Here is a 55,347-nt window from a genome sequence, read left to right as displayed (position 1 = left end):
CGAGGTGCTCGATGCGATGCCCGTGCAACTGCTGGCGCGCGTGGGTGGGCAGTGGTTCGAGCGCGGCGTGGTGCGCAACGCGAAGAACGACGGCTGGACCTGGGCCGACCGCGCCACCGAACTGCGCCCGCCCGTCGACGTGCCGGGCGCGCACGACTACCTCACCGAAATCCATCCGCAGGCCCAGGCCTTCATCGCGACCCTGGCGGACCGCCTGAAACAGGGCGCCGCCTTCCTCATCGACTACGGTTTTCCCGAAGCCGAGTACTACCATCCGCAACGCCACATGGGCACGGTGATGTGCCACCGCGCGCACCAGGCCGATGGCGATCCGCTGGCCGACGTGGGCTACAAGGACATCACCGCCCACGTCGATTTCACCGGCATCGCGCTCGCGGGCCAGAACGCGGGGTTCGAGGTGCTGGGCTACACCAGCCAGGCGCGCTTTCTGCTGAACTGCGGGTTGCTGTCGAGGATGGAGCAAGGCACGACCGCAGAGCGGGCGATGGCGGCGCGCCTGATCCACGAGCATGAGATGGGCGAGCTGTTCAAGGTGGTCGGCTTCGCGGTCGGCGAGCCGTGGAATGCGATGGGCTTTGCCGAGGGCGACCGCAGCCACACGYTGTGATGCCGGCCTCGGCAGGGTCATAAGCTAGCAACGAAGAGTTCGTTGGAGAACGGCGCACCGGCCCCTACATTCGCGGCATGACTGCCGTTCTCTCCCCCGAGGCCCCCGCACAGGACTTCGACGTGCGCCCCTTCGACGCCCCGGTCGGCGCCGAAATCGTCGGTCTCGATATCTCGAAGCCGATCAACGGCGCCGACCTCGCCCGCATCCACCGCGCGCACCTCGACCACCACGTGCTGGTGTTCCGCGACCAGCAGATCACCCCCGCCGAGCACATCGAATTCAGCCGCCGTTTCGGCCCGCTCGAAATCCATGTGCTGCACCAGTTCCAGCTCAAGAACCACCCGGAAATCCTGATCGTCTCCAACATCAAGGAGAACGGCGAACCCATCGGCCTCGGCGATGCGGGTGTCTACTGGCATTCGGACATCTCTTACAAGCCCAAGCCCAGTCTTGGCTCCTTGCTGCATGCGCAGGAGCTGCCGAGCGAAGGCGGCGATACCCTGTTCGCCGACCAGCACCTCGCCTGGGAGTCGCTGGGCCCCGAGCTGCAGCAGCGCATCCTGCCGCTCAAGGCCGAGCACAGCTACCTCGCCAAGTACGAAGAGCTGCGCGCCAAGAATCCGTGGCGGCCCAAGCTCTCGCAAGCGCAGATCGACCAGGTCGCGCCCGCCGTGCAACCCGTGGTGCGCACGCACCCCGAGACGGGCCGCAAGGCGCTGTTCGTCAGCGAGCATTTCACGACGCGCATCGTCGGCCTGCCGCAGGAAGAAAGCGATGCGCTGCTGGCCGAGCTGTTCGCGCACAGCGTGAAGCCCGAGTTCGTGTACCGCCACCAGTGGGCGCCGCATGACCTGGTGTTCTGGGACAACCGTTCGCTGATGCACCTGGCAGCCGGCACGCCCGATCACCTGCGCCGCCGCTTGAACCGCACCACCATCGTTGGCGACACGCCTTTCTGATTTTTTTCTTCCCGGACCGCTTCCCATGAACCGCTTCACACGCAAAGCCGCTGCATTCGTCACCGGCCTCGGCCTTCTCGCCGGCAGCCTTGCTGCGCACGCCGAAGGCCAGATCCGCATCGCCGAGCAGTTCGGCATCGTGTACCTGCTGCTCAACGTCGCGCAGGAACAGAAGCTGATCGAGAAGCACGCGAAGGCCGCGGGCGTCGATGCGAAAGTCGAGTGGATCAAGCTCTCGGGCGGCTCGGCGGTGAACGACGCGCTGCTCTCCGGCAACATCGAGATCGCCGGCGCCGGCGTCGGCCCGCTGCTCACGCTGTGGGACCGCACCAAGGGCAAGCAGAACGTGAAGGGCGTGGCCTCGCTCGGCAACTTCCCGTACTACCTGGTGAGCAACAACCCGAACGTGAAGACGATTGCCGACTTCACCGACAAGGACCGCATCGCGCTGCCCGCCGTCGGCGTTTCGGTGCAGTCGCGCGTGCTGCAGTTCGCCTCGGCCAAGCTCTGGGGCGACAAGGAATTCAACCGGCTCGACAAGATCAGCGTGGCGGTGCCGCACCCCGATGCGGCCGCGGCCATCATCAAGGGCGGCACCGAGATCACGGGCCACTTCGGCAACCCGCCGTTCCAGGAGCAGGAGCTGGCCGGCAATCCGAATGCGCACATCGTGCTCAACTCGTACCAGGTGCTCGGCGGACCGGCCTCGGCCACGGTGCTCTATGCCACCGAGAAATTCCGCAACGAGAACCCGAAGACCTACAAGGCGTTCGTCGATGCGCTCGACGAGGCGGCGAAGTTCGTCACGGCCAATCCGGAGAAGGCGGCGGACATCTACCTGAAGGTGAGCAACGCGAAGCTCGACCGCGAGCTGCTGCTGAAGATCATCAAGAACCCCGAAGTGCAGTTCAAGACCACGCCGCAGAACACCTATGGGCTGGCGGAGTTCATGCATCGTGTAGGGGCGATCAGGAACAAGCCGGCGTCGGTGAAGGATTATTTCTTCGACGATGCGCAGAACGCTTCGGGGAACTGAGTGAACACCGCGACCGTCTTGCCTTCCGGGCTTGACTCCCTCTCCCATCGGGAGAGGGCGGGGGTGAGGGGGGAGCCTTTGGCATCGCCAACAGCCCTCACCCCGACCCTCTCCCGCGAGCGGGAGAGGGGGCAGGAGGCCGCGCCGCTGCTGCAGGTCGACAGCGTCAGCCTCGAATACCGCACCCCCGAGCGCGTCGTCCGTGCCACCCACCGCGTGAGCTTCGATGTCCACGCCGCCGACCGCTTCGTGCTGCTCGGCCCCTCGGGCTGCGGCAAGTCCACGCTGCTGAAGGCCGTGGGCGGTTTCATCCCGCCGGTCGAAGGCGAGATCCGCCTCGACGGCCGGCGCGTGACCCACCCCGGCCCCGACCGCATCGTCGTGTTCCAGGAGTTCGACCAGCTGCCGCCCTGGAAGACCGTGAAGCAGAACGTCATGTTCCCGTTGCTCGCTTCGCGCACGCTCGGCAAGAAGGAAGCGGCCGAGCGCGCGCTGCACTACCTTGACAAGGTCGGCCTTGCCAGGTTCGCCGACGTGCACCCGCATCAGCTCTCGGGCGGCATGAAGCAGCGCGTGGCCATTGCACGCGCGCTCGCGATGCAGCCGCGCGTGCTGCTGATGGACGAGCCCTTCGCCGCACTCGATGCGCTCACGCGCCGCAAGATGCAGCAGGAACTGCTCGCGCTGTGGGACGAGGTGCGCTTCACGCTGCTCTTCGTCACGCACTCCATCGAGGAAGCGCTGGTGGTGGGCAACCGTGTCGCGTTGCTGTCGCCGCATCCGGGGCGCATGCGCGCCGAGGTCAACAGCCACGGCTTCTCGCTGGCCAGCCTGGGCGGTGCCGAGTTCCAGAGCACTGCGCAACGCATCCACGACATGCTGTTCGAAGAAGAACCGGAAGAGGTCGCGGCATGAGCGCCGCGCCGGGCCGCCCCAAGCAAGCTCGCTCCCGCTTGGCGGGAAGGCGCGCAGCGCCAAGGGTGCACCAATGAGCGCCGTCGTTCCTCCCATCCGCCCCGAATACGAGCGCACGCTCGAGCCCTTCACCGAGGTGCCGCTCGAACGAACGCTGCCCTTGCCGGCCCGCATCTGGGCGCAGGCCGGCGTTCGCAAGGGCCTGATCCTGATCGTCATCGCCGTGCTCTGGGAGCTCGCCGCCCGCTGGCAGGACAACGACCTGCTGCTGCCCACCTTCACCGCCACGGCCCGCGCCCTGTTCGAGGGGCTGGCCAGCGGCGAGTTGATCGAGAAGGTGCGCATCTCGCTGGCCGTGCTGCTGCAGGGCTACCTGGCCGGCGTGCTGCTGGCCTTCGCGCTCACCACGCTCGCGGTGTCCACGCAGATCGGCCGCGACCTGCTGGACACGCTGACCTCGATGTTCAATCCGCTGCCCGCCATCGCGCTGCTGCCGCTCGCCTTGCTGTGGTTCGGCCTGGGCCGCGGCAGCCTGGTGTTCGTGCTGATCCATTCGGTGCTGTGGCCGCTGGCGCTCAACACCTATGCGGGTTTCCAGGGCGTGCCCGAAACCTTGCGGATGGCGGGGCGCAACTACGGGCTCAAGGGCCTGCGCTACGTGCTGCAGATCCTGGTGCCGGCCGCGCTGCCGTCGATCCTGTCGGGGCTCAAGATCGGCTGGGCCTTCGCCTGGCGCACGCTGATTGCGGCCGAGCTGGTGTTCGGCGCCTCGTCGGGCAAGGGCGGCCTGGGCTGGTACATCTTCCAGAACCGCAACGAGCTCTACACCGACCGCGTGTTCGCCGGCCTCGCGATGGTGGTGCTGATCGGCCTGCTGGTGGAGAGCCTGGGCTTCAAGACGCTGGAGCGGCTGACGGTGCGGCGCTGGGGCCAGCAGCGCTGAAGCGGCAGCGGCTCAGCCGCTTGCCTTCTTCGCCTTTTGCCGCAGTGCGCGCAGTTCGCTGTTCAGGAACTCGTTCGCATCCCTCACCGCACCATCGGTGAGCTTCACCTTGTAGGGCTGTCCGGTCACCTCGGAGCGCGAGGCGCAGCGGTCGATGAAGTCCTCGGCCGTGACGAGGTCCTTTTTGAAGTAGTCGTACTTGGCCTGCATGTGCTTGGCGGCATCGGCGGCGGTGTATTCGTTGCCGTTGCGCAGGAAGACCATCGCGTTCATCTTCGACACGCGCTGGATCAGCGTGTCGATCATCTGTTCCTCGACAGCGGAGGGGGTCGCCTGGGCCAGGAGGGCCGAAGCGCCGAGCAACAGGGTGAGCAGCGCTGCGCGCAAGAATTTGAAAGAGGCCATTTGGTTCTGTCCCTGGCAATTTTCGGGCCATGCTAGGGCGACAGCCCTTGCCGTGTCAAACCGGTGCCGGCTCGGGTCTAATCGCAGTTTTGGCACGCGTTCACCCTCCCATGAGCTCTCCCATCACCGATCTTTCGCCGATTGCCGAGGCGCTGGCCGATGCAGCCGCCGCCAAGTCGATGCACTATTTCCGTACGCCGCTCGACATCATCACCAAGGCCGACGAAAGCCCCGTCACGCTGGCCGACCGCGCGGCCGAGACGGCAATGCGCGAGATTCTCGGCGCCCGCATGCCGGCGGATGGCATCTATGGCGAGGAGCACGGCCCCGAGCGGCTCGACGCGGCGCGCATCTGGGTGCTCGACCCGATCGACGGCACCCGCAGCTTCATCACCGGCTCGCCGCTCTGGGGCACGCTGATCGGGGTACTGCAGGGCGAGCGCGTGGTGCTCGGCGTGATCGACATGCCGGTGCTGAAAGAGCGCTGGATCGGCCAGGCCGGCAAAGGCGCAACGCGCGACGGCCAGCCGGTGCGCGTGAGCAACTGCACCGACGTGGCCAAGGCGCGCATCGTCACCACTTCGCCCGACATCTTCGCGCCGGCCGACTGGCAGGCCTTCGACAGGCTCAGCCGCCAGTGCGCGATGCGCCGCTTCGGCGGCGACTGCTACGGCTACGCCCAACTGGCCGGCGGCACCATCGACCTCGTGGTCGAGACCGGCCTGCAGCCCTACGACTACCTCGGCCCGGCGGGCCTGATCGAGGCTGCGGGCGGGGTCATCACCGACTGGCAGGGCCAGCCGCTGGGGCTCGGGTCCGACGGCCGGGTGATTGCCGCGGCAACGCCCGAACTCCATCGGCAAGCGATGGCGATCCTTGCGGCCTAGACTGTCGCCATGTTCCGCTGGCTGATCGTCGTCGTCCTTGCACTGGTGCTCATGAGCGGCCTGACCGCCTGGCTGCGCCGCTTCGGCTTCGGACGGTTGCCCGGCGATTTCGAGTTTCGCGCCTTCGGCCGCGAGTGGCAGCTGCCGATCGCGAGCACCGTGGTGCTCAGCATGATCGCGGCGCTGGTCGCGCGCCTGCTGTAGCGCCAGAGCCTTTGACCTGAGAGAAGAACCCCCGCAATGAGAGCCTGCGTTGACATCGGCGGCACCAAGGTGGCCGTGAGCCTTTCCGCTTCGAGCGATGCGCCGTTGATCGGCCGCCGCAGCGAGCCGACCGCCAAGACCGGCGACAACGACGCCGTGGCGGTCCAGATCATGCGGATGATCGACGAKGTCTGCGCGGAACAAGGCATCGCTCCCGACAGCATCGACCGCGTGGGCGTGTCGTCGGCCGGGCCTTTCGAGCTGCACGACGGCATGGTCGAACTGGCCACGCCCAACATCTGCGGCGGCATCGCCGGTCCGGCGCGCGGCCTGCCCAACAATTGGATGACGGCCGTGGTCGAGGCGCCGCTGGCGAAGCGTTTCGGCAGCGTGCGCGTCGAGAACGACGCGGTCGCCGCGCTCGAGGCCGAGCGCCACTGGGGCGCGTTGAAGGGGCTGGACCATTGCGCCTACGTCACCTGGAGCACCGGCGTCGGCGTGGGCCTGTGCGTCGACGGCCATGCGCTGCGCGGCAAGAACGGCAATGCCGGCCATGCGGGCCACAGCTTCGTGGTCGACGACGCCAGCGGCGCGCTTTGCGGCTGCGGCAATGTCGGCGACGTGGAGGGCCTGATCGCCGGCAACTCGATCGCGCGGCGCTTCGGCCAGCCCGCGGCCGATCTGTTCTCGTCGGCGGCCGCCGGCGAGCCGCATTCGCTCGAAGTCGTCGATGCGCTGTGCCGCGTGATGGGCCGCATGCTCTACAACCTGGTTGCCACGCTCGACCTGGAGCGCATCAGCCTGGGCGGCAGCGTGTTCTGGCATCACCGCGAATTCCTGCTGCCGCGGCTGCAGGCGCATGTGGACGGCAAGCTGCCGCCGCTCACGCGCGGCGTGCTGCTGGTGCCCGCGGGGCTCGGCGACAAGGTCGGCGACTACGCGGCCCTGGCCTTGCTGGACTGAACGGCCTCGCAAAAAAACGATTCCCGGCGAACCATGCGCATGCCGTCTCCCCGCCGCAAGTCCGTTGCCTACCTGCTGTTGCTGGTGGGCGGCTTCCTGGGGGCGCACCGCTTCTACCTCGGGCACTACCTGAGCGGCGCAGCGCAATTGCTGCTGTCGCTCGCCGGAACGAGCTCCCTGCCCGGGGCGCGGATCTGCCTGGGCCTTCTCCTGCTCTGGATGCTGGCGGACATCTATTGGATTCATGTGCGGATGCAGCGCCAGGACCGGCCGCGCCGCAAAGCCGCACGCCCCGCGATGACGAAGGACTACGACCTGGCCGCGCTCGACGAGGCCGGCAAGCTGCGCGAGCGCTTCGAGGCAGCCGCCGATGCCGAGGAGTGGGCGAGGGCGGTGGCCCTGGGCGCGCAGATCGTGGCCAGCGCGCGCCGGGTCTTCAAGGGCCCGCACGAGAACCTCGCGATGTCGCTGTGCCTGTACGGGCAGGCCTGCTACCGGCTCAAGGCCTTCGACAAGGCCAAGGCGAGCCTCGAAGAGAGCCTGGCCATTGCCCGGCAGATTTCCCTGCCCGCGGAAGACCTGCAAACCATCCGCAAGGCGCTCTCCATGGTGTATGCCGAAATGGGCGAATACCGCGCGGCGCGAGCCATCCAGGACGCCCTGCCGGCCGGCGCCGTCCGCCCGGAAGACGACCCCGAGCTGCAGGCCCTGCTGGAACGGCAGGAGACGCAGTACATGGAGGCCTTCGAGCAGGGCGACCTGGAGCGCGCCGAGCCGCTGTGCGCCGAAGCCGTCGAAACCAGCCGCCGGTTGTTCGCCGGGCCGGGGCAGGCGGTGGTTTTTCACCTCGTGAACCTGGCCGAAATCCGCCGCCAGATGAAATGGCACGACAAGGCCATCGCCACGCTGAACGAATGCCTGGCCATGATCGAGGCGCTGGACCTCGACGACGACTGGCGGCGCGGGCCGACCAACACCCTGGCCCTCGTGCATGCCGCGACCGGCCGGCACGGCGAGGCCGAAGCGCTCTACAAGCAGACCATCGCGATGGCGATCGCCGCGAGCAAGGGCGCCTCGACCAATGCCGTGGTGCGCGCCTTCAACAACCTTGCCTTCCTCTATGCGGACACCGGGCAGGCGCAGAAGGCCGAGCTCTGCTACGCGCGGGCGGTGGTTCACCTCGACAAGCTGGAGGCCGAAGGCGCCGATGCCGATCTCCACGCCAACATGCTGAACAACTATGCAGACCTGTTCATGGCACGTCGCAACTTTGCCAGGGCCAAGCCCTTGTACGAACGCTCGCTGGCCATCCAGGAGCGCAGTTGCAGGGGCATCTCCTCCATTGCCGCCAGCGCGCACAACGACCTCGGACTGATCGCGCAGGAAGAGGGCGACCTCCGCCAGGCGCTGGTGCACTTCAAGCGCACGCTGCTGCTCAACCAGATCTGCGCGCCCGACCATCTCGGCAACATCGCCAATGCGCAGCGCAACGTCGACGGCGCGAGCGGAACGCTGGCCGCGGTGGCGCGCGCCGCACGCGTGGAGCGGAGCCCGTCGTGAGCGTGGGCGGCGCTTTCTATGCGATCGACCGCTACCGGCTGCGCGGGCTGGTCATCGATCCCGCCACCGTGTCGGGCCTGATCCACAAGCCCGCCGGCCAGGGCGGCCCGAACGACAGCCAGACCGTGGAGCAGGCCTGGGACGTGGTGCAGACCCTGTTGCCGGAAGCGGTGGACGGCGAGCCGCTCGACGGTACCGACGGGCTGGGCTGCATCTACCTGACGGCCAGCCATGTCGAGCGGAGCGCCGCGCGCCTGGCGCAGCGGAGCGTGCCGAAGCTGGTGCGTCTTTTCGCGGAAGAACCGGCCCCGTACGCCGAGCTGTACTGGGCCAAAGTCTGGCTGGAAGACATCGATGCCCTTCAGGCGTTCATGGAAGGCGTCCAGCGTTTCTTTGCCGAGGCGGCCGCGCGACGCGACGCCATCGTCTTCTACATGGCTTGAGCGATCCGGCCGGGCCTCAGCGGTCCGGCAGCGGCTTCCCGCGGGTGTCCGAGACGATCTCGCCCAGCCGCCGCAGCCCCGCATCCACGGCCTTCGAATACGGCCAGCCGCAATTGATGCGCAGGTAGTTGTCGAAGCGCCCCGAGTTCGAGAACTGCGCGCCCGGCGCCACCAGCATCTGCTCGCGCAGGGCAGCCTCGAACACCGTGACCGACGACAGCCGCTCGGGCAGCTCGACCCACAGCTGCAGGCCGCCCCGCGGCAGGTTCAGCCGCGTGCCCGTCGGAAAGTATTTCGCGATGGCGTCCGCCGTCTGGTCGCGCTGGACGTGCAGGTGCTCGCGCAGGCGCCGCAGGTGGCGGTCGTAGCGCCCGCCCGCGATGAACTCACCCGCGGCAATCTGCGCCAGCGCCTCGTTGTTGCGCGTCTGCGCGTACTTGAGCATTTCCACCTGCGCATGCCAGCGCCCCGCGGTGATCCAGCCCAGCCGCAAGCCCGGTGCGAGCACCTTGTGCAGCGAGGCGCAATAGATCACGTTGCCTGTGCGGTCCCAGGACTTCACGGCGCGCAGCGGCACGTCCGTTTCCACCAGGTCGCTGTAGGTGTCGTCCTCGACCAGCGCGATGCCGTGGCGCTCGCACATCTGAACCAGCCGCTGCTTGTGGGCATCGGGCATCACGCTGCCGATCGGGTTCTGCAGGTGCGGCACCACCACCACGGCCTTGATGTCGTCGTAGGTGTGGATGGCAAGGTCGAGCGCTTCGAGCGAGATGCCGGTCTGCGGGCTGGTCGGAATCTCGAGCGCCCGCATCCCCAGGCTTTCGAGCACCTGCAGCAGGCCGTAGAAGGTGGGCGACTCCACGGCCACCGTGTCGCCCGGCTTCCCGATCGCGCGCAGCGCGAGGTTCAGCGCCTCGATGCAGCCGTTGGTGACGAGCACCTCGTCGGGCGAGACCGTCATGCCGATGCGCAGGCTGCGTTGGGCCAAAGCCTCGCGGAACTGCTCGTGGCCCTTTTGGGACGAGGCGGTGGTCAACAGCTCGGGCCGCTGGCGCAGCGCGCGCGTCATGGCGTTGCGCAAGGCCTCGGCCGGGTAGAGCTCGGGGGCCGCGCGCGCGATCGCGAAATTGAGCTTCACGCCGGTGTGCCGCCCGCGCGCCATGAAGTTGGCCATGCGCGTGCGCATGCTCACGAACTGCGCCGGGTCGGGTGGTACGTCGGCCACCGGCTCCGTCATCGGCGCGATGGCTAGGCGCTGCGGCCGGCGCACGAAGTAGCCCGAGCGGTCGCGCGCCTCGACCCAGCCGTCGCTCTCCATCGCGCGGCACACCTGCAGCGCGGTCGAAAGGCTGATCTCGTGCAGGCGCATCAGGCTGCGCAGCGAGGGCAGCTTGTCGCCCTGCTTGAGCGAACCGGTGTGGATCGCATCCACATAGTGCGCTGCGAGTTGCCGGTAGAGCGGTAGCGAGTCCATGGCGTCGATGTTCCCTCGATCGCGCATCCGAAAACAGATGCAGTTGCTCGGGAAAACGACCATAACAGATGCTGGAGGCCGCTGACTGTTCCGGTGCGAATAGCCGGTGTGTGTGCCTGTTTTTCGAGCGGCCGAATTTCTACGATCTGGACTCGCCGAACCGCTTTTCACTCACTCTCGAGGCCCGCCATGATCACCACCCTGTCCCAAGCGCCCGACTCCATCGTCCTGGAGCCCGGGCAGTCCCTGCGCACCGCCGTCGATGCCGGCGCCTGGCTGCAGGTCGCGGAGGGCCGGGTGCGCGTGGTGTCGCCGCCCGGCTGGTTGGGCGACACGGTGTTCATGGCGGAAACGATGCTGGACGAAGGCGATGTGCACCGCCTGGAGCATGGGGGCTGGATCGAGGTGTCGGCGCTGACGCCGGTGCACCTGCGGATTCATGCGCCGATGGCGTCACCGGCGCCAGCCCCGGCGTATGCCGAGGCCCGGCCGGTGATGCGCTTCGTGCGGCTGCTGACCGGTTGGTAGGGGCTCCGGGGTGCGTGCACAGGACACGCTGTGGGTTTGCGGCCGATCAACCAGTGCTCTGAGCGATCACGCCGACGGCGTGATCGCGCCCTGAACAGCATCGAAGCCGGCAAACGAAGATCAGCGCTCGCTCGCCGCTTCGCGCAGCGCATCCAGGAAGCTGCGCCGCCACCAGTGGATGTCCTGCTCGCGGATGCGCGCCAGCAGCTTCTGATGCCGCTCGCGCCGCTCTTCCAGCGGCATCTGCAGCGCCTGCTGCACCGTCTCTGCCGTGCCGTGCGTGTCGTAGGGGTTCACCAGCAGCGCCTCCTTGAGCTGCTCGGCCGCGCCGGCAAAGCGCGAGAGCACCAGCACGCCGGGGTCGGCCGGGTCCTGCGCCGCGATGTACTCCTTGGCGACCAGGTTCATGCCGTCGCGCAGTGGCGTCACCAGCCCCACGGCTGCCGCGCGGCACAGGCCCGGCACCCGCTTGCGCGCCACCACGCGGTGGATGTAGCGCACCGGCATCCAGTCGAGTTCGCCGTAGTCGCCGTTGATGGCGCCGCACAGCGACTCGAGCTCGCGCCGGATGTCGCCATAGGCGTCGACCGTCTCGCGCGTGGGCGAGGCGATCTGGATCAGCGTGGCGCTGCGCCGGTTCTCCGGGTAGTTGGCGAGCAGTTCGCGGAAGGCGCGCACCCGCTGCGGAATGCCCTTGGAGTAGTCGAGCCGGTCGATGCCCAGCAGCAGCCGGCGGCTCGAATATTCGCGCTTCATGGTCTCGTACATGTCGCGCGATTCCTTCGCGTGCGTGAGCGCCGCGAATTCGTCCACATCGATGCCGATCGGAAAGGCACCGGCGCGCACCGTCTGCCCGTAGGCGCGGTACATCTCGCCGCCCAGGTATTCGCCGTGGGCTTCGTTGCGCACGTAGTGCTCGAAGTGCTGCACGTCCTGCTGGGCCTGGAAGCCGATCAGGTCGTAGGCGAACAGCGAGCGCATCAGCCATTCGTGCTGCGGAATGGCCGCGATGATGATCTGCGGCGGCAGCGGAATGTGCAGGAAGAAGCCGATGCGCTGCTTGCAGCCCATGGCACGCAGCTCGGCCGCGAGCGGCATCAGGTGGTAGTCGTGGATCCAGATGATGTCGTCGTCTTTCAACAGCGGCATCAGCTTGCGCGCGAACAGCTGGTTCACGCGCCGGTAGCCGCCGATGAAGCCGGCGTCGAAGTGTGCGAGGTCGAGGCGGTTGTGGAACACCGGCCAGAGCACGTCGTTGCTGTAGCCCAGGTAGTAGCTGTCGTGGTCATCGCGGCTCAGGTCGATGGTGGCGAGCGTGACCTTGCCGGCCTGCTGCCTGTGCAACTCGCCTTCGCCCGTGGGGCCGTTTTCGACGATCTGGCCGCTCCAGCCGAACCACAGGCCGCCGCTTTGCTGGAGGCTTTCGCCCAGCGCCACGGCGAGGCCTCCGGCCGCAGGCTTGCGTGGGTCGGCCACGCGGTTGGAAACGACGACGAGACGACTCATATGCAGGAATCCCAGGGCGCGGACAGGCGCACGGCCGCATTGATGATGCCGACCATCGAATAGGTCTGCGGAAAGTTGCCCCACATCTCGCCCGTCACCGGGTGCGTGTCTTCCGACAGCAGGCCGAGCGGGTTGCGTGCCGCCAGCATGGTCTCGAAGATCTGCCGCGCCTCGGCCTTGCGGCCGATCTTGGCGAGCGCGTCGATGCGCCAGAAGGTGCAGATGTTGAAGGCGGTCTCGGGCTTGCCGAAGTCGTCGGCCGCTTCGTAGCGGCGCATGTAGGGGCCGTCGCAGAGCGACTTTTCCATCGCGTCGACGGTGGAGATGAAGCGCGGGTCGCGCGCGTCGATCAGGCCGACCTCGGCCATCAGCAGGATGCTCGCGTCGAGCTCGTGCCCGCCGAAGCTTTCGGCAAAGGCCTGCCGCTCCTCGCACCACGACTTGGCAAGGATCTCTTCCTTCATGCGGGCGGCATGGCCGTGCCAGTAGGCGGCGCGCTCGGGCAACTGCAGCGCGCGGGCGATCTTGGCAAGCCGGTCGCAGGCGGCCCAGCTCATGAGCGCCGAGCTGGTGTGCACGCGGGCGCGGGTGCGCAGTTCCCACATGCCGGCGTCGGGCGTGCCGTAGACGCGCACCGCCTTCTCGCCGACGGCTTCGAGGTGCGGAAACTCCGCCGCGCCGGCACGGCTCAGCAGCCGGTGGTCGTGAAAGGCCTGCGCCGCGCCGAGCACGATGTTGCCGTACACGTCGTGCTGGAAATGCTCCTGCGCCTGGTTGCCCACGCGCACCGGGCCCATGCCGCGGTAGCCCGGAAGGCCTTCGACGAAGGACTCGGGCAACTCGCGCTCCAGCCCGATGCCGTAGAGCGGCTGGATGTGCTCGCCGTGCGAGCCGATCACCACGTTGCCGAGCCAGCGCAGGTAGTCCTCCATGGTGCCGACCTCGCTCAGCGAATTGAGCGCGCGCACCACGAAGAAGGCGTCGCGCAGCCAGCAGTAGCGGTAGTCCCAGTTGCGCTGGCTGCCCGGCGCCTCGGGGATGCTGGTGGTCATGGCGGCGACGATGGCGCCGGTGTCTTCGTAGAGCGAGAGCTTGAGCGTGATGGCGGCGCGGATCACCGCCTCCTGGTACTCGAACGGAATCGCGAGCCGCTTGCTCCAGGTGCGCCAGTAGGCGATGGTCTCCTGCTCGAACTTGCGCGCCGTGTCGGCGATGCCGTCGAGCAGCGTCTCGTCCACGCCGAATATGAAGTTGTATTCGCGCGAGAGCACGAAGGGCTGGCGCGACAGGATGTGGGAGATCGAGGCGTCGGTATTGAGCCTGAGCGTCACGTCGGGCCCGACATAGCGGATGTGGTTGCTGCCGCGCGTCACTTCCACCGGCGCCGAGGCGCCCCAGTGGAAGCGCGGGTCGAGCGACACGCGGATGCGCGGCGCGCCGGCAATCGGGCGCACGCGGCGCACCAGCATCAGCGGGCGAAAGTAGCGCGAGCGACTGTAGAAGCGCGGCGCGAAGTCGGTGATCTCGATGCCCTGGCCGGCGCTGTCGAAGAGCTGCGTGCGCAGTACCGCGGTATTGGGCTCGTACCACTGCCTGGCTTCCGCGAAGTCCTCGATCTCGATGCTCCATGCCCCGGCATCCTCACCGGGATGCAGCAGGGCGTTGAACACCGGGTCGCCGTCGAAGCGCGGCAGGCAGCACCAGACTGCGCGGCCCCGCGCATCGATGAGTGCGCTGTAGGCGCAGTTGCCGACCACGCCGACATTGAGCGAAGGCTCGGCCGGCGGTGCGAATCCGCGCGGACCCGGTGCGGCGGCCGCCTGCACGTCGACCGGCGCGCGGTCGTCGGGGCCCGCGGCGCCGGCCAGGGCCTGGCCGGCGCGGTCTTCGGGCGCCACCGGCAGTTGTCGTTCGCTCATCCAGGGCTCCTCGGTGATTCTTCGGTTTTCGGTGGATGCGGTGCCGCCAGCATGTTGCGCGCCTGCACCAGCCACTCGTAGACGGCGAGCGGCGATTCGAGGCGGTGCAGCGCCAGGCTCGGACCCGAGCCGACCTTGATGGCGATGCCGCCGCGCGGCTGCACGATCGCAAAGCCGCTCTCGTCGGTGGTGTCGTCGCCCGCGAAGACCGGCGTGCGGCCCGCGAAGGGCGCCTCGCGCATGAAGGCATCGATGGCAAGGCCCTTGTTGACGCCCGCGGGCTTGACCTCGAAAACGAACTTGCCGTGCATCAGCTCGAGCTGCGGATGGCCTGTGATGGCGCGCGACATCGCATCGCGGCACACGGCTTCCAGCTGCGGCGCAAGCCGGTAGTGCAGGGCGATGGCGGCGTGCTTGCGTTCCACCAGCAGGCCTTCGTGCACGCGCGCGAGTTCGTTGGCAATGTCGAGGATGGGCGTGAGATCGGGTGCGCGCTGCTCCTGCATGCCGCCTTTTGCGTCGCGGCGCTGCACGCCGTGCTCGCCGGCCGCGGGCAGCCGCAGCGGCGCAAGGAAGCGGTCGATCGAATCGATCTGGCGGCCCGACACCACGGCGAGCGCGCCGCCGAGCTGGTCGCGAAGGTCACTCAGCAAGGGGACGAGCGCAGGCGGGATCTCGATGGCTTCGGGGGTGGGCGCGAGCCCGACCAGCGTGCCGTCGAAGTCGAGAAAAAGGGCGGCGTCCCGGCCCAGCGGAGGAGGCAACTGCGCGTTGCTGGCGGAGGACTTTGGCATTGGTAAAAACCATAACACGGGCTGTGACGTCCGCGTGTCGGCGGAAACCGTCTCTCCCCAGGCCTCGCGCACTTCGTGTCGCTGCCCGGCACCGCTGGGGCAGGGCCGTGCCTTCAGGCCAGCGACGCCGCGACGGCCTCGATCCGTGCGCGATGGATCGCCTCGCCGATCTGCGGCCCGGCGGCGCCGGCCTGCTGGGCTTGGCGCGCGACGGCATCGGTGGCGACGGCCGCGGCCGTGGCAAGCACCTCGAGCAGCCGCGCACGCTGTGGATAGGGCTTGTCCTCGAAGCCGAGCCGGCCGCGCGCATCGCACTCGCAGGCCAGCAGCACGTCGGCAAAACGCGCGGGCTTGCGAAAGGCGTCGCAGCGCTCCAGCAGGCGCACCAGCGGCGCCGCGTCGAGCTCGCCGCTGCGGTGGATGTTGCCGTGCTCGCGCGCCACCACCTCGGCCAGCTCGCGGATCTCGACCGGCACGCGCCAGCGGTCGCACACCGCGTGCAGCAGGTCGACGCTGCGCTTCTCGTGGCCGACATGGCGCGGCAACGCGTCGGCGGGCGTGGTGCCTTTGCCGAGGTCGTGCATCAGGCAGGCGAAGCGCACCGGCAGCGAGGCCGAAAGCCGCGCGCTGGTGTCGACGACCATCATCAGGTGCACGCCGGTGTCGACCTCGGGATGGTGGAGTTCGGGCTGGGGCACGCCCCAGAGCCGGTCGACTTCGGGCAGCAGCACGGCGAGGGCGCCGCATTCGCGCAGCACCCCGAACATGCGCGAGGGGCGCGTTTCCATCAGGCCGCGCGACAGCTCCTGCCAGACGCGCTCGGGCACGAGTGCATCGGTTTCGCCGGCCTGGACCATCTCGCGCATCAGCGCCATGGTTTCGGGGGCGACCGAGAAATCGTCGAAGCGCGCAGCAAAGCGGGCGACGCGCAGGATGCGCACCGGGTCTTCGCGGAAGGCGTCGGTCACATGGCGCAGCAGCTTGTCGTGCAGGTCGCGCTGGCCGTGGAAGGGGTCGGCCAGCTTTTCGGGGTCAGGTTCGAATTCGCCGTCGGCACCTACGAATTCCGCCGGCAGCGCGATGGCATTGACGGTCAGGTCGCGCCGCGCCAGATCCTGTTCGAGCGTGACGTCGGGGGCGGTGTGGATGGTGAAGCCGCGGTAGCCGGGCGCGCTCTTGCGCTCGGTGCGGGCCAGCGCGTATTCCTCGCGCGTGCGTGGGTGCAGGAACACCGGAAAGTCGCGGCCCACGGGCAGGTAGCCCCGGGCCACCATCTCTTCGGGCGTGGCGCCGACGACCAGCCAGTCGTGGTCGGACACCGGCCGCCCGAGCAGCCGGTCGCGCAGTGCACCGCCGACAAGAAAGATCTTCATGAACGCAGTGTAGGGATACTCCCCACCACAAGAATAGAACGGTCGTTCGATAATTTGGAAGGAAAACGAACGAACGTTCGTTTATTCGCTCGAACGCAGCGCCAGTCACTGGCTGGTACCGCGTTTGCGGGATTTTTCAACCAAAGGAGCATTCACACCATGAAGAAAACAATGTTTGCGCTGGCGGCTCTGGGTGCCTTGGCTTCTGGCAGTGCGTTCGCGCAAAACGCCGGCGACTGGGTCGCCGGTGCGGGCTGGTTCCATCTGTCGCCGCAGGATTCGAGCAAGCCGCTCACGGTGACGGCGCCGGTCCGCAGCGTGTTGCCCGGCTCGGGTGCCAGCGTCACGGATTCGGACACGCTGGGCCTCAGCCTTGCCTATTTCATCGACAGCCACTGGGCCGTGGAGGGCGTGCTGGGCATTCCCCCGAAATTCAAGCTGAACGGCACTGGCACGCTGGCCCGCGTGGGCGAACTCGGCGAGGCCCGCCAATGGAGCCCGACGGTTCTTGCCAAGTACTACTTCAACGAAGGCAATGACGCCTTCCGTCCGTTCGTGGGCCTGGGCGCCACCTACGTCTGGTACAGCGACGTGAAGCTGACCTCGAACCTGCAAGGCGCGCTCGCGAGCCAGTTCCACCAGTCGCCGTACGCGGTCAACACCACCGCCAAGCTCGACAGCTCGTTCGCGCCGGTGCTCAATGCCGGTATCGCCTACCAGCTCGACAAGCACTGGGGCATCTCGTTCTCGGTGTCGTACATCCCGCTGAAGACCAAGGCGAAGCTGACCACGACCTCGGTCACCGGCCTGCCCGTTGCCCGCAGCGAAGCGAGCCTCAAGCTGAACCCGATCGTCACCTACGTCTCGGCCACTTACCGGTTCTGACCCCAGCCTGCCGGGAAAGCCTTAACGCCCCTTGCGGTAGGGCTCTTCGAATTGCAGGAAATCCTTCTCTGCCAGCGCCTCGTCGATCCAGGCCTTGACGCCCGGCAGTGCCTGCACCCGCTCGATGTAGGCCGTGATGGCCGGCGGCACAGGCAATCCGTAGGTCTTGATGCGCGTGCCGATGGGCGCGAAGTAAGCGTCGGCGATGCTGAAATCGCCGAACAGCAGCGGGCCGCCATGGGTCTCGAGCAGGCCGGTCCACATCTGCACGATGCGCTCCAGGTCGCTGCGCACGGCGGGCTGTTCCTTGAGCAACTGCGCGCCGACTTCGGGCAGCGAGGCCTCGATGTTCATGTCGCAATGGCCGCGCAGGCCGCCGAAGCCCGAATGCATCTCGGCGCAGATGCTGCGCGCGCGTGCCCGGTCGGCTGCGGCCTTGGGCCACAGCTGCTTTTCGGGAAAGGTCTCGGCCAGGTATTCGGCAATGGCCAGCGTGTCCCAGACCACCAGATCGCCGTCCACCAGCACAGGCACCTTGGCCACCGGGTTGAGCGCGCCGATGGTGCCCTTGAACTTCGATTCCGCCTCGAAGGAGTCGAAGCGCACCATCACTTCCTCGAAGTCGATGCCGGCCTGCTTCATGAGCACCCATGGGCGCATGGACCACGACGAGTAGTTCTTGTTGCCGATATAGAGCTTGCGCATCAGGGGCCTCCGGTTCGTTGCGACTCAAAGCCTTCGATGCTAGCCCGGCCGCGCGCCGGCATTGATGCTGAAGGGGGTGTGGATTGATGCGCGTGGGAATCGAAAGGCAAGGTTCCTCCTAGGGGAGGTCCTTGTTGGGCTCGGGCTCGGCCGCGTCGCGCGGACCCACGCGGCCGAGGCGCTCCTTCAGCGACTGCGGCTTGCCGCTGATGATCGCGGCGTAGTTGGTGGTGTTGGCCAGCACCTTCTTCACGTAATCGCGGGTTTCGGTGAAGGGCACGTTCTCGGCCCAGATGGCGGCGTCGATCACCGGGCCGTTGCGCCAGTTGCGCGGGCGGCCGGGCCCGGCGTTGTAGGCGGCGGCGGCGAGTGCCATGGAACCGTCGAAGTCGTCGAGCGCGAGCTTCAGGTAGTTGGTGCCGATGGTGATGTTGGTTTCGCGGTCGTTGATCTGGCCCGGCGTGAAGTCGGTCATGCCGATCTTGCGGGCCGTCCAGCGCGCGGTGGCCGGCATCACCTGCATCAGGCCCGAGGCACCGACGCCCGAGCGCGCGTCCATGATGAAGCGGCTTTCCTGGCGGATCAGGCCGTAGACATACGCCGGGTCGAGGCCGATGTCCTGGCTCTTGCGCAGCACGGTGTCGTGGAAGGGCATGGGGAAGCGCTGTTCGACATCGACCGCGCCCTTGGTGCGCTCGCTGGTGTTGATGCAGCGGTCCCACACCTCGCGCTGGCAGGCGAAGTCGGCCGCGGCCAGCAGCGCGCGGTCGTCCATGCCGCCCTTGTCGTGCAGGTTGGTGGCGTAGTTCCACTCGCGCGTGCCCTCGGGGCGCAGGCCGATGGCGATGGCGTAGAGGCCGCGGTTGAGCCCGATGTTGCTGCGCGCGGCGGCTTTTTCCTCGGGGGTGAGCGGTGCGGGCCGAGTGGCAGCGACCGTGCGCTGGCCGAGTTCTTCGAGCGCCAGCATTTCATAGAAGCCGCGCGTGCCGGAGATGCTCGTGTACAGCTCCTGGGCCTGGGCTCGGCGGTCGTCGCCGCCGGCGGCGCTGAGTGCGCGGGCCTTCCAGTAGACCCAGGTCGGGTCGAGCTGGGCGGTCTCGCTCATGGCATTGATCGCGGGCACCACCTCTTTCCACTGGCCGGCGCGCAGCGCGGCGCGCACGCGCCAGCCGAGCATGTCGTCCGACAGGTCGCTGTTCTTCGTGACGTTGGCGAAATAGGTGCCGGCCTGCGGCGAGAGCTTGTTGGCGGCCTGGCGGCCGATGGTGCCCCAGAGCCAGTTGCGCTCCTCGGCGGAGAGCATCGGCCCCCACTTGTTGTCGAGCTGCGAGGCGGCCATGTCCGGATCGGCGATGGCGACCTTGATGAGCGCGAGCACCACCAGTTCCTTGCGCGACTTGGCGGCCACGAAGGCGCGGCCGGTCAGGAACTTGGCCGAGCTGGCATTGAGTTCCTCGAACAGCGGCAGCGCGTCGGGCGCGGCGATGGTGACGGCGCCGCGTGCAGCCTGCGGGCGGTTGGATTCGATGGCCAGGCGCGCCTTTTTCCAGACGTCGTTGGGCGACATCAGGCGGGACGCGACCATGCGGTCGGCGGCAGTGAGGCAGCCGTCGTCGGCTTCCTTCTGGCTGAACCAGTTGCGGCGCACGTCGTCGGCCTGGGCCTGGGTGGCAGTGCCGGAGCGCAGCGTGTCGGCCAGGATCGCGTAGCAGCGCACCTGGGCGTCGTCGCCCATGCGGAAGCCGGCGATGGCGGCGGAGAAACCGTCCCAGTCGCGGCGCTGGCCGAGCAACAGCAGCCAGTCGTTGCGCAGGCGGTCTTCCTGGTAAGTGCCGGGGTAGCGCGCGAAGAAGTCCTGCACCTCGTTCGGCGCGGCTTCCTGCAGCCGGGCCTTGAGCTCCCAGTAGGCGGCCCAGGGTTCGAGCGCATGGCCGCGGGCTTGCGGCAGCAGGGCGGTGAGGCGCGCCTTGTCGCCGCGCTGGAAGGCCTGCTTCATCTGGATCAACACGTCGTCGTTGGTGTTGGTTTGCGCGTTGGCGGGCTGCTGGAAAAGCAGCGCGGCGGCAGCCAAAACGACGGAAAAAGCCAGTGCGGGCGCTGCGCTGCGCGGGCGACGGCGCGTGGATGCCAAAATGCTTGGAAACTGCATCGGGGGATTATGGACAAGTCAAAGGGTGCCGACACTTCGGCAACGGCGAGTTTTCTGAAGGGACAGTTGAGAAAGGCACTGATCGAGCAGCGCCTTTCCATGCCGGACCGCCTGGCGCGGGCCGACCTCCTGCAACGGGTGATGCGGATCTGGCTGGTCGGCCGGCCCGACACCGTGATCGGCGCCTACTGGCCGATCAAGGGCGAATTCGATCCGCTGCCTGCCCTGCACCGCTGGAAGGAAGACGGCGAGCTGATGGAAGAGACGCAGCGCCGCCGCATCGGATTGCCGGTGATCGACAAGGTGCACAAGACGCTGACCTTCCATGCCTGGTATCCGGGCTGCCAGATGGAAGAAGACGCCTACGGCATTCCCAAGCCCAAGGACACCGAACTGATCGTGCCGACCCTGCTGTTCGTGCCTTGTGTGGGCTACAGCGCGGGCGGCTACCGGCTGGGCTACGGCGGTGGCTTCTACGACCGCACGCTGGCGGCGCTGGAGCCGCGGCCGTTCACGGTGGGGCTGGGCTTCACCAACGGGTTTCTCGACGATTTCGAGCCCGAGGCGCACGACCTGCCCTTGGACGCCATCCTCAACGACAACGGCGTCGTCTGGCCAACCAGCTGATCTGATCGTTCAGTCGATGTTGTCGACCGTGTCCGGGTCGGGCACCTCGCCGATGGTCTCGCGCGTGGTGACGGCCTGGACCTGCAGCCAGTCCCAGAAGGCCTTGATCTCGGGCCGCAGCGCGTTGCGCGGCCCCGCGATGAGCCAGTAGCCCATCGGCGAGTCCATGCGGTGCTGCGGCAGCACCTCGACCAGATCGCCGTTGGCCAGGCTTTCGGCGATCAGCGAGCTGCGCGCCAGCGTCACGCCCTGGCCGGTGAGCGCGGCCTGCACCATCTGGTAGGCGTAGTTGAAATAGAGCCAGCGCTTGGGCTGGGCGCGTTCCAGGCCGTTGACCTCGAACCAGCGCCGCCAAGTCAGCCATTCGAGGTGCGTGCGGTGCGCATCGCCGGCTTCGATCAGGGTGAAGCGGGTGATGTCCGCCGGTGTCTTGATCGGCGGGCTGCTCTTGATCAGCCAGGGGCTCGCCACCGGCGTGAGGGTCTCGCCGAACAGGCGCACGGCGGTGGACGGCATGGCTTCGCGCGGGCCGTAGCGCAGGGCGATGTCCACATCGGCGACTTCGAGGTCGACCGCCACGTCGCTGGCGTCGATGCGGATGTCGATCTCGGGGTTGTCGCGCTGGAAGGCTTCCAGCCGCGGAATCAGCCACATCGAGGCGAACGACGCAAAGGTGGTGAGCGACACGCTCTTGCGCCCCGCGCTCTGGCGGATCTGGCGCACCGCCGTGTCGATGCGCGGCAGCGACTGCTGCACCGCGAGCAGCAACTGCGCGCCCGCGCTGGTCAGCTCCACCGCCCGGGTATGGCGCAGGAACAGCGCCACGCCCACTTCTTCTTCGAGCGACTGGATCTGGCGGCTGACCGCCGACTGGGTCAGTGCCATCTCTTCCGCCGCGGCGCGAAAGTTCAGGTGCCGGGCCACGGCCTCAAAGGCGCGCAAGTGTCCGGCCGAGATCGGGCGGGAGCGCAGATGGGTTTGCGAATGTTGCATGGGTGTGACTTCGGGGAGCGGGCTGGCGTTCGGGTCGATTGATGCGAAACGAGCATCAGTAGGCTACCTCGTTTTCATTGGACCGCCAACGGGGGTAGAGAGATCATTCATTCCCGAACTGCGCCATTGCCTCCGTCTGTCATCGCACTTCGGCAAAGCCAAGGAGTTTCCATCATGTCTACCGCCGTCTGCACCACCGAATCGCTCGCATCCCTGTCGATCCCTGCCCGTACCACTGTCGCCATTCCGCCGGCCGTGCGCCGCGGTGCCTGGCAGATTGCGCCCGGCGAGGCGATGAGCCTGAAGGCGCGGTCGGCCAGCGTACTGCGGGTCAAGCAAGGCCGGGTCTGGGTCACGCCGGATGCCACGCTGGCCAACCCCAGCGAAGACCTGGTGCTCGCACCGGGCGAATCCATGATGGTGGCCGCCGGCCAGCGTATCGTCATGGAAGCGTGGGATGGCTACGGTGCCACCTACTCGTGGGATCAAGTCTGATCGGTCATCTTCCCACGGACGGAAAGGCGGCTTCGGCCGCCTTTTTCTTTTTTCAGCCGTCGATGCCGAAGCCGGCCGATCCGAAGCGCCGCCTCAGCGCGTGGCCACCAGCTGGCGCAGATCGTCCTGGTAGGCCTGCAGCCGGCGCACCGCCCGCTCGCGCTGGTTGGCACTGGTGACGTTGTGCAGGGCGGCGAGGTTGCGGCAGCCTTCCTGCCGCAGGGCCTGCTGCTGGTCGCGCCAGGGGCCGGGCGGCGCCTCGGCGATGTGCAGCACGTAGGCATGGAGCGCCGCGCGCGCCTCGGCCGGCGATGGTTTCGCGGTGCCGAAGCTGCGCAACATCACCAGCGCTTCCTGCTGGCGCCCGCGGCGCTCGACRTCCGCGAGTTGCGGGTTGAACACCGATTCGGCGACCTGCTGTTTCAGCAGATCGCGCTGCTCTGTCGTGAGCCGGCCATAGAAGTCCTCGGCGCGGTCCAGGAACCGGTCGTAGCGCTTTTCGTTCACTTGTGCGCGCGTGCGGTCGAGCCAGCTCTTGCGGTACGCGGCATCGTTTTTGGCGTACTTGCGCTCGAGCTGCTGCAGTTGTGCCTCGCTCAGGCTCAGCGCGAGTTCGGTGCCGGCCGGCTCGGCGCGCTCGGTCACGGCCAGCAGGCGCTCGCGGATCCGGTCGGCGAGGTTGCAGGCCTGCGCCGGCGTCACCTCGCCCGGCGCCAGGTCCTGGGCTTCCTGCAGCAGGGTGACGACCTTGGGCAGTTCGTTCTGGCGGTGCCAGGCCAGCAACTGGGCGAGTTCGTCGCGCACCTTGGGTGTCTGCGCGCCGTCGAAGTCGAAGTAGGCATCGAGCCACCAGTAGCTCACCCCAGGCAGGTTCTCGTAGGCCAGCCGGATGGTGCTGCAGGCGCCCAGCGCGGCGGCCAACAGCAGCACGCCGATAATTCGCGCCAGTTCCGCGCAACGAATCCGGGAAGAAAAAAGCATGAATCAGACTCCGCAGCAAGGCATTCAGGGGCCGATCGACATCGTGATCATGGCGGCCGGCAAGGGCACGCGCATGAAAAGCAAACTGCCCAAAGTGTTGCATCGATTGAGCGGCCGCGCGTTGATCGCGCATGTGGCGGACACCGCCGCACGGATCGGCGCGCGCCACGTGGTGGTGGTCACCGGTCACGGCGCGGCCGAGGTCGAAGCTGCCATGGCTGGCGCCGTGGGCGGTGCCACGCCGCGCTTTGTGCGCCAGGAGCCGCAGCTCGGCACCGGGCACGCGGTGCAGCAGGCGGCACCGCTGCTGCCGGACGACGGCACGGTGATCGTGCTCTCGGGCGACGTGCCGCTGATCGGTGAAGAGACATTGCGGGCGCTGGTGGCCGCCAGCGCGGGCCAGCGGCTCGCGCTGCTGACCATCGAATTCGACGACCCGGCCGGCTATGGCCGCGTCATCCGCGCGCCGGGCGAGGGCGCGGTGACCGCCATCGTCGAGCACAAGGACGCGACCGAGGCGCAGCGCGCCGTGCGGGAGATCTACAGCGGCGTGATGGCTGTGCCGGCGCGCCTGCTCAAGGGCTGGCTCGCGCGGCTCGACAACCGCAATGCGCAGAACGAGTACTACCTGACCGATGTGGTCAAGCTCGCCGCGGCCGACGGGGTGCCCGTGGTGGCGCACATCACGACCGATGCGCTGCAGGTGGCCGGCATCAACAGCCCGGCCCAGCTCGCGGCGCTCGAGCGCGCCTGGCAGCTGCGCCAGGCCAACGCGCTGATGGAGCAGGGCGTGCGCCTGGCCGATCCGGCGCGCTTCGACCTGCGCGGCACGCTGGACTGCGGGGCCGACGTCGAGATCGACGTCAACTGCGTGTTCGAAGGCAAGGTGTCGCTGGGCGAGGGCGTGCGCATCGGCGCCAACTGCGTGATTGCCAATGCGCGCATCGAAGCCGGCGCGGTGATTCATCCGTTCACCCACATCGATGGCGAGAAGGCCGGCGTGACGGTGGGCGAGCGGGCCCTGATCGGCCCCTTCGCGCGGCTGCGGCCCGGTGCGCAGCTGGGCCCCGAGGTGCACATCGGCAACTTCGTCGAGGTCAAGAATTCGACGCTTGCGGCCGGCGCCAAGGCCAACCACCTGGCCTACCTGGGCGACGCCACGGTAGGCGAGCGCGTCAACTACGGCGCGGGCAGCATCACGGCCAACTACGACGGCGCCAACAAGCACCGCACCGTGATCGAAGCCGACGTGCATGTGGGCAGCAATTGCGTGCTGGTGGCGCCGATCACCATCGGCGCGGGCGGCACCATCGGCGGCGGGTCGACCGTGAACAAGTCGACCGAGCCCGGTGCGCTGACCGTGGCGCGCAGCAAGCCGGTGAGCTTTCCCAATTGGAAGCGCCCGCAGAAAAAACCCAAGGCCTGAAAGGGCGTCGCCTCCGGAACGGGGGCGGGAATTCGGGGCGCGTGCACAGGCCACCGGGTACTCCCCTCCGCGAATGTCCCCCGCTTCGCTCCTCCTTTATTTCGCTGCGGGGAGCACCCGGTGCCCTGTGCACGAGGGCGCGCTGCTGGTTCGCGGCCGATCAACCAGTGCTCTGAACGAGCACACCATCGGCGTGATTGCCGCCCCGAACAACGCACCTCCAACGTTTCATCCCAGTGGCACTCTGGGCTCGAACTTGGCGCGCTTGAGGCTGAAGAACGCCTTGACGTTGCGCACGTTGGCGTCGGCCGTGAACAGCCGCTGCGTGAGCGCGGCGTAGTCCGGCATGTCGCGCGCTGCCACCACCAGCACGAAGTCCGGGCCGGGCGAGACACGCCAGCACTGCTGCACCGCGTCGTCCGCGATCACGCGGGCCTCGAAGGCGTCGAGCGCGGCGGCGTCCTGCCGGTCCAGCGAGATTTCGACCACCGCCTGCAATCCGTGGCCCAGCACCGTGGCAAGCCGGTCGGGCGAGAGCAAGGCGACCTGGCGCTCGATGAGTCCGTCCTGCCGCAGGCGCTGCACGCGGCGCAGGCAGGTGGGCGGCGAGATGCCCACATCGGCGGCCAGCCGCTGATTGGTCTGCGAGGCGTCGCGCTGGAGCGCATCGAGCAATCGGAGGTCTATTGCATCGAGGGAGATTGATTCCATATACGAGTAAATTATGGAATAAAAATGCAGGTTGATGGGGTTGTGAAATAAAAGTCCAAAATCAATGGAATTTCGACGGCATATTTTCCTGCCACCTCCCTACCATCAGGCCTCCTCTTCATCCAAAGGCAGCTCACCATGTGCGGCATCGTCGGGGCAGCGTCCCATCGCAACATCGTTCCGGTCCTGGTCCAGGGCCTTCAGCGGCTCGAGTACCGCGGCTATGACTCGTGCGGCGTGGCGGTGCATGCCGGCGGCCTGACGCGGGCGCGCACCACCTCCCGCGTGGCGGACCTCGTCACGCAGGTGCGCGACGACCATGTCGCAGGGCTGACCGGCATCGCCCACACGCGCTGGGCCACGCACGGCGCGCCGGCGGTGCACAACGCCCATCCGCACTTCAGCCATGGCCCCGGCACCGATGCACAGGGCACGCGCCCCGGCCGCATCGCGCTCGTGCACAACGGCATCATCGAAAACCACGAGGCGCTGCGCGCCGCGCTCGAGGCCAAGGGCTACGTGTTCGAGAGCCAGACCGACACCGAGGTCATCGCGCACCTGGTCGACAGCCTCTACGACGGCGACCTGTTCGAGGCCGTGAAGGCCGCGGTGCTGCAACTGCATGGGGCCTACGCCATTGCAGTGATCTGCCGCGACGAGCCGCAGCGCGTGATCGGCGCACGCGCGGGCTCGCCGCTGATCCTCGGCGCGGGCAAGGAAAGCGGCGAGAACTTCCTCGCAAGCGATGCCATGGCGCTCGCCGGCGTGACCGACCAGATCGTCTACCTCGAAGAGGGCGACGTGGTCGACCTGCAGCCCGGCAAGTACTGGATCGTCGACCGCAACCACAAGCCCGTGACGCGCCAGGTGCGCACCGTGCAGGCCCACAGCGGCGCGGCCGAACTCGGCCCCTACCGCCACTACATGCAGAAGGAAATCTTCGAGCAGCCGCGCGCCATCGGCGACACGCTCGAAGGCGTGGCGGGCATCGTGCCCGAGCTGTTCGACGGCATCGGGCAGGACGGCGCCACCGGAGCGAGCGCCCACCGCGTGTTCAAGGACATCGACAAGATCCTCATCCTGGCCTGCGGCACCAGCTACTACAGCGGCTGCACCGCCAAGTACTGGCTCGAAGGCATCGCGAAGATTTCGACGCAGGTCGAGATCGCGAGCGAGTACCGCTACCGCGAATCGGTGCCCGACCCGAAGACGCTGGTGGTCACCATCAGCCAGTCGGGCGAAACGGCCGACACGCTGGCCGCTCTCAAGCACGCGCGCTCGCTCGGCATGGAACAGACGCTGACCATCTGCAACGTGGCCACCAGCGCGATGGTGCGCGAGTGCAAGCTGGCCTACATCACGCGCGCCGGCGTCGAGATTGGCGTGGCATCGACCAAGGCCTTCACCACGCAGCTCGCCGGCCTGTTCCTTCTCACGCTGGCCATTGCGCAGACCAAGGGCCGCCTGAGCGAGGCCGACGAGGCGCGCTACCTGAAGGCCATGCGCCACCTGCCGGTCGCGCTGCAGTCGGTGCTCGCGCTCGAGCCGCAGATCATCGGCTGGGCCGAAGACTTCGCGCGCAAGGACAACGCGCTGTTCCTCGGCCGCGGGCTGCACTATCCGATCGCCCTCGAAGGCGCGCTCAAGCTCAAGGAGGTGACCTACATCCATGCCGAGGCCTACGCGGCGGGTGAGCTCAAGCACGGCCCGCTGGCGCTCGTGACCAGCGAGATGCCCGTCGTGGCGGTGGCGCCGAACGACGCCCTGCTCGAAAAGCTCAAGAGCAACCTGCAGGAAGTGCGCGCGCGCGGCGGCGTGCTTTATGTGCTGGCCGATGGCGACACGAAGATCAAGAGCGGCGAAGGGCTGCACGTGATCCGCATGCCCGAGCACTACGGTGCGCTGTCGCCGATCCTGCACGTGGTGCCGCTGCAGCTGCTGGCGTATCACACGGCGTGCGCACGGGGGACGGACGTGGACAAGCCGCGCAACCTGGCGAAGAGCGTGACGGTGGAGTGAGCGGCGCCGGCTGGCGGGGCTGAATTCAGGAGGCGAGCTGGTCGTCGCCTGGAATCAGCAACTTCGTTGCGATGCCGTAGAGCGCAAGCATGCCCAGCACGTGCCCGATGGCGACGCCTGGTTCACCTGATTCAATGCGAGCGATCGTCTGGACATGCACACCGAGCCGGGCGGCAGCTGCGGCCTGGCCTTCACCGGCGTTGGTACGTGCCAGCTTGGCCTCTGTACCCATGCGCTTGATCGCCTGAAGGGCGCCGCTGTCAATGTCCGCCGAGATGCGTTTTCCTTGGGCCATCCGAATATTGTCGCTGCACAATCTACGCCGTGCCTCGAACCTTGCCTGACCCTGAACCCACGCCTTACTGGCTTTACCTCCTGGAATGCGAAGGCGGCGTGTACTACACGGGGATCGCGCTCGATGTGGAGCAGCGCTTCTTTCAGCATGTCTTCGGACTGGGCGCCAAATTCACACGCGCGCGTCCTCCGTTGCGTGTGCTTGCAGCCCGCGCATACCCTGACAAGGGTGCTGCATTGCGGGCGGAAATCAGGGTCAAGGCGCTGCCTCGCGCTCGGAAACTTGCCTTCTTCGAGGACATGGCGTAGTTCGCGACCTGGCTCGCGGCATGCGCTCAGCGCCCCTCGTCCTCCCAGTCCACCCAATCCACCGGATGGGTCTCGAGATATCCGCTGACGGTGGCACCGATGGTCGGAAAGAACGCCGCTTCCCCAAGCCGCGCGAAAAGCCCGAACCGCTTCAGCTTGTCCTTGACGGGGTCCTTCATCTCGGCAAAGCGCAACTGAATGCCAGCCGCGTGCAAGGTTTCGATCAACTCGGCCAGCATGTCGGCGGAGGTCACGTCCACGCTGGTGACCGGTTCCGCCGCAACGACCAGCCAGCGCACCGGCGTGGGCGACGAAGCCACAGCGTCGAGCCCCCGGTCGTGGAACAACTCGGCGTTGGCGAAGAACAGCGGCGCATCCCAGCGGAACAGGACCAGGCCGGGGATGAGACGCGCATCCGGATAGCGCGTGATGTCGTGGTAGCCCTTGACGCCGTCGACGCGTCCCAGAACCGCGGAATAGGGGCGCCAGGCATCCCACAGGAATTCGATGACCGCAATCACGATGGCCAGGCCGATGCCCTCGATCGCGCCCAGCACGGCCACGCCGACGGTGCAGGCGATCGATAGCCAGAACTCCCACCGTTGGATGCGATAGATTCGTCGCAGGTCGGTGACCTCGATCAGGCCGATGGCCGATGCGATCACGACCGCGGCCAGTGCGCTGGTGGGCAAGTTTTTCAGCAGGTCCGGCGCCACCACCAGCAGCAGGGCAACACCAAGCGCGCCGACGACGCCGGTCAGCTGGGTTTTGGCGCCTGCGGTCTCGGCCACGGGGGTGCGTGACGAACTGCTGCTGACGGGAAAACCCTGAAAAAATCCGGCCACCAGGTTGGCGGCGCCGAGCGCCACCATCTCCTGGTTCGGGTCGACATAGGTGCGGGTCCGCGCCGCATAGACACGAGAGAGCACGCTGGTGTCGGCGAACGAGACGAGGGCGACGGCGCAACCGCCGATCAGGACGGGGGCAATGTCGGCGGCAGTGATCCAAGGGATGGTGAACGCGGGCAAGCCTTGTGGGAGGGCGCCGAGGACCGACACCCCGGCGCGTGTCGCAAGGCCCAGCACGCCAACGACGACGGTCGCTCCCGCCACGGCGATCAGGATGCCCGGCAAGCGCTTGCTGCCCTTGAGCAGCAGGATGACCGCCAGGGTGCCTGCGCCGACCATGAACGTGGTCCAGTTGGTCTTTCCATCCATCGCCGCTGCAGCGATAGCCCTCAGGTTTCCCAACGGTCCGTCGCCCTCGATCGAAAAGCCGAAAAGCTTGGGCAGTTGGCTGATCAATACCGTCAGCGCGATGCCGTTCATGTAGCCGTAGCGAATCGGCTTGGAGAGAAGCTCGGTGACGAAGCCCAGGCGCGCGACTCCGGCGAGGATGCACACCGTCCCCGACACGATCGCCATCATGCCCGCCAGGGCGACCGCGCGATGCGGGTCGCCGCCAGACAGTGGAAGGACGACGGCGAGCATGACGGCAGCCAACGAGGAATCCGGGCCCAGCACCAGAATCCGGCTGGGTCCGAACACGGCGTACGCGAGCAACGCAACGATGGTCGCGTAGAGGCCATAGATGCCGGGTACGCCCGATGCCTCCGCGTAGGCGATGCCGACGGGCACCAGCATCGTGGTCAGCACCAGTCCGGCAACGATGTCGCGCCGCAACCAGGCCATTGGGTACCCGCGCAGCGTGCGGAGTCCCGGCAGCCAGCGGCGCCACCCGGTCTGATCGGCGGACTTCGTCCGCCGCGCAATGCGGCCGGGTTCCGGGAGGGGAGACGAAGGATCCAAATTGCTCATGAGCCGCTGGCCATTGGGTGGACAGTGCGGATGCGCGTGAGGAAAGGCAAGGGGGAAGATACGGGTGGGTAGACAATGCTTCGATGGTGCAGAAACGACCTCCCGCTTTCCAGCCATTGACCGGCATCTATGAGCCGTCGGCGATCCAGCAGTTGCCTGACGGGCGCTTTCTTGTGGTCGAGGACGAAAAGCGCCATCCCTTCAGTTTGGTCGTGATCGGCGCCGACGGAAGTGTCGACAGTACCGAACTCACTGCTGGACTGTTTCAGATCTTCAGCGACTTCTGGGAACTGGATGATCTCGAAGGACTTGCCTTGGACCGGGCAGGCTTCGTCTACGCCATCACATCGCATTCTCGAGACGACGAAGGCGACGAAAAGAAGTCCCGTGAACGACTGGTTCGGTTCCGGATCGAGGGGAATCGGGTGGCGGACCCCAAAGTCGTCGACGGATTGAAGCGCGCCCTGACGGCGAAGCATCCTGAACTCGCCTCGGCAGCCAGGATCCGGGATGTCAAAACCGGCGGCGGGCTCAATATCGAAGCGTTGGAGATCAGTCCGGACCAGCAACGACTGCTGATCGGCTTTCGCAGCCCGTTGCGCGACGGCCGCGCGATCATCGCCAGCGTCGAGAATCCGCGTGGCCTCTTCGAGGCGGATGAGGCCCCCCGGCTGGCGGCTGATCTCGATGAGCTGGATCTGGGCGGCCACGGAATTCGTGGGTTGTCTTACGTCCCCTCCATCGGCGAGTACCTGGTCATCAGCGGGCCGGTTTCGCGCGAGCCAGGTCAGTTCGCCCTCTGGCTCTGGAATGGTCGGCAAGGTGGCGCAGCGCACCGTGTCACGGTTCCAGGTCTTGAGGGCCTGGGGCGCGCAGAAGGGGTGAGCCCCGCCGTCATCGACGGGGTCGTCCGAATCATCGTCGTCAGCGACGATGGGAACCGGAAGGCAGGACGATCGGCGAGTTATCTTCTGCTGGACCTCGATCAACTGCAAACTGCGCATTGAATCGGGCCGCCCCGGGACACTGAAGTCACATGCGCGTCAGAGTGCAATGCGAGGATATGCAGTGACGGTCGTGGGACGCTGGTAGGGAATGCAATTTGCGCCTCGAATCCTGAGGCTCCCGATGTCCGCGGCCGTCTCTATAACAAGCCTCCGTCCTGGCCCGCGCGCGCCAGGCGTGTTGCCCGGTCGGAAAACAGAGGCGCATCGGAATAGCGCAGGGTCCCGCGTACGCGGGACTCGTCAAGCGCCAGTCGGTGCACCGCGTCACGAAGCTGAAGTACATCGGCATCGTGCTCCCCGTACAGGGCCTGCATTCGCACGAGGAGGTGCTGCAGGCGAGCTTGATCCTTGCTCATCGCATCGTCCTTCCTTATAAAGATGGGGAAGCCGCCGGCGGGATGGAACTGCCACCCCTGCGTCAGGCTCAACTCTATATGTCAACAGTGGGCAAGGTCCGGGTCATTTTTGTTTCGAAGCGCAACTCACTTCGAAGCGTTCTTGCACATGCATGTCTCGAACATGTCGGCGGTGACCGTTATGCGGCCCTGTCGTGCGGCTCTCCAAAGTACCTTGCCAGCGAAATTCATCCCGCTGCGCTCGGTGCGCTCGCGAGTGCCCGGATGCGACCGCCTCTCGGAATTCCGACGAGTTGGGAGAAGTTGAAGGAACAGGGTGCCGCAAGAGCCGCGTTCATCATCACGCTGGACGATGAGACCATGGGGGAACAGCCGGCGTGGCCGGGGCAACCGGATACCGCGCTGTGGTCGATGCCGGACGTTGCCGCATTGGAGGATCCGGAGAAGACGGCCTACGGCGCGATCCAGGCCCTCTACGCTCTGCGTCGCAGACTCGAGTTGTTCGTCAACCTGCCGCTGGCCAAAGGTGACCGGGCGTCTCTCCGGGCTGATGTCCGGGATCTGGGAACCATGAGATAGCACGGCCGCGGCAGCCCRCCTGCTCTCCAGAGAAATACGCGATTGACCGACTGCGCCGGAGCCTGAAATTCGTTAGGCTTTGCTGGCGAGCGATCCCATCGAGCGCGGAGACAACGCGATGAGCCAGGGCGCATCCCTTCGTCTGCATGTGCCGGAGCCCACCGGGCGGCCGGGGCACGAGACCGATTTTTCCTATCTCCATCTGTCGCGTGCCGGCGAGGTGCGAAAACCGCCGATCGATGCATCGCCGGCCGACACCAGCGACCTAGCCTACACGCTGGTGCGCGTGCTCGACGACGAAGGCCGCGCCGTTGGCCCGTGGGACCCGGAGGCCGACCCCGAACTGCTGCGCCGGGGCTTGCGCGCGATGATGAAGACGCGCGCCTTCGACGCCCGCATGCTGATCGCGCAGCGGCAGAAGAAGATCTCGTTCTACATCCAGTGCCTCGGCGAGGAGGCCATCGCCACCGGCCATGCGATGGCGCTGCAGCAGGGCGACATGTGCTTTCCCACCTACCGCCAGCAGGGCCTGCTGCTGGCGCGCGACGATGTGACGCTGCTGGAATTGACCTGCGAGCTGATGTCCAACGAGCGCGACCCGCTCAAGGGGCGGCAACTGCCGGTGTGCTACTCGATGAAGCGGGCCGGCTTCTTCTCGGTCTCGGGCAACCTGGCCACGCAGTTCATCCAGGCGGTGGGCTGGGGCATGGCCTCCGCGATCAAGGGCGACACGCGCATCGCCTCGGGCTGGATCGGCGACGGCGCCACTGCCGAGTCCGACTTCCACACCGCGTTGACCTTCGCGCATGTCTACCGCGCGCCGGTGATCCTCAACGTGGTCAACAACCAGTGGGCGATTTCCACCTTCCAGGCCATCGCCGGCGGAGAGGCCACCACCTTCGCGGCGCGCGGCGTCGGCTGCGGCATCGCCTCGCTGCGCGTCGACGGCAACGATTTCCTCGCGGTGCTTGCGGCCTCGCGCTGGGCGGCCCAGCGCGCCCGCGGCAACCTCGGGCCGACGCTGATCGAGTGGGTCACCTACCGCGGCGGCGCGCATTCGACCTCGGACGATCCATCGAGGTACCGTCCGGCCGACGACTGGGCGCATTTCCCGCTGGGCGATCCGATCCCGCGCCTGGCGCAGCACCTGACGGCGATCGGCGCCTGGTCGCAGCAGGAGCACGACCAGACGCAGGCAGACATGGAGGCGCAGGTGAACACCGCGCTGAAGGAGGCCGAGCGCTTCGGCTCCATGGCCGACGGCCATGTCGCCGGCGCTGCGACCATGTTCGAGGACGTCTACAAGGACATGCCCGAACACCTGAAGCGACAGCGCGAGCAGCTGTCGTCGGAGGGATGACGCGCATGGCTTCGATGACCATGATCCAGGCCCTGCGTTCCGCCATGGACGTGATGCTCGAGCGCGACGACAACGTGATCATCTACGGCCAGGACGTGGGCTACTTCGGCGGCGTGTTCCGCTGCACCGAAGGCCTGCAGGCCAAGTACGGCCGCTCGCGCGTGTTCGACGCGCCGATCAACGAGGGCGGCATCGTCGGCTCGGCCGTCGGCATGGGCGCCTACGGGCTGCGCCCCGTGGTGGAAGTGCAATTCGCCGACTACGTCTACCCGGCCTACGACCAGATCGTGTCCGAGGCGGCACGTCTGCGCTACCGCTCGGCGGGCGATTTCACCGCGCCGATCACCATCCGCATGCCGTGTGGCGGCGGCATCTACGGCGGCCAGACGCACAGCCAGAGCCCGGAGGTGCTGTTCACGCACGTCTGCGGGCTGCGCACGGTGATGCCCTCCAATCCGCGCGATGCCAAGGGCCTGCTGATCGCCTCGATCGAGAACGACGATCCTGTCATCTTTCTCGAGCCCAAGCGGCTGTACAACGGCCCCTTCGACGGCCACCACGACCGGCCGCTGGTGTCCTGGTCGGCCCATCCGCTGGGCGAGGTGCCCGAGGGCTACTACACGGTGCCGCTGGAGTCGGCCACCGTGTTCCGCCCCGGCGCCGACCTGACGGTGATCACCTACGGCACCATGGTCTTCGTCTCGGAAGCAGCCGCGCAAGAGACCGGCATCGATGCCGAGATCATCGACCTGCGCAGCCTGTGGCCGCTGGACCTGGAGACGCTCGTCGCTTCGGTGAAGAAGACCGGCCGCTGCGTGATCGTGCACGAGGCCACGCGAACCAGCGGCTTCGGCGCCGAGCTGACGGCGCTGGTGCAGGAGCATTGCTTCCACCACCTGGAGGCGCCGATCCAGCGCGTGGCCGGCTGGGACACGCCCTATCCGCATGCGCAGGAGTGGGCCTACTTCCCGGGCCCGGCGCGCGTCGGTGCGGCTTTCCGGCGCGCCATGGAGGACTGAATGAGCACGCATGCGATCAAGGTGCCGGACCTCGGCGAAGGCATCGCCGAGGTGGAGCTGGTGGCGTGGCGGGTCCAGCCCGGCGACACGGTGGCCGAAGACCAGGTGCTGGCCGACGTGATGACCGACAAGGCCACCGTCGAGATTCCCTCGCCGGTCGCAGGCAAGGTGCTCGCGCTCGGCGGCGAAGTGGGGCAGCAGATCGCGGTGGGCGCGGAGCTGATCCGGATCGACGTGGAGGCGGGCGGCGAGGCGGAGGTGGTGTCGGCCGCGCCGGTGCTGGCGCCTGCCGCGGCACCGGCACCGGCACCGGCACCGGCACCGGCACCGGCACCGGCACCGGCCGAGCGCGCGCGCCCATCGGGTGGCAAGCCGCTCGCCTCGCCTGCGGTGCGCCATCGGGCCGCGGTCCTCGGCATCGATCTTCAGCAGGTGCCGGGCAGCGGCGCGGACGGCCGCATCCTGCATGAGGACCTCGACGCCTGGCTGGTCCGGAGGCCCGGTCCGCAGGCACCGAGTGCGGCGCGCTACGCAGAGCGCAACGACGAGGAGGCCGTGCCCGTGACCGGCGTGCGCCGCCGCATCGCACAGCGCATGCAGGATGCGATGCGCCGCATCCCGCACTTCACCTACGTCGAGGAGGTCGACGTGACCGAGCTGGAGTTGCTGCGCGCGCGGATCAACGAACGCTGGGGCGGCGAGCGGGCGCACCTGACGCTGCTTCCGCTGCTGGTGCGTGCGGTCGTGCTGGCGGCGCCGCGCTTCCCGCAGATCAATGCCCGCTTCGACGACGAGGCGGGCGTGCTCACGCGTCACGGCGCGGTGCACGTCGGCATCGCGACCCAGACCGCGGCCGGCCTCATGGTGCCGGTGCTGCGCCACGCGGAAGCACGCGACCTCTGGTCCAGCGCGACCGAGATCGCACGCTTGGCCGATGCCGCGCGCGCGGGCCGGGCCACGCGCGACGAACTGAGCGGCTCGACCCTCACCGTCACCAGCCTCGGCGCGCTGGGCGGCATCGCCTCCACGCCGATCATCAACGCGCCCGAGGTAGCGATCGTCGGCGTCAACCGCATCGTGCAGCGCCCCGTGATGGTGGGTGGTGCGGTGGTCGCGCGCCGCATGATGAACCTGTCCTCCTCCTTCGATCACCGTGTGGTCGACGGCCAGCTTGCGGCCGAATTCGTGCAGGCCGTGCGGGCTTCGCTCGAATGCCCGGCCCTGCTTTTTGTCGAGTAGCCGGTACCCGGGTCGTCGTTCCGCCAGCAATTGCGAAGGCCGGGGCGCCTCCGCAGAAGTCCTCATACGTGAGGTCCGGATCGTGATTCACACTTGCCGGATGTCTTCCCGTCGGAATTCGGGAAACGCCGAGGTCAGGCGGCGCACAGGTTCGGCTTACATACTGCGCATGCAGCGTCCACAGACCTGCATATCTTCCTCTTAGTCTTAGGCTATCCTCTCGCACCCGACACGCGTAGCGATTTTTTACACATCAACAGGCTACATGCGTGCTTGCGCGAAAGGGAGAGACAAATGCGCTTGATCCTCGTCGAACTTTTACTGGCCTTGGTGCTGCTGCCACTGAGTGGCTTGTTCTGGTGGTGGGCTTTCGGCTTGGGCGGCTGGGCTCTGGCCGGTTTTCTGCTGTTCGTCGGTGGCGCCTTGTATCTTGTGCTGCGGGGCGTCCGCGCCACCAAGGACCAACTCGGCCATCCCGGCGATACCGAAGAGCAGTAGACCTGTTCCTGCGCAAGGTCCGCGCCCACTTCCCTGCACACGCCACGGGTGCAGGATGCTGATTTCCTCGGGACCCTGACCCGGCGTTCCCATCGGATATTCCCCACCCTCTTTGCGAGCCTGCAGGCTCGCGGTGCGGACAAGTCGTTCCCGATCTTCTCCCTCCGGTGGAGCCGGCTGCGCGCAGCTGTGCCTGAACCGGGAACTGCCCGGGAGCCTTCCCCTGGCCCCGCGCATTCAAACGCCGATCAATCGGTATATCGAATCTGAATTCTTTTTTCTGATTCATTTCTGCGCGCCCCAAGTTGAGGCTGAATTTCCATGACCGGCATGTGACGCATCATGCGTCGCCTGAATGGCACGTATATAAAACAATACAAAAGTGTCGGCCAGATATTCGCAGCACCTATTGCCGCGGCAACAAAAGGCTATCGCCAATCAATAAATCGACAATTAACCTGAAATCATTCGTCGATTTCATGGCAGCCGTTGCACGGTATTGGTGCTTTCGACCGAGGCGAGGGCCGGAAAATTCAGGCAGCGCGAAAAACCTACCATTAATTCAAAAGCATGCGACAACCGCAAGGTCAACGGTTTTGTGGTTGCATCCCGTGCCATTTCAGGCGCGTCGTAGGTCGTTTTCATTCGATGAGGCCTGGCATCTACTCAACGACACAATCGTTTACAAAAGGCTACGCAATATCAGAAACCCTAAAAGAATGGGTTTCGTTGCTTAAAAACGACGATATCCCCATTTGAAGAGGTAATTAATAAGTCGCAATTCCGACCGTCGATGACGCTCGTGCCCGGTGGGTTTCCAAGGCCGCTTTTCCCAATGAAAAGAAGGGTCTGGCGTGCTTGATAAAAGATAACCATACGGCTGGTATGGTTGCGGCACGAATGGAAACGTCTTTTGCGTCTTTTGCACGAAAAAGGGATGCTTCGTGCGCAGCGACAATTCAGTTTTTCGGCCACCAGTCGATAAAGCGCAGGCTTGCTTGAGCGAGCGCCGCGACAAAGGTCCTGCTCCGATTCAAGCAGGCTCGGCCTTTGCATATGAATCGCAGTCGTTGAAAAAACCAGTTTTGCAATGGAGATCAATTTGACACGCTACGTGTACCTGATGGGGTGGAGCGCTGCCCTGGCCGGCGCGTTGTTGCTCCAGGGCTGCGCACCGGGCTTCGGCTCGATGGCGGTCTACGAGCCCGACCAGAGTCCGCCGCCGGCCATGACGGCCGACGGCGCGCCGGAAGGCGCGATCACACCCATCTCGCCGGGCCTCATCCGCACCATGGCCGAGTCGCAGCCGACCGCGATTCCACCCGACGTGAAGGCCCTGTTCGGCGAAGCCCCCGTCTACACCATCGGCCCGAGCGACGTCGTGGGCGTCATCGTCTACGACCATCCGGAGCTGCTGCCCAACGCCGGTGCCGTGATCACCCAGCAGGTGGACCCCACGGGCATCAGCGTGGCGCCGGGCTTCATCGTCGACGCCACCGGTCAGATCAGCTTCCCGTACATCGGCCGTGTCCGGTTGCAGGGGCTGACCGAAATCGAGGCCTCCGACCTCATCGCCAAGCGCATTGCCCGCTACATCAAGGATCCGCAGGTGACGGTTCGCATCCAGTCCTTCCGAAGCCGTCGTGCCTTCGTGGAAGGCGAAGTGCGCACGCCGGGACTGCAGCTGTTCACCGACGTTCCGATGACGCTGGCCGAAGCGCTCAACCGCGYCGGCGGCATCACGCCCAACGGCGATCGTTCGTTCGTCACGCTGACGCGGGGCGACAGGACCACGCTCATCGACCTGACACGTCTCCAGGACCTGGGCGGCGGCGCCGGCAGCATCCCGCTGCAGAACGGCGACGTGGTCCAGGTGCGCAACCGCGAGGAGAGCAAGGTGGTCGTGATGGGCGAAGTCCTGCGTCCCTCGGCGCTGCTCATGCACAACGGCAGGCTCAGCCTCAACGAGGCGCTGGGCGAGGCCGGCAGTGCCAGCCTGGGCACCGCCAACACAGGCCAGATCTACGTCGTTCGCAACAACGCGAAGGGCACGCCGGCCGTCTTTCACCTGAACGCCAAGAACCCCGCCGCATTGGCATTGGCCGACCGCTTTCCCCTGCAACCGCGAGACGTCGTCTACATCGACTCCGTGCCGCTCGTCAGCTGGAACCGCGTGGCCAGCCTGATCCTGCCGGCCGCCCAGGTGCTCGATATCGGCGACCGCGTCTACATGAATCACCGATGAAATCCGTGCTGACAGTCTGCATCGGCAACATCTGCCGAAGCCCGATGGCGGAAGGCCTGCTGGCAGCAGGTTTGCCGCACCTTCGCGTGGTCTCCGCGGGCACCGGCGCGCTCGTCGGCCAGCCGGCCGACGCCACGGCCCAGAAGCTCATGCGAAAGCGCGGCATCGACATCTCGGGCCACGTCGCACAACAGGTGAGCCAGCTGCTGTGCCGGCAGGCCGACCTGATCCTGGTGATGGACCTGGCGCAGCGCCGCCACCTCGAGTCGACCTACCCCTTCGTGCGCGGCAAAGTCTTTCGCATTGCCGATACCGCCGCGCAGGACGTGCCCGACCCCTACAGAAAAGACGAAGCGGACTTCGAGCATGCCCTGGCCCTGATCGATGCCGGCGCCCGGGCGTGGATCGACCGCATCCTGAAGATCACAAAACCTGAACCGCAACCGACATGAATGCATCCCAGCAAGCCGCCCCTCCGATGCAAGCGCTGGAAGACGAGGGCGACGGCATCAATCTGACCGAGTACTGGGACATCCTGGTCGACAACCGCTGGCTCGTCGCGGCCGTCGTTGCCATTGCCCTGTTCCTGGGGGCGGCCTATGCCCTCCTTGGCAAGCCTGTCTACGAAACCAATGTGGCCGTGCAGGTGGAGGATTCCGGCAACTCTGCGGGGAGTTTCCTGGGCGATGCCGCCTCCTCGCTGCTGAGCGTGAAAACGCCGGCGGCCGGTGAGATCGAAATCCTTCGCTCCCGCGCCATCCTCGGCAAGGCCGTGGAGAACACCAAGCTCTATATCAGCGCGCGGCCCCGGTATGCCCCCCTCGTGGGCAGCTGGCTTTCCCGCCGTGCCACCGAGCTGTCGGATCCCGGTTTCATGGGACTTTCCGGCTACGTGACCGGCACCGAGAAGATCATGGTCCCCCAGTTCGACGTTCCCGCGGACTTCGAGGAAAAGCCATTCACGCTGACCCTTGGCGCCGATGGCCAATATGAACTGAGCCACCCCGACATCGAGACGCCGATGAAAGGCGCCATCGGGACCTTGCTGACCGCAAACATTCCCAATATTCCCAATGGAAACCTGAGGCTGCTGGTCAGTTCCATCAGCGCCAAGCCGGGCGCGCAGTTTCAGCTCGTCCGGTCTTCGACCCAGCAGACGCTCCTGACGCTGCAGGACAACCTGAAGGTCGTGGAAAAGGGCAAGCAGTCGGGCGTGCTCGACGTCAGCTGGAAAGGTCCGGATGCGGAAAAGCTGACGCAGCTGCTGAACGAAATCGGGCGCCTCTATGTCCGTCAGAACATGGAGCGCAAGGCTGCCGAGGCCGAAAAAACACTGGGCTTCCTCGACACCACGTTGCCGGAGTTCAAGAAGCAGTTGGAGCAATCCGAAGATATCTACAACCGCTACAGAAACCAGAACGGCACCGTCAGTCTCGACGACGAGGCGAAGAATGCCCTGACACAGACCGTCGACCTGCAATCCAAGCTGCTGGAAGCGGAACAGAAGCGGCGCGAACTCGCCGCCCGTTTCACGGACGAGCATCCGGGCCTCCAGACCTTGGACACCCAGGTGGCGGCATGGAAGGGCGCGATCGCAACCATCGATGCGCGCATTCGAAAGATGCCGGAGCTGCAGCAGAACACCGTGCGCATGCAGCGCGACATCAAGGTGAACACGGACCTTTATGTATCGCTTCTCAACAGCTCACTGCAGATGCGGTTGGCCAAGGAGGGCAAGGTCGGAAACGTGCGCCTGCTGGACGAAGCCATCGTTCCGGAAGAGCCGGTCTGGCCCAAGCGGCCGCTGGTCATCGTCCTCGCGGCGATCCTGGGGCTGGCCGCCGGCATCGCGGCCGCGGTTGCCAGAAGCTCATTCTTCGGCGGCATTCGCAATCCGGGCGAAATCGAAACCCATACCGGGCTCAACGTCTACAGCAGCATTCCCCTGAGTGCAGTTCAGCGCACGCTCGACAGGAACATCGAGAACAAGGCCGCCGGCCTGCACGTCCTGGCGCACCTGCACTCCGAGGATCCGGCGGTGGAAAGCCTGCGCAGCCTGCGGACCGCGCTGCAGTTCGCCATGCTGGAAGCGACCAACAACCGTCTTCTTATTTCCGGTGCGACCCCGGGCGTGGGCAAGACGTTCATTTCGGTCAACTTCGCTGCCATTACCGCCGCAACCGGAAAACGGGTGCTCCTGATCGATGCGGACTTGCGAAAAGGCCGTGTCAATCAATTCTTTTCAATACCGCGATCCTCTGGGTTGTCCGAATTGATCGCCGGCACGCTCAGTTTTGAACAGGCTATTCGCCCGTCGGTCCTGCCGCATCTGGATGTAATAACTACGGGTGTACTTCCACCCAATCCGGCAGAACTGCTCACGAGTGAATCTTTCGTTCATGTACTGGAAAAGTTATCTCCGAAATACGACCTCGTTATCGTCGATACGGCGCCTGTTCTCGTGGCAGCGGACACCGCTTCCGTTGCTCCGCTGGCAAGCACTTTGCTTCTGGTTGCACGCGCGGAAAAGACCCAGCTCGGTGAATTGAATGAAAGCGTCAGAAGACTTGCGCATGCAGGGCGCTCGGTAAATGGCGTAATTCTGAATGCTATAGACCTCACGCGACGCCATGCTGGAAGCGGAGGCTATAAATATGGTGCTTACCGCCACTTACAATATACATACAAAACCAACAGGGATTCCACTTAGCCTGTGAAAAATGGAGTTAAATTCCATTCTGTGCGTTCGACATTTTATTCGCGCATCGAATTAATACTCAAATTGTATTTAGAGTAACAACGTATTACGAATGAAGATTGGTTCATTTGTACTACGTCAACAGAGAGTCATTTGGCCGCGCAATAGTTTCTGCATCGCAGATCCTACGAGGCATTTGTGCGGGTCGTGTCGGCCAAAAAATCAAGGCCATAACCAAAGAGGTGCAAGCTCTTGCTTGCATGAGGAAAGGTGCGCCAGCAATGAAAGTCCTTCGGAGAGAAATTTTGTCTCGCTTCAGATATGGATGGAGAAAACCATGAGAAACCTCCGCCCCGAAGAATCGCTGGTCCCGCAAGGCTGGGACAGCTCGGAACTCAACGGCGAAATGCCCCGCGACAATGCGCAGAACCATGTTCACCATCCGACCGTGCTTCGAGTCGGAAAAAGATCGGTGGATATTGCCGTTGCGCTGTTCTTTTTCATTGCCTTCGGCTGGCTCTTCGTTCTGATCGGGATCTGCGTCCTGATCGGTTCCGGCGCGCCTGTCCTGTACTCCCAGCCACGCTACGGAAAGGGAGGACGGGTATTCCGGTTCTATAAATTCCGCTCGATGATGCCGAATTCCGCGCAGATCCTCGAGGAGCATCTCAAGAACAATCCCGTGGCACGCCAGCAATGGGATGAATACCAAAAACTCGAAGACGATCCGCGAATCACCCGCTTCGGTAAATTCATTCGAAAGACGAGTCTCGACGAATTGCCGCAGTTCTGGAACGTGCTGACCGGCGATATGAGCCTGATCGGCCCCCGGCCCTGCATGCTCGAGCAAAAAAATCTCTATGGTCAGGATTGGTCCCACTATTGCGCCGTGCGGCCGGGGATCACGGGTTTGTGGCAAGTCAGCGGCCGCAATCAGTTGAGCTACAACGCGCGCGTCGCGTTGGACGTGAGGTATGTCGAGACTCTTTCCGTTGGGAAGGACGTCGACATCTTCTTCAAGACCATCTGGGTGGTTGCCATTGGTCACGGGTCGCGATGAATTTCGCCGTTCCCGCGGTGTTCGGCGTCAGCCGAACCGGCCGATGACAAGGAATAAATAGAACATCAGCGCTAGAAAGCGGCCGGCGTTTGCATCCCACACGATTTCGGTGGTGGGCAGGACGAATTTTGCTTTCGAAATGTTCGAATTGGAACCCCCATGCTGATGAATCCAGCCATCCCGGGACGAGCGCCGAGAAGAAACGCGCGGCGCTTCAATCAGTACTCGATCGCCGGAATCGTGATCGTGTTCATCTACGCGATCATCTATATCTACTTCAGGGACGCACTGCCCGAGAAGTGGAGTGTCGACTCGGCAAAGATCATCGAAATCCTCAATTACGGCGGGGCCGGTGGTGATCTGGACAACTCGTTCGCGGTCACCGCTGCCTTGTTCGGCCTCATCGGCGTGGACAACCTGGACGTCTTCACCTGCAGCGTGAGCGCAATCTTTCTGATGTTCGCAACCCACGGAATTCGGCGGGCAGGCGATTTCTTCTCGAGATTGCTGTTGATAGCGCCCTGCATCATGTTGAACATGTTTGCGCCCTCCAAGGAAACGGTCGTGCTCATCATGACGATGCTCATCACCGTTTCGGCAATTTATTTCCAAACCTCGAAGACGCTCACTTTCTGGGCCTTCCTTTTGCTCTATGCGATTTACGGGGTATTTGTCCGGCAATATTATCTGCTGATCGTCGGGGTGTTTTTCATCGTCTATTTTCTTTGGCGCCGGCCGCTCAAATACCACATTCTGGCTGCGATCGTGGTGGTCGGGGCGGTCCTGGCTGCACCGTCGAGCATCCTGCAAACGCTTCAGTCGCCACGAGACACTTCGAATGCGTATGCCGAACAGATCGGCAGCGACAACAGAACTGCGTTTACCAACATCGCGTCCCCCAGCAGCGGCGCTGGATTCCTGGTCAATTACGGCTATGCCGCCACGGTATTGATCACACCGGTTCTTTATTTCCAGACGGCGAGCGACGTGTTCATGCAATTGATGATCGCGACCATGCTGTTCATCCTGTACAAGGCACGGCAAAGATCGCGGCGTCGAGGGGAGGACCGGTTCGAACTGAGGTTTTTCGCCAGCCTGTTTGTCGCGCACATTCTCGTGCAATTGATATTCGAGCCGGATCTCGGGAGTTTTACCAGGCATTTGACCTCGGTCATTCTCTACATCGTTGCCATCAGAGTTTCCGAGAACAAACCAATCTCAAGATGAAAAAAATCCTGATTTGCGCAGTGCCGTTCAGCGATAACCTGGGGGACGGGGTCATTGCGGCGTCGCTGGCTCACATTGCCGGCCTGAAGTATCCGGGCGCCAGGGTGGAGTTTCTCGATATCGCCGGGCGTCTCACCTTCGACGAGGTCAACCTGCGGGGCGGGGGGGCATTCGGCCTCTTCCAGAAGCTGCCGACGCTGCTGCGCTCGGCGATCGTTTTTGCGTATTGCCTGAAAAATTACTTCCTGAGCTGGCGCAAAAACTGGCAAGCCGCAATCAGCGATGCGGACCTGGTCATCATCGGCGGAGGACAATTGTTTTGCGACGTGGCCTTGAATTTTCCCGCCAAGCTGTTTCTTCTGAGCCGGCTGCTTCGCGGGAAGAGGGTGGCCGTGGTGTCGGTCGGTGTCACGGCCAAATGGTCTTTCTGGGGAAAGCTTCTCGTCAAGAAATTCCTGAAAAACACCGCTCCCGTGTTCTATGCCACACGCGACTCGGAATCGGCGAGCAATCTGCATTCTTTCTTCAGAATCCCGCGCTCCAGCATCCAGGTTGTTCCCGATCCCGCGTTGATTTGTGCGAGCGCGTTTTCGGAAGAGATTGCACCCGAAAAAAAATGGGACGTCGGAATCTGCGTCAGCAGTCTCGATGCCCTGGTCATGAATTCCGAATACGGAAGCACGAGCTCCGGCAGTTCCGCCGATTTTTTCTCGGAGCTGGCCGATGCCTTGCGGGCGGAGGGAGCGCGGGTTCTGTATTTCACGAATGGTGCTTCGGAAGACAACAGGGTTCTGGCCGAAATTTCGTCGCGGTCAGCCGCTCCGGGTTCTTCGTTTCTCGTTCCGAAGCGTCCGGACGATCTTGTTGCGTTGATCAGTGCCTGCTCCTGCATCGCGGCACACAGGTTGCACGCAAATATCGTTGCGTACAGTTTGAACATTCCGTCCATCGGGATGAACTGGGACAAGAAGGTCGAGTCCTTTTTCGAATTGACAGGCCGGACACAGTATTTGTTCGGCTTGTCCCCTCGCCTGGAGGAATTGAAGACCTCCGTGCTGATTCTGCTCAACGAGAAAAACACAGATCGAAAGAGGCTGGAGGAGCTGAAAAGCGAAGTCATCGCCGGAACCCACGCATTGATTTGATTGGTGAACATCGATGAAAGTACTGCACGTTGCCGAAACGCTCAAAGGGGGGCTGGAAACCTACCTTCGCATTGTTTCGAATTTCCAGAAGAATTCTCCGGAACTCAGCCAGGTGAAATTCATCCTGCCCGGCAGGGTCGACTGGCTGAATCCCGAGAACATCCACGTCGTGCCGACGGCCCGCAGCCCTTTGTCCCTGCTGAGCTACGCCGCCCGGGTCAAGAGGATCATCGCGCTGGAGCGTCCGGCGGTCCTTCATCTGCACAGCTCGATTGCCGGAGGGATCGTTCGCTCCATGGCGCTGCTCGGCCAGATACCCGGCGAGGTCAAAATCGTCTATTGCTCTCACGGCTGGGCATTCGATCAGGCCGCGTCTCAACACAAGAAATTGATCTACCGCTGGATCGAGAGACTGCTTTCGTGGCGGAGCGACGCAATCATTTGCATCAGCCACCATGAGACCCGGATCGCGGAGAAATTCGGCATCAAGCGATGCAGATGCATTCCCAACGGAATTGATTCGATCGATTCCGGGCAGGGCCAGTCGCTTGTTCAGGAGTCAAGAAACAAGTCGCGGGAAATCCTGTTCGTCGGCCGATTGGATCGGCAAAAGGGAATCGATGCCTTGCTCGACTCCTACAGCAGGGTCCAGCCGAACTTCAGGTTGATCGTTGTCGGCGAGGCCGTCCGAAACGATCTTCATCTTGCCCAGTCCGAACAGGTCGAATTCAGGGGCTGGCTGGAAAAAGAAGAGCTGGACGCCGTCTACAAATCCTGCGACGCCATCATCGTTCCGTCGAGATGGGAAGGTTTCGGATTGGTGGCGGTCGAGGCCATGGCGAGGAGCAAGGCCGTCTTTGCATCCGCTGTCGGTGGCCTCATCGACATCGTCAAGAACGAAGAGAGCGGGCGTCTCTTTTCGCTGGACGAGATGGATCAGATGCTTCGGGAAATCGACAGCATTCCCGGTGAAGCCCTGCAGAAGATGGGGCGGACAGGGCGGAAGATTTTCGAAGAAAACTTCACCTCGCAGCGCATGAACACCGCCATCGTCAATTTGTACAAGGAAGCGGTTCTGCCATGAAGATTCCTGCCACTCTCCGCGTCTTTGGACGCTTCTCCCAGGTCTTCAGGCTGCTGTGTGCCCTCATGGCGATGGCGGCATTCGTCTGTCCGGCCGTTGCCAGAGGCGTCGGCGGACTGACCACCGAATACCCGGTCGCCCTGAGCGTGCAGATCGATCCCGCGTCGATCACCGACGAAGACCTGAACGAAATACGGGCGGCCGGTTTCGAGTTCGTGCGATTCGGCGTGCGGCCCCCGTTGAAAAGCGTCAATCCCGGCCTCATCGACTATGCGCGCCTGATCAAGCGCGTGAGAAACGCCAGGCTCGAAGCGATCGTGACCTTGTTCGGAGGCCAGGAGATCTGGGGGCACAACCCCGAAGACCTGGCCCCCGGAAAGCGCAGGGAGAGCCTGTTCTCGGAGTTTGCGACCGATTTCGTCAAGGCGCACACGGCCGACGTTGCCGTCTGGGAGATATGGAACGAGCCTGACAACAAGACATTCCTGAAGCCCGGTCTTCTTCCGAATTTCGAAACCGCGTCCTCGGAACTGTGCAGCAGCCTGGCGCGGCTGCCGGTTCAACCCAACATCGTTGTCGGGTTCGGCTTCGCGAAGTTGCCATTCGCAGGCGGAAAGGTGCCTCCGCAGCTTGAAAACGCATTCGTCTCGGCGGCCAAGACCGACTGTCTGACGGATATCTCGATCCACCCGTACCGCTCCGTTCCCGAGACGGCGCTGGCCGACTACGAGAAGCTGCGCGCGCAACTGGACCAGTTCCAGCTGAAGAAAACAGGCATCGTGGTTTCGGAATGGGGCTACGCGTCGTACCTGCCGGTTCGCAACCAGGGCATGCAGGCTTCATTGATCTTCAGGGAGTACCTGATCAATGCGGCTGCCGGCATCAAGCTCCTGAACCTTTACTCCTGGCGCGACAGGGGCCAGTCTTCATTTTCGAAGGAAGACAACTTCGGACTCAAGTCGAACGCCGGAGAGAAAAAAGAAGCCTATTCCGCGCTGACCGAATTCCTCAAGATTGCCAGGCATTCCAAAAAGGTTTCATACCAGGATGGCGCGGGCGTGAGCAAGCTCGTGCTGAGCCGCGGCGACGCCCTGCTGCATGTGGTCTGGACGCAGAATTCGGAAAAAGCCGTCTCGATCCCTGCAGCCAAGGGAAAGAAATGCACGCTGGTTGAGTTCTTCCCGCAGATGCGCCGGGGAAGCTGTGGAAATTGGAGCGACGGAGGATTTTCTGCCAAGGCAACCGTCTATCCCGTCTTGCTCTCGATCTCAGACTAGATGGAATGAAGTACCTGTCCGGGATCAAAAGACGACTTGGCGGTCCGATATATGCCGTTGCAGATCAATGCATCTACAGTGCAAGTCAGCTGTTATTGAGTTTCGCGCTGGCCCGCGTGCTCTCGCCGGCAGATTTTGGCATTGCCTCTGCATTCCTGGCCGTCGTCAGTTTTCAATACATCCTGCACACGGCCATGGTGCATGAACCGCTGCTCATCAAGCGGCACTATGCGAGCCGCTCCGCGGCGTGGCTGGCCTGGGCCTGCGTCGTTCTCTTTTCATTGCTTGGTTTCCTGATCTGGCAGTTGGCGGCATTTCCTGGCCGGGTGGCCTGGGTGGGTGTCGCCTTGATCGCTGGCTACGAGATATTCTGGATTTCCCGCAGCCTCCTGTTGACGGGGCGGCGCTACGCGACGCTCTGCATATCCGGTGCGCTGATCGGGGCGGGATATGTTGCTGTCCTGGCTGCCAGAAAGCCTGCAGCATGGACGGAAGCCTTGCTGCTGATTTCCATCATTCAAATCCCGTTCTTTTTTCTGGTCATCAAGAACATCGGCAATGTGGTTCTTCCGCTCCCGGCGGCAAAAAGCACGCAGGGATTGACGGTCAAGGAGTCCATGGCTTATGGCTGGAAGGCGAGTCTCTCCCAGTTCATGAGCTGGATCATGACGGGCGGCGCCATATTGCTGCTGGGGTCTTCGGCGGACGCAGAACAGGGCGGACTGCTCAAGATCTACATCACGTTCCTGTTGCCGATGCAGTATGTGCTGGCGGCGCTTGGCTACTACCTGCTGCCGCAATTGGCTGCGAACTGGCATTCCGCAGACAGAAAAATCGCCTTTCGGCTGTTCATCAAATTCGTCCTGCTCGGATTCCTGGTTGCCGAAGGCGCCGGGGTCCTGCTGGGCCTGCTGGGGCCTCACCTCGTGGTCCTGGCATTCGGCGAAAACTACAGGGAAATGGATTTTTCTCCCTTCTATTACGCCCCTGCGATCTTCGGCCTCACGATGTGCTTGAGGACGGGCTTCAGGGCAGCCTCCCGCCCCGGAGCCCTCTTGCTGTGTTCGATCGTCGGTGCCGTGGTGTTCGCCATTTCCATGTTCATGGCCAAGCCACCGGTCTCCTACATCCAGACCGTCCATGCCATGACCCTGGGCTTCGCCTGCATGGCGGCGCTGATGATCGCCTGGCTGTTCTTTTTCATGCGAACGACGGGGGAGCGCGCCTGACACCAGGCGGGCCGCCCTTGGAGATCCCCTTATGAACAATCCCTTGCTCCGCGACGTACGCATCGAAGAGCGCCTTCGGTTCCTGAGGGATGGTGTCGTCTGCCTGCGCAAGATCATTTCGCCGGAATGGATCAAGCTGGCACAGGACGGCATCGAGCAGCAGCGCCAGGCGCCTTCCCCCTACGCGACCGTGGTGGATGCCGACCCGCTCTATCTGCTGATCGACCAGATGCCTTCCATGGAGAACGGCATGCTCAAGCGCGTGGTGTTCGAGTCCGGTGCGGGTGAGATTGCCAAGCAATTGACCGTCACGAGGCGGTTGCGCTGGATCTACGACCAGCTGTTCTACAAGGGCCGCGGTCCCGTGGCCGAAACCCCCTGGCACCAGGACACGTCCTACGGCATTGCGGACAGCCACCGCATCGTCCGTGTGTGGATGCCGGTGGACCACATGCCGCGCGAGACGGCGCTCGAGGTGGTGCGCGGCTCGCACCTCTGGAAGATGGAATACGGGCGAACCAGCAGGATCGAGGTGCCGCAGGAGCACGAGGGCATTCCTCGCGAACTGCAGTTCAGCTACCTGGAGGCCAGCGACGACGACAGGCCCGCGCTGCCGGACATCGAAGCCAATCGCAGTGCCTTCGACATCGTGGGCTACGAGGTGGATCCGGGCGACGTGGTGGTCTTCAACTACCGCTCGCTGCATCACGCCGGTCCCGGCGTGAATTTCAAGGAGAAGCGCCGCGCCTTTGCCATCCTCTACGCCGACGATGAGCTCACCCTGAGGCATCGCCCGCCCCAGGGGCGCGGGCCGCTGGAGACCGCCGGCCTCGCATGGCATGACGGGCAGAAGACGGGCGATTTTCCGGAAGTGTTTCGCGCTGTCTAATCTCCCCTGATACAGGAGATGCCATGAAACCCCAACCGATCGAATACGCGGCCGCATCCGAAGAGGTCAAGGCCGTGTTCGACGACATCAAGACGTCGCGCAACGTGCCGGACGTCAACAATTTCTGGAAGTACCTGGCCAACGATCCCGCGACGTTGAAGCGCACCTGGCGCAGCCTCAAGGAAGTGATGGCGCCCGGCGCGCTCGACCCGGTGGTGAAGGAGATGGTCTACCTCGCCGTCAGCGTCACGAACAACTGCGGCTATTGCATCGCGAGCCACCACGCCGGCGCGGCCAAGGCCGGCATGACGCCGGAGATGTTCGCCGAGCTCATGGGCGTGGTCGGCATGGCCAACGAGACCAACCGGCTGGTCAACGGCTATCGCGTGCCGATCGACCCGGCGTTCGATCAATAGGCTGCCGAGGGCAGGGCGGCAAAAACGCGCATCAGCCGATGGTCATCAGGCTCGCATTGCCGCCGGCTGCTGCCGTGTTGATGCTGAGCGCACGTTCCACCACGAGGCTTTCGAGCGGAATGCCGGCGTCGCCCGGCGCGAATGCGCGCACGCCGACGATCGGGCCCGGCCTCGACGCGACGCGCTGAACGACGCTCGCCAGGCTGTCGGCATCGCCGTGATGCAGAACGGCGTCGAAGGCGACCGTCTCGGAAGTCCAGTCGTTCGCGATGGCCACCGACTGCTGCACGTCGGTCGGCAGCGATGCGCGAAGGCCTTGCGCACCGGCGTCCGCGGGCCAGATCGCGGTGCTGCCCACCGAGAGCACCGCGGCCAGCTGCACCAGCCGGTCCGCTTCGGTGCCGGCCAGGCAAAGGACGGCCTCTCTCGGCTGCAGCGTGTAGACGTTGCGCTCGCCCGTGGGGCCGGCCAGCGTGCGCGAGCTGCCGGAACGCGACAGCGCGCCGAAGCGTTTGCATTGCGCTGCCAAAGCCGGGCGATCCGTCGCTTCGGCCCATCGGTCCAGTGCGGACAGGTCGGCGTTGGGTGCCGATGCCGCATGGTTCGCGTCCGCATCCGCGATGGCGCGAACCAGCACATCGTCCGGCCGCTTCGACAGCATGCGAACCATGTAGAGCGGCCCGCCCGCTTTCGGCCCCGTGCCCGACAGCCCCTCGCCGCCGAACGGCTGCACGCCCACGACGGCACCGACGATGTTGCGGTTGACATAGACATTCCCCGCCTTGGCGTGATCCACGATCTGCGCGATCGTCTCGTCGATGCGCGTGTGCACGCCCAGCGTGAGGCCGTAACCCGTGCCGTTGATCTGGCCGATCAGCGCGCCCAGGTCGCGGCGGCGGTAGCGAACCAGGTGAAGCACCGGACCGAACACTTCGCGCTGCAGCTCCGCGATGTTGTCGAGCTCGATCAGCGCCGGCATCACGAAGGTGCCCTGGCGCGTGTCGTGGTCGAACTCCCGTCCTTGCCGATAGACCCTGCGGCCACGGCTGCGCATGGTGGCGATGTGGCGCTCGATGCCGTCGCGCGCTTCGGCATCGATCACCGGGCCCACGTCGACGGCCAGCCGCGCGGGGTTGCCGATGCAGCTTTCGGCCATGGCACCCTTGAGCATCCCGATCAACCGGTCGGCCGCTTCTTCCTGCACGCACAGCACGCGCAGCGCGGAGCAGCGCTGGCCGGCGCTGTCGAAGGCGGAGGCCATCACGTCGGTGACCACCTGCTCGACCAGCGCGGACGAGTCGACGATCATCGCGTTCTGGCCGCCCGTTTCTGCGATGAGCGGGACGGGCATTCCGTTGGCGCCGAGCCGCGCCGACAGCGTCTTCTGCAGGATGCGCGCGACGTCGGTCGAGCCCGTGAACATCACGCCCTGCACCCGGGCATCCGCGACCAGCGCGGCACCCACCGTCTCGCCGCGGCCGGGCAGAAGCTGCACGGCGGCGCGAGGCACGCCGGCCTGCCACAGTACGCGAACCGCCTCGGCGGCGACGAGCGGCGTCTGCTCGGCGGGTTTGGCCAGCACGGGGTTGCCTGCGGCGAGCGCGGCAGCCACCTGGCCGGTGAAGATCGCGAGCGGGAAATTCCACGGACTGATGCAGACCATCGGCCCGAGCGCGCGGTGCGTGTCGTTCGAGAAATCGGTCCTCGCCTGTGCGGCGTAGTAGCGAAGGAAGTCCACCGCCTCGCGCACTTCGGCGATGGCATTGGCACAGGTCTTTCCGGCCTCGCGCGCCAGCAGGCCGAGCAGGCGAGGCTGCTGGCCCTCGAGCAGGTCGGCCGCACGCTCCAGCAGGGCGGCGCGTTCCGCAGGTGGCGTTGCCGCCCATGGTTGGGCAATGCCTCGGGCCTGTGCCACGGCCAATTCGACATCGGCCAGCGTCGCCTCCCGCACCTGGCCGACGACGTCGCGATGGTCTGCAGGGTTCAGCACGTCGGCCCAGCTGCCGGAGGCTTCGCCGTCCGCCGAGGCTTCGTCGGCGAGCAGGGGCTGCGCGCGCCATGGCTCTGCGGCGGTGGCCTGAAGCGTGCGGCCCAGCCTGCGCAGGCTGTCGTCGTTCGCCAGGTCGAGCCCTTGCGAGTTGGCGCGCTGCTTTCCGTAGAGCGCCGCGGGCAGCGGGATGGATGGATGCGGCAGGCCGACAGTGCCTTCCTGCACGGCCATGCGCTCCACCGTGGCGACGGGGTCTTCCACCAGGGCTTCGAGCGGGATGGTCGGGTCGGCGATGCGATTGACGAACGAGGTGTTGGCGCCGTTCTCGAGCAACCGCCGGACCAGGTAGGCGAGCAGCGTCTCGTGCGTGCCCACGGGTGCGTAGATGCGGCAGGGCCGCCCCAGCGGGCCGACCACCTGTTCGTAGAGCGGCTCGCCCATGCCATGCAGGCACTGGAACTCGTACTGCCCCGGCTGGTAGCGCGCCGGGTCCGCCATCGTGTAGATCGCGGCGAGCGTGTGGGCGTTGTGGGTCGCGAACTGCGGGTAGACCGCCTCGGGCGCGCCGAGCAGCTTGCGCGCACAGGCCAGGTACGACACGTCGGTGTAGGCCTTGCGCGTGTAGACGGGGTAGCCGTCGAGGCCGTCGATCTGCGCGCGCTTGATCTCGCTGTCCCAGTACGCGCCCTTCACCAGACGCACCATCAGCCGGTGCCGGCTGCGGCGCGCGAGGTCGATCACGAAATCGATCACGAAGGGGCAGCGCTTCTGGTAGCCCTGGATCACGAAGCCGATGCCGTTCCAGCCCGCCAGCGCCGGCTCGAAGCACAGCCGCTCCAGCAGGTCGAGCGAGAGTTCGAGGCGGTCGGCTTCTTCGGCATCGATGTTGAGGCCGATGTCGTACTGCTGTGCCAGGAGCGTGAGGTCGCGCAGCACCGGGTACAGCTCGGCCATCACGCGCGCGTATTGCGCACGGCTGTAGCGCGGGTGCAGCGCCGACAGCTTGATGGAGATGCCCGGGCCTTCGTACACGCCGCGGTTGTCGGAGGCCTTGCCGATGGCGTGGATCGCTTCCTCGTACGCGATGCGGTAGCGCCTGGCATCCTCCATGGTGAGTGCCGCCTCGCCGAGCATGTCGTAGGAATAGCGAAAGCCAACGGCCTCGAGTTCGCTCGCATGGTCCAGCGCCTGCGCGATCGTCTCGCCGGTGACGAACTGCTCGCCCATCATGCGCATCGCCATGTCCACGCCCTTGCGGATCAGCGGTTCGCCGCCTTTGCCGATCAGGCGGGTGAGAGTGCTCGAGAGGCCCGTTTCGCTGTGCGTGGCCACGAGCTTGCCGGTCAGCAGCAGACCCCAGGTCGCGGCGTTGACGAAGACCGAGGGGCTGCGGCCCGCATGCGACTGCCACTGGCCGTGGGCGATCTTGTCGCGGATCAACGCGTTGCGCGTCTCGGCATCGGGGATGCGCAGCAAGGCTTCCGCGAGACACATCAGCGCGACGCCTTCCTGGGACGACAGCGCGTACTCCTGCAGCAGGCCCTGCACGAGGCCGGCGCGGCCGCTGGCGTTCTTGCGCGCGCGCAGTTGCCGGGCAATCCTGTGGGCGAGGGCATGGGCGTCCTCGGCCTGGCCGGCCGGCAGGCGTGCCTGTTCCAGCAGGGGCGGTATCGCTTCGGATTCGGGGCGCCGGTAGGCGGCCGTGATCGGCGCGCGCAGTGCCGAAGGCGCTGAAAGTCCGTCGGCAAAGGCGGTGAACGAAGAAGGAAGAGGGTCGGAGCTGATGGCGCGCATGTCGGGTCCGTGCTGGTGATATGTTGAATGATCTCAACCTCTATGACGAATGTTTGTTCGAAGAGTTTGTGAATGGCAGAACAAATCACTAAATCGTGCAGCCGGGATAGGCCCGCCGTGATTGACTCTGTTTCCTTTTTATTAGATATTTCATCCAATATGAAGGAATCATCGCCACCCCCGGCAGCCACCCTGAACGACCGCATTGCCCAGCGCGTGCGCGACCTCCGCGCGTCCCGCGGACTGTCGCTCGATGCGTTGGCCACGCATTGCGGCGTCAGCCGCTCCATGATCTCTCTGATCGAGCGTGGCGAGAGCAGTCCGACGGCCGTGCTGCTCGAAAAACTTGCCACCGGCCTCGGCGTTCCGCTCGCCTCGCTGTTCGACGACACCGAACCCGCCGCCAGTCCCGTGTCGCGCCTGGCCGACCAGCTGCAGTGGCGCGACCCCCATTCCGGCTACGTGCGAAGAAACGTGTCGCCCGGCGGCGCCGTGTCGCCCATCCGGATCGTCGAGGTGAACTTCCCGCCCAAGGCCCGCGTGGCCTACGAAACCGGCGCGCGCGAACCCCGCATCCATCAACAGGTGTGGGTGCTCGAAGGCCGCATCGAGGTCACGGTGGGCGACGACCTCCACCGGCTCGACGCAGGCGACTGCCTGGCACTGTCGCTCGACCATCCGGTGAGCTATCACAACCCCACGCGCAAGACCGCGCGCTATGCCGTCGTGATCGCCACGGCACCTTCTTCCTGGAGATGAACATGACGACGACCGAAGCGCCCCGCATCCGTGTCCTTCCGACGGTGAGCGATGCCCAAGTGCAGTCGCTGGCCGACCTGCTGATCGATTGCGTCGAGGGCGGCGCGTCGGTGAGCTTCATGCTGCCGCTGACGCGCGAGCGCGCCCTCGCGTTCTGGCGGAAAGTGGCCGACAGCGTGGCGCGCGGCGAGCGTGCGTTGCTGGTGGCCGAAGACGCCGAGGGTCTCGTGGGAACGGTGCAGCTCGTGCTCGAACAACCCGAGAACCAGCCGCACCGCGCCGAGGTGGCGAAGATGCTCGTGCACCGCAGGGCGCGGCGCCGGGGCATCGGCGCGCTGCTGATGCAGGCGGCCGAGCAACAGGCGCGCGAACACCGCAAGACGCTGCTGGTGCTCGACACATCGAGCGCCGAAGCCGAGCGGCTCTACGCCCGCATGGGCTGGCAGCGCGTAGGCGTGGTCCCCGGATTCGCCTTGCTCCCGGAGGGCGGGCTGTGCAGCACCACCTTCTTCTATCGGGCGCTGGAGGCCCGTGCACAGGCAACGGCGGCGGGCTGAGCGGCGCAGATTTGTATCGCACCTTGTCTGGCGCCCGGCCAGATACGGAGCGCGACCATTCAGTGGGTGTCCTGACACACTCGAAGGCGCGTGCTGCGATGCAATGAGTGCTTCATTCACTCGATACGAAGCCCGCCATGACCATGCACTCGTTCCATCGTCCAGGCCGCGCGCTGGCCGCCGTCCTGCTGCTGACCGCAGTCTGCGCCGCGCAGGCGCAATCTTCCGAGGCAACCGATCCACGCGGTCGCTGGATCACCGCGAACGGCAACCTCGAAGTAGAGGTCGCATCGTGCGGCACCGCGCTGTGCGGCACCGTCACCAAGGTCCTCGGCAACCGCTCGATGGCCCCGGGCGGCGGCGACATGCAACCCGCCGACAACCGCCCGGCCCTGGGCATGACGCTGCTGCAGGACTTCAAGCCCGCGGATGCAGCCGACCCCGCCCGGCCGCCCACCGAATGGGCCGGGCAGATCTACAACCGCGAGAACGGCAAGACCTACAGCTGCAACATGTCGGTCAGCACTGCCAGCAACGCTGCGGGAGAACTGCTGCTCCACGCGTATGTCGGACTGCCGCTGTTCGGCAAGACACAGCGCTGGGTGCGCGTGGCGCAGAACTGAGCGGCGGGGTCTCTATTTGGGGCCACATTGGGGGCATTGTTCAGGGCGCGCTCACGCCGACGGGGTACCTTGCTCCGCGAATGTCCCCCAGCGCGGCCTAGGTGTGATGCTTCAATAGGTTGTTGCGGGTGTTCACCCGGAGTGGTTTTGAGAGACTGGGAATCGCCAAACCCCCAACTCACTCAGAGCCCAAATCCGGATGAACACCCATAAGAATGCCCGATTGACGTACGTACGGCGACTGGAGATGGTTCAAGCCATCACTCAACGTGGCGTATCCGCCGCAGAAGCAGCGGCCATGCAGGGGGTCAGCGCAGTCACGGCCAGGAAGTGGCTGGGCCGTTA

General features: G+C 65.4%; 53 protein-coding genes (1 of these 53 only partly in view). 38 read left to right on the top strand and 15 right to left on the bottom strand.

Features of this window, described 5'->3' with window-relative positions:
• The 5 genes from AC1DXX_RS12465 to AC1DXX_RS12445 all read left to right on the top strand — a co-directional run.
• Nucleotides 1–628, top strand: partial view of a class I SAM-dependent methyltransferase gene (locus tag AC1DXX_RS12465; protein WP_478134515.1) — the 3' portion only. Its footprint begins 485 nt before the window's first position; the window shows 628 of its 1,113 coding nt (coding positions 486–1,113); its start codon lies beyond the left edge, outside the window; the stop codon is at nucleotides 626–628.
• A gap of 77 nt (nucleotides 629–705) precedes the next feature.
• Nucleotides 706–1,590 carry a TauD/TfdA dioxygenase family protein gene (locus tag AC1DXX_RS12460; protein WP_478134514.1) on the top strand — a complete coding sequence of 295 codons (885 nt, stop codon included), beginning with the start codon at nucleotides 706–708 and terminating at the stop codon, nucleotides 1,588–1,590.
• Between the two features lie 25 nt (nucleotides 1,591–1,615).
• Entirely contained in the window at nucleotides 1,616–2,626 is a 1,011-nt protein-coding gene (locus tag AC1DXX_RS12455) for an ABC transporter substrate-binding protein (protein WP_478134513.1), read from the top strand.
• A gap of 78 nt (nucleotides 2,627–2,704) precedes the next feature.
• Nucleotides 2,705–3,541 (top strand): ABC transporter ATP-binding protein, encoded by an 837-nt coding sequence (locus tag AC1DXX_RS12450; RefSeq protein WP_478134512.1) that lies wholly within the window; start codon nucleotides 2,705–2,707, stop codon nucleotides 3,539–3,541.
• Nucleotides 3,542–3,614: 73 nt separating this feature from the next.
• Nucleotides 3,615–4,484 carry an ABC transporter permease gene (locus AC1DXX_RS12445; RefSeq protein ID WP_478134511.1) on the top strand — a complete coding sequence of 290 codons (870 nt, stop codon included), beginning with the start codon at nucleotides 3,615–3,617 and terminating at the stop codon, nucleotides 4,482–4,484.
• 12 nt (nucleotides 4,485–4,496) lie between these two features.
• Here AC1DXX_RS12445 and AC1DXX_RS12440 read toward each other — a convergent pair whose 3' ends face one another.
• Nucleotides 4,497–4,889 carry a DUF5329 family protein gene (locus AC1DXX_RS12440; RefSeq protein WP_478134510.1) on the bottom strand — a complete coding sequence of 131 codons (393 nt, stop codon included), beginning with the start codon at nucleotides 4,887–4,889 and terminating at the stop codon, nucleotides 4,497–4,499.
• A 110-nt stretch (nucleotides 4,890–4,999) separates the two neighbouring features.
• Here AC1DXX_RS12440 and hisN point away from each other — a divergent pair, with 110 nt between their 5' ends.
• Genes hisN through AC1DXX_RS12415 form a run of 5 tightly spaced genes read left to right on the top strand, consistent with a single transcriptional unit; the run spans nucleotide 5,000 to nucleotide 8,946 of the window.
• Nucleotides 5,000–5,776 (top strand): histidinol-phosphatase, encoded by a 777-nt coding sequence (hisN, locus tag AC1DXX_RS12435; protein WP_478134509.1) that lies wholly within the window; start codon nucleotides 5,000–5,002, stop codon nucleotides 5,774–5,776.
• Between the two features lie 9 nt (nucleotides 5,777–5,785).
• Nucleotides 5,786–5,980, top strand: a complete 195-nt coding sequence (locus AC1DXX_RS12430) for a DUF2905 domain-containing protein (protein ID WP_056509065.1) — start codon at nucleotides 5,786–5,788, stop codon at nucleotides 5,978–5,980.
• A 36-nt stretch (nucleotides 5,981–6,016) separates the two neighbouring features.
• Nucleotides 6,017–6,943, top strand: coding sequence for an ROK family protein (locus AC1DXX_RS12425; protein ID WP_478134508.1), 927 nt, complete (start codon nucleotides 6,017–6,019; stop codon nucleotides 6,941–6,943).
• Between the two features lie 39 nt (nucleotides 6,944–6,982).
• Nucleotides 6,983–8,503 (top strand): tetratricopeptide repeat protein, encoded by a 1,521-nt coding sequence (locus AC1DXX_RS12420; protein ID WP_478134507.1) that lies wholly within the window; start codon nucleotides 6,983–6,985, stop codon nucleotides 8,501–8,503.
• On the top strand, nucleotides 8,500–8,946 hold the full coding sequence (locus AC1DXX_RS12415; protein WP_478134506.1) for a DUF1877 family protein: 447 nt from the start codon (nucleotides 8,500–8,502) through the stop codon (nucleotides 8,944–8,946). The genes AC1DXX_RS12420 and AC1DXX_RS12415 overlap by 4 nt, the downstream gene beginning before the upstream one ends.
• A 16-nt stretch (nucleotides 8,947–8,962) precedes the next feature.
• Here AC1DXX_RS12415 and AC1DXX_RS12410 read toward each other — a convergent pair whose 3' ends face one another.
• Nucleotides 8,963–10,420 carry an aminotransferase-like domain-containing protein gene (locus AC1DXX_RS12410; protein WP_478134504.1) on the bottom strand — a complete coding sequence of 486 codons (1,458 nt, stop codon included), beginning with the start codon at nucleotides 10,418–10,420 and terminating at the stop codon, nucleotides 8,963–8,965.
• Between the two features lie 189 nt (nucleotides 10,421–10,609).
• On the opposite strand from AC1DXX_RS12410, the gene AC1DXX_RS12405 reads away from it, so the two are divergent.
• The gene (locus AC1DXX_RS12405; RefSeq protein WP_478134503.1) at nucleotides 10,610–10,948 is read left to right on the top strand and encodes a hypothetical protein; all 339 of its coding nucleotides are present in this window, start codon (nucleotides 10,610–10,612) and stop codon (nucleotides 10,946–10,948) included.
• Between the two features lie 120 nt (nucleotides 10,949–11,068).
• Here AC1DXX_RS12405 and otsA read toward each other — a convergent pair whose 3' ends face one another.
• From otsA to AC1DXX_RS12385, 4 genes are all read right to left on the bottom strand, one after another.
• Nucleotides 11,069–12,454, bottom strand: a complete 1,386-nt coding sequence (otsA, locus tag AC1DXX_RS12400; RefSeq protein ID WP_478134502.1) for an alpha,alpha-trehalose-phosphate synthase (UDP-forming) — start codon at nucleotides 12,452–12,454, stop codon at nucleotides 11,069–11,071.
• Nucleotides 12,451–14,373 carry a glycoside hydrolase family 15 protein gene (locus tag AC1DXX_RS12395; protein WP_478134501.1) on the bottom strand — a complete coding sequence of 641 codons (1,923 nt, stop codon included), beginning with the start codon at nucleotides 14,371–14,373 and terminating at the stop codon, nucleotides 12,451–12,453. Before AC1DXX_RS12395 ends, otsA begins: the two co-directional genes overlap by 4 nt.
• The gene (gene otsB, locus AC1DXX_RS12390) at nucleotides 14,370–15,167 is read right to left on the bottom strand and encodes a trehalose-phosphatase (protein ID WP_478134500.1); all 798 of its coding nucleotides are present in this window, start codon (nucleotides 15,165–15,167) and stop codon (nucleotides 14,370–14,372) included. The genes AC1DXX_RS12395 and otsB overlap by 4 nt, the downstream gene beginning before the upstream one ends.
• 113 nt (nucleotides 15,168–15,280) lie before the next feature.
• Nucleotides 15,281–16,540 (bottom strand): multifunctional CCA addition/repair protein, encoded by a 1,260-nt coding sequence (locus AC1DXX_RS12385; RefSeq protein WP_478134499.1) that lies wholly within the window; start codon nucleotides 16,538–16,540, stop codon nucleotides 15,281–15,283.
• Between the two features lie 159 nt (nucleotides 16,541–16,699).
• Here AC1DXX_RS12385 and AC1DXX_RS12380 point away from each other — a divergent pair, with 159 nt between their 5' ends.
• Nucleotides 16,700–17,425 (top strand): OmpW/AlkL family protein, encoded by a 726-nt coding sequence (locus AC1DXX_RS12380; RefSeq protein WP_478134498.1) that lies wholly within the window; start codon nucleotides 16,700–16,702, stop codon nucleotides 17,423–17,425.
• Between the two features lie 21 nt (nucleotides 17,426–17,446).
• Here AC1DXX_RS12380 and AC1DXX_RS12375 read toward each other — a convergent pair whose 3' ends face one another.
• Nucleotides 17,447–18,130: a glutathione S-transferase family protein gene (locus tag AC1DXX_RS12375; RefSeq protein ID WP_478134497.1), complete on the bottom strand. Its 684-nt coding sequence runs from the start codon at nucleotides 18,128–18,130 to the stop codon at nucleotides 17,447–17,449.
• Between the two features lie 118 nt (nucleotides 18,131–18,248).
• Nucleotides 18,249–20,279 (bottom strand): lytic transglycosylase domain-containing protein, encoded by a 2,031-nt coding sequence (locus tag AC1DXX_RS12370; RefSeq protein WP_478134496.1) that lies wholly within the window; start codon nucleotides 20,277–20,279, stop codon nucleotides 18,249–18,251.
• A gap of 9 nt (nucleotides 20,280–20,288) precedes the next feature.
• Between AC1DXX_RS12370 and AC1DXX_RS12365 the strand changes: the two genes are divergently transcribed.
• The gene (locus tag AC1DXX_RS12365) at nucleotides 20,289–20,906 is read left to right on the top strand and encodes a 5-formyltetrahydrofolate cyclo-ligase (RefSeq protein WP_478134495.1); all 618 of its coding nucleotides are present in this window, start codon (nucleotides 20,289–20,291) and stop codon (nucleotides 20,904–20,906) included.
• A gap of 9 nt (nucleotides 20,907–20,915) precedes the next feature.
• Here AC1DXX_RS12365 and AC1DXX_RS12360 read toward each other — a convergent pair whose 3' ends face one another.
• Nucleotides 20,916–21,899, bottom strand: coding sequence for a LysR substrate-binding domain-containing protein (locus AC1DXX_RS12360; RefSeq protein ID WP_478134494.1), 984 nt, complete (start codon nucleotides 21,897–21,899; stop codon nucleotides 20,916–20,918).
• 174 nt (nucleotides 21,900–22,073) lie between these two features.
• Here AC1DXX_RS12360 and AC1DXX_RS12355 point away from each other — a divergent pair, with 174 nt between their 5' ends.
• Nucleotides 22,074–22,394: a DUF2917 domain-containing protein gene (locus AC1DXX_RS12355; protein WP_478134493.1), complete on the top strand. Its 321-nt coding sequence runs from the start codon at nucleotides 22,074–22,076 to the stop codon at nucleotides 22,392–22,394.
• 93 nt (nucleotides 22,395–22,487) lie between these two features.
• Here the strand turns inward: AC1DXX_RS12355 and AC1DXX_RS12350 are convergent, their stop codons facing one another.
• On the bottom strand, nucleotides 22,488–23,375 hold the full coding sequence (locus AC1DXX_RS12350; RefSeq protein ID WP_478134492.1) for a DUF6279 family lipoprotein: 888 nt from the start codon (nucleotides 23,373–23,375) through the stop codon (nucleotides 22,488–22,490).
• Here AC1DXX_RS12350 and glmU point away from each other — a divergent pair.
• The gene (gene glmU / locus AC1DXX_RS12345; RefSeq protein WP_478134491.1) at nucleotides 23,374–24,801 is read left to right on the top strand and encodes a bifunctional UDP-N-acetylglucosamine diphosphorylase/glucosamine-1-phosphate N-acetyltransferase GlmU; all 1,428 of its coding nucleotides are present in this window, start codon (nucleotides 23,374–23,376) and stop codon (nucleotides 24,799–24,801) included. The genes AC1DXX_RS12350 and glmU overlap by 2 nt on opposite strands.
• 228 nt (nucleotides 24,802–25,029) lie before the next feature.
• Here the strand turns inward: glmU and AC1DXX_RS12340 are convergent, their stop codons facing one another.
• On the bottom strand, nucleotides 25,030–25,512 hold the full coding sequence (locus tag AC1DXX_RS12340; RefSeq protein ID WP_478134490.1) for an Lrp/AsnC family transcriptional regulator: 483 nt from the start codon (nucleotides 25,510–25,512) through the stop codon (nucleotides 25,030–25,032).
• Between the two features lie 138 nt (nucleotides 25,513–25,650).
• On the opposite strand from AC1DXX_RS12340, the gene glmS reads away from it, so the two are divergent.
• Nucleotides 25,651–27,531 carry a glutamine--fructose-6-phosphate transaminase (isomerizing) gene (gene glmS / locus AC1DXX_RS12335; protein ID WP_478134489.1) on the top strand — a complete coding sequence of 627 codons (1,881 nt, stop codon included), beginning with the start codon at nucleotides 25,651–25,653 and terminating at the stop codon, nucleotides 27,529–27,531.
• A gap of 25 nt (nucleotides 27,532–27,556) precedes the next feature.
• Here glmS and AC1DXX_RS12330 read toward each other — a convergent pair whose 3' ends face one another.
• Nucleotides 27,557–27,826, bottom strand: a complete 270-nt coding sequence (locus AC1DXX_RS12330) for a helix-turn-helix domain-containing protein (RefSeq protein ID WP_478134488.1) — start codon at nucleotides 27,824–27,826, stop codon at nucleotides 27,557–27,559.
• Between the two features lie 41 nt (nucleotides 27,827–27,867).
• Between AC1DXX_RS12330 and AC1DXX_RS12325 the strand changes: the two genes are divergently transcribed.
• Nucleotides 27,868–28,134 (top strand): GIY-YIG nuclease family protein, encoded by a 267-nt coding sequence (locus AC1DXX_RS12325; RefSeq protein ID WP_478134487.1) that lies wholly within the window; start codon nucleotides 27,868–27,870, stop codon nucleotides 28,132–28,134.
• Nucleotides 28,135–28,160: 26 nt separating this feature from the next.
• Here the strand turns inward: AC1DXX_RS12325 and AC1DXX_RS12320 are convergent, their stop codons facing one another.
• Nucleotides 28,161–29,951 (bottom strand): SulP family inorganic anion transporter, encoded by a 1,791-nt coding sequence (locus tag AC1DXX_RS12320; protein WP_478134486.1) that lies wholly within the window; start codon nucleotides 29,949–29,951, stop codon nucleotides 28,161–28,163.
• A gap of 83 nt (nucleotides 29,952–30,034) precedes the next feature.
• Between AC1DXX_RS12320 and AC1DXX_RS12315 the strand changes: the two genes are divergently transcribed.
• The 6 genes from AC1DXX_RS12315 to AC1DXX_RS12290 all read left to right on the top strand — a co-directional run bounded on the left by AC1DXX_RS12315 (nucleotide 30,035) and on the right by AC1DXX_RS12290 (nucleotide 36,009).
• On the top strand, nucleotides 30,035–30,958 hold the full coding sequence (locus AC1DXX_RS12315; protein ID WP_478134485.1) for a DUF3616 domain-containing protein: 924 nt from the start codon (nucleotides 30,035–30,037) through the stop codon (nucleotides 30,956–30,958).
• A gap of 254 nt (nucleotides 30,959–31,212) precedes the next feature.
• The gene (locus AC1DXX_RS12310; protein ID WP_478134484.1) at nucleotides 31,213–31,893 is read left to right on the top strand and encodes a low molecular weight phosphatase family protein; all 681 of its coding nucleotides are present in this window, start codon (nucleotides 31,213–31,215) and stop codon (nucleotides 31,891–31,893) included.
• Nucleotides 31,894–32,011: 118 nt separating this feature from the next.
• Entirely contained in the window at nucleotides 32,012–33,253 is a 1,242-nt protein-coding gene (locus AC1DXX_RS12305) for a thiamine pyrophosphate-dependent enzyme (protein WP_478134483.1), read from the top strand.
• Nucleotides 33,254–33,258: 5 nt separating this feature from the next.
• Nucleotides 33,259–34,272 carry an alpha-ketoacid dehydrogenase subunit beta gene (locus tag AC1DXX_RS12300; protein ID WP_478134482.1) on the top strand — a complete coding sequence of 338 codons (1,014 nt, stop codon included), beginning with the start codon at nucleotides 33,259–33,261 and terminating at the stop codon, nucleotides 34,270–34,272.
• Entirely contained in the window at nucleotides 34,273–35,511 is a 1,239-nt protein-coding gene (locus AC1DXX_RS12295) for a dihydrolipoamide acetyltransferase family protein (protein WP_478134481.1), read from the top strand.
• 294 nt (nucleotides 35,512–35,805) lie between these two features.
• Complete coding sequence (locus AC1DXX_RS12290) at nucleotides 35,806–36,009, top strand: hypothetical protein (RefSeq protein ID WP_478134480.1); 204 nt, start codon at nucleotides 35,806–35,808, stop codon at nucleotides 36,007–36,009.
• A gap of 477 nt (nucleotides 36,010–36,486) precedes the next feature.
• On the opposite strand, the gene AC1DXX_RS12285 is transcribed toward AC1DXX_RS12290, so the two are convergent.
• The gene (locus AC1DXX_RS12285; protein ID WP_478134479.1) at nucleotides 36,487–36,654 is read right to left on the bottom strand and encodes a hypothetical protein; all 168 of its coding nucleotides are present in this window, start codon (nucleotides 36,652–36,654) and stop codon (nucleotides 36,487–36,489) included.
• 445 nt (nucleotides 36,655–37,099) lie between these two features.
• Between AC1DXX_RS12285 and AC1DXX_RS12280 the strand changes: the two genes are divergently transcribed.
• The 11 genes from AC1DXX_RS12280 (at nucleotide 37,100) to AC1DXX_RS12230 (ending at nucleotide 49,279) form a co-directional block, all read left to right on the top strand.
• Nucleotides 37,100–38,254 carry a polysaccharide biosynthesis/export family protein gene (locus AC1DXX_RS12280; protein WP_478134478.1) on the top strand — a complete coding sequence of 385 codons (1,155 nt, stop codon included), beginning with the start codon at nucleotides 37,100–37,102 and terminating at the stop codon, nucleotides 38,252–38,254.
• Nucleotides 38,251–38,706 (top strand): low molecular weight protein-tyrosine-phosphatase, encoded by a 456-nt coding sequence (locus tag AC1DXX_RS12275; RefSeq protein WP_478134477.1) that lies wholly within the window; start codon nucleotides 38,251–38,253, stop codon nucleotides 38,704–38,706. Before AC1DXX_RS12280 ends, AC1DXX_RS12275 begins: the two co-directional genes overlap by 4 nt.
• Complete coding sequence (locus AC1DXX_RS12270) at nucleotides 38,703–40,964, top strand: polysaccharide biosynthesis tyrosine autokinase (protein ID WP_478134476.1); 2,262 nt, start codon at nucleotides 38,703–38,705, stop codon at nucleotides 40,962–40,964. The genes AC1DXX_RS12275 and AC1DXX_RS12270 overlap by 4 nt, the downstream gene beginning before the upstream one ends.
• 325 nt (nucleotides 40,965–41,289) lie before the next feature.
• On the top strand, nucleotides 41,290–42,012 hold the full coding sequence (locus AC1DXX_RS12265; protein WP_478134475.1) for a sugar transferase: 723 nt from the start codon (nucleotides 41,290–41,292) through the stop codon (nucleotides 42,010–42,012).
• A gap of 159 nt (nucleotides 42,013–42,171) precedes the next feature.
• Complete coding sequence (locus tag AC1DXX_RS12260) at nucleotides 42,172–43,239, top strand: hypothetical protein (RefSeq protein WP_478134474.1); 1,068 nt, start codon at nucleotides 42,172–42,174, stop codon at nucleotides 43,237–43,239.
• Nucleotides 43,236–44,384: a polysaccharide pyruvyl transferase family protein gene (locus tag AC1DXX_RS12255; RefSeq protein ID WP_478134473.1), complete on the top strand. Its 1,149-nt coding sequence runs from the start codon at nucleotides 43,236–43,238 to the stop codon at nucleotides 44,382–44,384. The genes AC1DXX_RS12260 and AC1DXX_RS12255 overlap by 4 nt, the downstream gene beginning before the upstream one ends.
• Nucleotides 44,385–44,397: 13 nt before the next feature.
• Nucleotides 44,398–45,468: a glycosyltransferase gene (locus AC1DXX_RS12250; protein WP_478134472.1), complete on the top strand. Its 1,071-nt coding sequence runs from the start codon at nucleotides 44,398–44,400 to the stop codon at nucleotides 45,466–45,468.
• Nucleotides 45,465–46,745: a hypothetical protein gene (locus AC1DXX_RS12245; RefSeq protein ID WP_478134471.1), complete on the top strand. Its 1,281-nt coding sequence runs from the start codon at nucleotides 45,465–45,467 to the stop codon at nucleotides 46,743–46,745. The genes AC1DXX_RS12250 and AC1DXX_RS12245 overlap by 4 nt, the downstream gene beginning before the upstream one ends.
• A 5-nt stretch (nucleotides 46,746–46,750) precedes the next feature.
• Entirely contained in the window at nucleotides 46,751–47,974 is a 1,224-nt protein-coding gene (locus tag AC1DXX_RS12240) for a lipopolysaccharide biosynthesis protein (RefSeq protein WP_478134470.1), read from the top strand.
• Between the two features lie 31 nt (nucleotides 47,975–48,005).
• Nucleotides 48,006–48,863, top strand: a complete 858-nt coding sequence (locus AC1DXX_RS12235) for a phytanoyl-CoA dioxygenase family protein (protein WP_478134469.1) — start codon at nucleotides 48,006–48,008, stop codon at nucleotides 48,861–48,863.
• 23 nt (nucleotides 48,864–48,886) lie between these two features.
• Nucleotides 48,887–49,279, top strand: a complete 393-nt coding sequence (locus AC1DXX_RS12230; RefSeq protein WP_478134468.1) for a carboxymuconolactone decarboxylase family protein — start codon at nucleotides 48,887–48,889, stop codon at nucleotides 49,277–49,279.
• A 31-nt stretch (nucleotides 49,280–49,310) separates the two neighbouring features.
• Here the strand turns inward: AC1DXX_RS12230 and putA are convergent, their stop codons facing one another.
• The gene (gene putA, locus AC1DXX_RS12225; protein ID WP_478134467.1) at nucleotides 49,311–53,063 is read right to left on the bottom strand and encodes a trifunctional transcriptional regulator/proline dehydrogenase/L-glutamate gamma-semialdehyde dehydrogenase; all 3,753 of its coding nucleotides are present in this window, start codon (nucleotides 53,061–53,063) and stop codon (nucleotides 49,311–49,313) included.
• A gap of 159 nt (nucleotides 53,064–53,222) precedes the next feature.
• On the opposite strand from putA, the gene AC1DXX_RS12220 reads away from it, so the two are divergent.
• The 4 genes from AC1DXX_RS12220 to AC1DXX_RS12205 form a co-directional block, all read left to right on the top strand.
• Nucleotides 53,223–53,822, top strand: a complete 600-nt coding sequence (locus AC1DXX_RS12220; RefSeq protein WP_478134466.1) for a helix-turn-helix domain-containing protein — start codon at nucleotides 53,223–53,225, stop codon at nucleotides 53,820–53,822.
• The gene (locus AC1DXX_RS12215) at nucleotides 53,819–54,379 is read left to right on the top strand and encodes a GNAT family N-acetyltransferase (protein ID WP_478134465.1); all 561 of its coding nucleotides are present in this window, start codon (nucleotides 53,819–53,821) and stop codon (nucleotides 54,377–54,379) included. Before AC1DXX_RS12220 ends, AC1DXX_RS12215 begins: the two co-directional genes overlap by 4 nt.
• A 137-nt stretch (nucleotides 54,380–54,516) precedes the next feature.
• Nucleotides 54,517–55,002, top strand: a complete 486-nt coding sequence (locus tag AC1DXX_RS12210) for a DUF2147 domain-containing protein (RefSeq protein WP_478134464.1) — start codon at nucleotides 54,517–54,519, stop codon at nucleotides 55,000–55,002.
• 199 nt (nucleotides 55,003–55,201) lie between these two features.
• Nucleotides 55,202–55,347: leucine zipper domain-containing protein (locus AC1DXX_RS12205; protein ID WP_478134538.1), on the top strand; the 146-nt coding region annotated here is incomplete at its 3' end.

The sequence above is a fragment of the Variovorax sp. P4_B10 genome (genome assembly GCF_056402375.1).
Note: the sequence above shows the minus strand (reverse complement) of the source record. Positions and strands in the feature narration are given on the sequence as shown.

Excerpts from the sequence above, each read along its gene's own strand:
- AC1DXX_RS12460 (WP_478134514.1), top strand. The coding sequence starts at position 706 with ATGACTGCCGTTCTCTCCCCCGAGGCCCCCGCACAGGACTTCGACGTG.
- AC1DXX_RS12455 (WP_478134513.1), top strand. The coding sequence starts at position 1,616 with ATGAACCGCTTCACACGCAAAGCCGCTGCATTCGTCACCGGCCTCGGC.
- AC1DXX_RS12445 (WP_478134511.1), top strand. The coding sequence starts at position 3,615 with ATGAGCGCCGTCGTTCCTCCCATCCGCCCCGAATACGAGCGCACGCTC.
- AC1DXX_RS12440 (WP_478134510.1), bottom strand. The coding sequence starts at position 4,889 with ATGGCCTCTTTCAAATTCTTGCGCGCAGCGCTGCTCACCCTGTTGCTC.
- hisN (WP_478134509.1), top strand. The coding sequence starts at position 5,000 with ATGAGCTCTCCCATCACCGATCTTTCGCCGATTGCCGAGGCGCTGGCC.
- AC1DXX_RS12430 (WP_056509065.1), top strand. The coding sequence starts at position 5,786 with ATGTTCCGCTGGCTGATCGTCGTCGTCCTTGCACTGGTGCTCATGAGC.
- AC1DXX_RS12420 (WP_478134507.1), top strand. The coding sequence starts at position 6,983 with ATGCCGTCTCCCCGCCGCAAGTCCGTTGCCTACCTGCTGTTGCTGGTG.
- AC1DXX_RS12410 (WP_478134504.1), bottom strand. The coding sequence starts at position 10,420 with ATGGACTCGCTACCGCTCTACCGGCAACTCGCAGCGCACTATGTGGAT.
- AC1DXX_RS12405 (WP_478134503.1), top strand. The coding sequence starts at position 10,610 with ATGATCACCACCCTGTCCCAAGCGCCCGACTCCATCGTCCTGGAGCCC.
- otsA (WP_478134502.1), bottom strand. The coding sequence starts at position 12,454 with ATGAGTCGTCTCGTCGTCGTTTCCAACCGCGTGGCCGACCCACGCAAG.
- AC1DXX_RS12395 (WP_478134501.1), bottom strand. The coding sequence starts at position 14,373 with ATGAGCGAACGACAACTGCCGGTGGCGCCCGAAGACCGCGCCGGCCAG.
- otsB (WP_478134500.1), bottom strand. The coding sequence starts at position 15,167 with ATGCCAAAGTCCTCCGCCAGCAACGCGCAGTTGCCTCCTCCGCTGGGC.
- AC1DXX_RS12385 (WP_478134499.1), bottom strand. The coding sequence starts at position 16,540 with ATGAAGATCTTTCTTGTCGGCGGTGCACTGCGCGACCGGCTGCTCGGG.
- AC1DXX_RS12380 (WP_478134498.1), top strand. The coding sequence starts at position 16,700 with ATGAAGAAAACAATGTTTGCGCTGGCGGCTCTGGGTGCCTTGGCTTCT.
- AC1DXX_RS12375 (WP_478134497.1), bottom strand. The coding sequence starts at position 18,130 with ATGCGCAAGCTCTATATCGGCAACAAGAACTACTCGTCGTGGTCCATG.
- AC1DXX_RS12370 (WP_478134496.1), bottom strand. The coding sequence starts at position 20,279 with ATGCAGTTTCCAAGCATTTTGGCATCCACGCGCCGTCGCCCGCGCAGC.
- AC1DXX_RS12365 (WP_478134495.1), top strand. The coding sequence starts at position 20,289 with ATGGACAAGTCAAAGGGTGCCGACACTTCGGCAACGGCGAGTTTTCTG.
- AC1DXX_RS12360 (WP_478134494.1), bottom strand. The coding sequence starts at position 21,899 with ATGCAACATTCGCAAACCCATCTGCGCTCCCGCCCGATCTCGGCCGGA.
- AC1DXX_RS12355 (WP_478134493.1), top strand. The coding sequence starts at position 22,074 with ATGTCTACCGCCGTCTGCACCACCGAATCGCTCGCATCCCTGTCGATC.
- glmU (WP_478134491.1), top strand. The coding sequence starts at position 23,374 with ATGAATCAGACTCCGCAGCAAGGCATTCAGGGGCCGATCGACATCGTG.
- AC1DXX_RS12340 (WP_478134490.1), bottom strand. The coding sequence starts at position 25,512 with ATGGAATCAATCTCCCTCGATGCAATAGACCTCCGATTGCTCGATGCG.
- glmS (WP_478134489.1), top strand. The coding sequence starts at position 25,651 with ATGTGCGGCATCGTCGGGGCAGCGTCCCATCGCAACATCGTTCCGGTC.
- AC1DXX_RS12330 (WP_478134488.1), bottom strand. The coding sequence starts at position 27,826 with ATGGCCCAAGGAAAACGCATCTCGGCGGACATTGACAGCGGCGCCCTT.
- AC1DXX_RS12320 (WP_478134486.1), bottom strand. The coding sequence starts at position 29,951 with ATGAGCAATTTGGATCCTTCGTCTCCCCTCCCGGAACCCGGCCGCATT.
- AC1DXX_RS12315 (WP_478134485.1), top strand. The coding sequence starts at position 30,035 with ATGGTGCAGAAACGACCTCCCGCTTTCCAGCCATTGACCGGCATCTAT.
- AC1DXX_RS12305 (WP_478134483.1), top strand. The coding sequence starts at position 32,012 with ATGAGCCAGGGCGCATCCCTTCGTCTGCATGTGCCGGAGCCCACCGGG.
- AC1DXX_RS12300 (WP_478134482.1), top strand. The coding sequence starts at position 33,259 with ATGGCTTCGATGACCATGATCCAGGCCCTGCGTTCCGCCATGGACGTG.
- AC1DXX_RS12295 (WP_478134481.1), top strand. The coding sequence starts at position 34,273 with ATGAGCACGCATGCGATCAAGGTGCCGGACCTCGGCGAAGGCATCGCC.
- AC1DXX_RS12290 (WP_478134480.1), top strand. The coding sequence starts at position 35,806 with ATGCGCTTGATCCTCGTCGAACTTTTACTGGCCTTGGTGCTGCTGCCA.
- AC1DXX_RS12285 (WP_478134479.1), bottom strand. The coding sequence starts at position 36,654 with ATGAAAACGACCTACGACGCGCCTGAAATGGCACGGGATGCAACCACA.
- AC1DXX_RS12275 (WP_478134477.1), top strand. The coding sequence starts at position 38,251 with ATGAAATCCGTGCTGACAGTCTGCATCGGCAACATCTGCCGAAGCCCG.
- AC1DXX_RS12270 (WP_478134476.1), top strand. The coding sequence starts at position 38,703 with ATGAATGCATCCCAGCAAGCCGCCCCTCCGATGCAAGCGCTGGAAGAC.
- AC1DXX_RS12265 (WP_478134475.1), top strand. The coding sequence starts at position 41,290 with ATGAGAAACCTCCGCCCCGAAGAATCGCTGGTCCCGCAAGGCTGGGAC.
- AC1DXX_RS12260 (WP_478134474.1), top strand. The coding sequence starts at position 42,172 with ATGCTGATGAATCCAGCCATCCCGGGACGAGCGCCGAGAAGAAACGCG.
- AC1DXX_RS12255 (WP_478134473.1), top strand. The coding sequence starts at position 43,236 with ATGAAAAAAATCCTGATTTGCGCAGTGCCGTTCAGCGATAACCTGGGG.
- AC1DXX_RS12250 (WP_478134472.1), top strand. The coding sequence starts at position 44,398 with ATGAAAGTACTGCACGTTGCCGAAACGCTCAAAGGGGGGCTGGAAACC.
- AC1DXX_RS12245 (WP_478134471.1), top strand. The coding sequence starts at position 45,465 with ATGAAGATTCCTGCCACTCTCCGCGTCTTTGGACGCTTCTCCCAGGTC.
- AC1DXX_RS12240 (WP_478134470.1), top strand. The coding sequence starts at position 46,751 with ATGAAGTACCTGTCCGGGATCAAAAGACGACTTGGCGGTCCGATATAT.
- AC1DXX_RS12235 (WP_478134469.1), top strand. The coding sequence starts at position 48,006 with ATGAACAATCCCTTGCTCCGCGACGTACGCATCGAAGAGCGCCTTCGG.
- AC1DXX_RS12230 (WP_478134468.1), top strand. The coding sequence starts at position 48,887 with ATGAAACCCCAACCGATCGAATACGCGGCCGCATCCGAAGAGGTCAAG.
- putA (WP_478134467.1), bottom strand. The coding sequence starts at position 53,063 with ATGCGCGCCATCAGCTCCGACCCTCTTCCTTCTTCGTTCACCGCCTTT.
- AC1DXX_RS12220 (WP_478134466.1), top strand. The coding sequence starts at position 53,223 with ATGAAGGAATCATCGCCACCCCCGGCAGCCACCCTGAACGACCGCATT.
- AC1DXX_RS12215 (WP_478134465.1), top strand. The coding sequence starts at position 53,819 with ATGAACATGACGACGACCGAAGCGCCCCGCATCCGTGTCCTTCCGACG.
- AC1DXX_RS12210 (WP_478134464.1), top strand. The coding sequence starts at position 54,517 with ATGACCATGCACTCGTTCCATCGTCCAGGCCGCGCGCTGGCCGCCGTC.